This is a genomic window from Scytonema sp. PCC 10023 (assembly GCF_963920835.1).
Classification (GTDB): Bacteria; Cyanobacteriota; Cyanobacteriia; order Cyanobacteriales; family Nostocaceae; genus Kalymmatonema.
Genome location: NZ_CAWUDP010000082.1, coordinates 1 through 42,598, shown reverse-complemented (window position 1 = coordinate 42,598; position 42,598 = coordinate 1). Strand labels below are relative to the sequence as shown.

Genomic DNA, 42,598 nt, shown 5'->3' with positions numbered 1-42,598 from the left:
GCGCAGGCGGATTTGGTGGCGCAGGCGGATTTGGTGGCGCAGGCGGATTTGGTGGCGCAGGCGGATTTGGTGGGTAACTCGTTTGCTTAGAGTTTCACCTTGAAAGAAAAATTGTTGGGTTAACTAATATCCAAACCAAGCCAACATCATTTCAAGAGCTACTACCTACATATCTAATTGGGTCATCTATAAATTAGTTTAAAAAGTCCTGTAATCGGCTCCTCGTTGACAGGTTACGGATGAATAATTACTAGTTTTAGCAACAGAATAGCAAGAAAAACTTAAAAATACAGGCTTATTTCTGTTTATTTCTATGCCTGTGCTTCCGCAATTTCTAACCTAGAACTAGAAGGATTCTTAACTAATGGCAACTGACACTTCCTTTCTTCAAGATATACCTGAGGTATCTCCCGTACGGCGCGTAACTGATGCCGTTGCTAGCATACCCGGCACTGGCAATCAATCGAGCGGCGGTAGCTCCTCAGGTAGCAGCACCTCAGGTGGCAGCAACCCAAGCTCTGGTGGCTTCGGTAGTGGCGGTAGTCAAGGTGGTGGCACCAATTTTGAAGACGCAAGTCAGACGCAATCGTTTCAAGCAAGGGTTGAGACTGACCAACTAGTTTCCTCAAGTTTAGCTGAGGCTGGTATCACTTTACCCGGCAGTGGCGCTGGTAACTCTCCTGCTGATAGTGGTAGCGGCAACAGTTCGTTTGGTGGTGCGACTGACGGTGGCAACAACCCGTTTGACCCTGGCTTTGGTAGCAACGTGAGCAACCAAGCTATCCAGGCTAGCCAATCTGGTGGCGGCTTCGGTGGTGGCAGCACTGGCGGCTTCGGTGGTGGCAGCACTAGCGGCTTCGGTGGTGGCAGCACTGGCGGCTTCGGTGGTGGCAGCACTGGCGGCTTCGGTGGTGGCAGCACTGGCGGCTTCGGTGGTGGCAGCACTGGTGGATTCGGTGGTGGCAGCACTGGTGGATTCGGTGGTGGCAGCACTGGTGGTGACAGCAATCAGTCTGGTAGCCCCTTCAGCGGAAACGCATCCGCAAACGAGATAGACGCAACTCGTTTCGGTCTGACTGACTCCATCACGTCACAAGTAAGCAGTGGTAACCCTGACTCAAACGCAATTGCGAGCGAGATAGATTATGCTGTTAACAACGTTGTCAACAACCTAGGTGGCACATCATCAATTGATGCAGGCAATGCTTACACTGAAAGCACCCCGGTTGTTGGTGGTGGCAGTGAGCTTTCCCTATCACCTAACAGTGAGGTTAGTGTTGACCCGATCACCAACTATCAAGGCAGCGCTAGTGCTGTAAATGAAGAGTCTTTGCGAACAGTTAGCGACTTCTTGATAAATGTCTCTGATGGTTCCTTTGATCCGTCCTTGTTAAGTGGCGTTGACAGTGAATCTTTCAACACATTTGCCGGGCTTATCAATGAATATGCTCAAACAGGCAGCGTATTGGGTTCTGGCAGCAATCAATCAACAAATTATGACTTCAGTCAATTACAAGGTGGTGACTTCATAAGCTCCAGCACCATTTTCGACACAAACCAATTTGGTGGTAGCAGCCCGTTTGCTTAGAGTTACACCATGAAATAAAAATTGTTGGGTTAACCAATACCCGTGGCAACCCAACATAGTTTCAAGAGCTACTAGCCATTAACTAGCCTCCGCTCAGGAAACCAAAGAAGAAAGTTATATACCGATTTAGCTTGCTTCTTTTAGTTTCCTTTGCTCAACAAATTTTTTGTTCTAACAATAGGAGGATTTTTAGTTATGGCAACTTCTAACACTAACTCTGCTGTTAGTAGTGACAGTGTTTTTCCGCAGTTACCATTGAATGTCCAAAATGGCATCCGGACAAACATCTCAACCTTTACTGACATTGTCAACCAATACAGAAGTGTCAATACGGCTGCAACTGGCGACCTGCCTTTAGCACCTGTGGTTGATTTGGTGAATGCGGCTTATGGCAGCAACTCACCCTTCTTAAATGGCAATGCTAGTGGGTCTAGTGGTAACAACACGGTTGCTGGTAGTGGCAGTGTATCAAGTGGTAGCAGTCCAGTGACTGGTAGTAGCAGTGTGTTTCCTGTGCAATCGTCCTCTGAAGTTTTGAAGCTGGTAGAAGCTGATATCTCAAGCTTTTACAACCTTGCCAATCAGAATTCTGGTACTGGTAGTCAGCTTCCGCAATCACCTTCTGATGTATTGCAACTCTTTGCGAGTGACATCATAACCTTCAGTAACGCTATCGACCAATTGCAATCTGGGAACAATGCGATCGCTAGTACTAGCACTCCGATTGTTTAACGTCCCAGTTTGAAACAAAAAATGTTGGGTTGACCTTTTTACAGGGAAACCCAACAAGATTCCAACATCTACTAGTCAATAAACAGCCTGCACTTAAAAAACCAAACAGCAAAGCAATAAGGCAGGCTTTATGTATTTAATTTCCCCCATTTTACGAGATTTCATTCCTAAAAATTAGGAGGATTATTTTTAATGACAACTTCTACCGTTGAGTTTGACAGCAATTCAGTTATTCCCTCAGCTACTGATGTTCCCTCAGTGACTGACCTAGGTGGTGCTGCCAGTGACTCCGTTGTTGGCAATTACTCGGCTGATAGTGTAATTGTCTCAGATCCCCTAACGAGTGGTGGCAGTTCCCTATCGGTTGACACTTATGCTCCTATCACCTCTGCTCCTACTGATGGCAGTCTGACTCCAATCAGTGGCAGCACTACTGATGGCAGTCTGACTCCAATCAGTGGCAGCACTACTGATAGCAGTCTAACTCCAATCAGTGGTAGCACTACTGATAGCAGTCTGGCTCCAATCAGTGGCAGCGCTACTGATGGCAGTCTGACTCCAATCAGTGGCAGCGCTACTGATGGCAGTCTGACTCCAATCAGTGGCGGCGCTACTGATGGCAGCAACCCATTTAGTGGCAGCCAAGGTGCTGGCAGCAACCCAATCAGTGGCGGCGCTGGTGCTGGCAACCCAATCAGTGGCGGCGCTGGTGCTGGCAACCCAATCAGTGGCGGCGCTGGTGGTGGTAACCCAATCAGTGGCGGCGCTGGTGCTGGCAACCCAATCAGTGGCGGCGCTGACAGTAACCCATTTAGTGCCAGCCAAGGTGCTGGCGGCTTTGGTGGTAGCAACCAAGGTGCTGGCGACTTACAAAGTCTCGGCTTAGGAACTGGCACTACCAATACCTTTACTAGTGCTAAAAATAACCCTTATGCCGGTGGTGGGGGTGAAGCGTTCGCTAGCCTTGGCAACGTAATTGTTAATGATAATCAATGGATTATCGGTAAAGAAATCACACCAGAAAGATTTACAAAAGTAATCAACTATACTGTCGAGGAGATGGTTGACTCCGTCATCGGCAAACTGAGTGACAGATTATATCAGAGCGGCATTGTTACCTCCTCCAGTGGAGCAAACCCATTTGCTGGTGGAAACAACCCGTTTGGTACTACCAATGCGCCAGCTCTCGACTACTTGAAACAGGCTTACGGTACAAACTTCCCCATACCTAAATCAGCTGAGAATTTCACCACATCCGTCTACGCTCAAACCTTGCCAAGTGGATCTGGTACCTCGGCTGCTGCTGGTGGTACTCCGGTTGCTGGTGGTCTTGCAGGTGCTAGTGGTGGCAACCCGCTTGTACCTAGTAATAACACCTCTATTGCTCCTGGCAGTGTACCTCAGGGATCATCCTTAGATATTTTGCAGGTTGTGTTTGGTGACGACTTAAAAGGCGGTAGCGGCGGAAGTGCCAAATCACCCTCCGAGGTTTTGAGGATTGTTCAAGATGACCTCTTAAACTTCACCAAAACAGTCAACTCTGCTACAGGTAGTAAACTGTTTAGTGGTAACAGTACGCCTCTGAAATCAGGTTCGGATTTGTTGACGCTCTATAAAAATGACATCCTGAGCGCCAATACTGGTATCAACAATGTCAACGAACTCGGTGGTGGTAGTGGAGACCCATATAGCAACTTAGTTGCTGGTAGTGGTTCTCAAGCTGTTCAACCACCCAACGATATCATATCCACTGTCCTTGGTGGTCTGTTGCCCTTCAGTGGCAGTGATAACATTTTTAATACTCCCGAAGGCGGTATACCCATTGGTTATGGCAACAAGAACTTTGGTGCTGACAACGCTGTCATCGGTAACGCCAACTGGAACTATGGACACTCTAACGTAAGCGTCGGTAATGCTAACTGGAATTGGGACTCCAGTAAGAACAACGCAACCATTGGTAATGGCAACTGGAATTTAGACAATACTCAAAACAACAGAACCATTGGTAATGGCAACTGGTACTGGGAGTCAACCAGTAACAACAAAACCCTTGGTAATGGCAACTGGAGCTTCGGAAATAACAACACAACCATTGGTAATGGTAACTGGGACTACGGTAGCAACAACACAATCATTGGTAATGGCAACCAGGTCTTCACCAGCAACAGCGTAGTTATTGGTAATGGCAACTGGTCTGTGGTTATTGACAAATCAAACACTGCCGCTGGCGACTTCCTTGGCAAGTTGGATAATCTAGTGTTGTCAGTAGGAATCAAGGATGCTGCTGATACTTTGGTGAATTCCCTCTTCACCAAGTTCGCTGATGCTTTCCAACCCTTAACAGGTGATTTCACCGCAGCAACTCGGAAGACCTATGACCAGTTCTACTGGGATCCAACAACAGTTTAAACCCAGGTAGCCTGTAGGGGCGCAAGCAATAGCTTGTGTGCTAGGTGTACGAGTGTAGAGAAAAATTCATAGCATTTTACATCCGGTACCCTACTGTTGATACCAGTCACAATCTTCCTGCTCTCAGGATACTTTTCACTGCTTGCAGTCGATTGAGTTTGCTCAACCGACTGCTTTCTTATGCCTATCTGCTTTCTGCCGATTGAACCACTTTGACGTTTCCCCCAAACCCTTCACTGTTTTTGCTGTGCAAAAATACCTTTAGGGAACGTTTCGCTTTTTCCCGCCTTGTATCCCCACCTTAAGAAGATGGGGAATTACGGCGTTTTAGTTAAAAGTGAGCGAACTGACCATAAGCCAAACTAGATGCTGCTTTAGCTAAAATTGGCTCATGGTTAATAGAAAACAGAACAGGTGCGTTACAGTCCTACTCCCTTCCCGGTACAAAATTACCTATCTTTTCCTTGGCGTTCTTGGCGACGCCAGTCGCCAACGGAGGGAAAGCCGTCATTCGCGCTGGCTCGTCTTGGCGGTTCGTTAATAGGTAATCTTCCAGCGTGACAGCAGTAATACCATTTCACGTTAATCGCGATACATTTAAATTCTGTAAAGACGCGCCATGGCGCGTCTCTACACTACGGATTTGTATCGTCCTTTTCATAAAATGGTAGAATGCGCCTTATTTTATCTTTGTTAATCTGCAATTTCCGCCCTATTTCAACTGAAACTCATCAAACTTAATGACCTGCGAATCCGGGTTTAGTGTATCAAAACGATAGCTGTTGACCGTACCTGTACTCGTGTCAAAGATGCTGAAAACCGTGATGTCATTACTCGCAATATAGGGCATCGGTTTCCCATCTTCATCCAGCATGGGAGTAATTGTTGGCACTACAGATCCTAAACCATATGGATCGCCAAGTTCAGTATAATGCTCTTGATAGCCAATAGGCACTTCTCGCTTATTGTTACCCCAAGCAGCACCGTAAGAGTTACCAACATTAGACGTTTCTAAAAAGTGCATTCCACTCGGACTGACAAAGCGGTTCCACAAATGGGAATGTCCATAGAAGACTAACTGCACACCAGCAGTTTCCAGCAAGGGGATAACATCGCGGATGATGTAGTCTGCATCCTTGGGGTACTCGTAACGGACTGCCTTGATGTTACCGTCAGCATCGGGTTCAATAACTTGCACTGGGTCGGTATATGCCGGAACTATGTTACCACCCAAGGTGTGGGGCGGATGATGCAACATCACCACTTTGTACTTTGCTTGCTGAAACTCAGGATTATTGAGTTCTTGTATTAACCAATTGTATTGTGTGCTGCCTTTAGCAATTGGCTCATAAATATGTTGCCCGTAACCCCAATTCTCTGGGGTGTTGAAATCTTTTTCCCGTTCTCGGTATCTGCCTCTAGCCTCTGGATCCAAGTTGGGCGATCGCCACATATTTGTCACGTACAGTACTACCAAACGCACATCACCAAAGCTGACTGCGTAGTAAGTTTTTCCACCTTCTTTACTCTCGGGTAAGCTGAAAATCTCTTCATATGTATCCGTATTAAAAGAATTCTCTTTGAGAAATTCCTGCCCATATAACTTGAGAGCAACTGCACGAGGCATCGTAGCATCAAATTCATCATTTATACTTCCACGATTCGTGCGTCCCATAATTTCATGGTTGCCAATGCAAGTAAACATTGGCGCGTGTTGAATGATTTCACCGCCACTGTAGATTGTCTTGACCCCATTGTTGTTCATTTCATAATGAGCACGACCTTGCAAACAAGGAAAGAAAGCACCGCCACGATGATCATCAAACCATTCGGAGGCGCGATCGCCAATATTAACCAAATCACCAGCGAACCAAACCGCATCGACTCGTCCAACAGTCTCCACCACCTTTTGCAAATTTGCTGCAACCATTGGCTTGATTTGATGATCAGAAGTCAGCAGAATTTTCATTGGTTTACCTGGACTCGGCTTGGGTGCAAGCGTAAACAGATGACTGCTAACGCTTGCGTCATCTTCTCGCGCACTCGTTACATAGTACGAAACTCTTGTGTCAGGAGTTAAGCCAGTAATCTCAGCCTCATGTCGCCAAATATCACGTAGCACAGGATTTTGATAAACTTGTCCGTCTTCGGTTTGGTTTCCAACTCGTGATTGTTGGTCTTCCCGCGTGCGGCTGAGTTTAGTAGTCCTGGCAACAGCAGTTTGAGCGAGATTCTTACCGTAGGTAACTATATGTCCAGAACCAGCAAACTCAGTAAACCAGACAACTCTCACTGAAGTTTCCGCTGGTAATTGCAGAAACGGATCACTCAGCAACTGGGGTGGAGATGTCATAAATTTTTGCTTCGATAAACACACGTTTATCAGGTTAAGCCATCTCGATGAAAGTTAGGGTTAAGCGTTGAGTTTACAATCAAAGTTGCTCAAACTCCTGAATTTTTCTAATAATTGTGAGACGAGATGCCATTTTCTATCAAATTTTTCAGCGATTTCCCCGCTTATTTTTTGAACTCATTGGACAGACTCCGCCACAAATCGATAATTATCGCTTTGACTCAGTCGAGGTGAAGGAACTCAGTTTCCGTATTGATGGAGTCTTTTTACCACCGGAAGATGCCGAGTCGAAGGTTGTATTTTTTGCTGAGGTGCAGTTCCAAAAAGACCAGTCCCTTTACCATCGGTTCTTCTCAGAATTGTTCCTCTACCTTTACCGCAACCAAACACGTTATGACGACTGGTACGGGGTGCTCATCTTTCCAAGTCGGAGTTTAGAGCCAGATGACTCAACAATGCATCGTGCTTTGCTTAATAGCTCTCAGGTACAGCGCCTATACTTGGATGAGCTGGCTGATCCCAACGAACAACCTATAGGTATCAGCCTGGTATTATTGACCATTCAACAAGAAGACCAAACTGTAGAGCAAGCTAAACAACTAATTGCACGTGCCAGGGAGGAAGATACAGGCACTCTTTCTAGAGAAGCGATAATTGATATAGTCACCACAATCGCTGTGTACAAATTTGCATCTTTTAGCCGAGAGGAGGTAGAAGCGATGTTAGGGTTGAGTATTGAACAAACTAGAGTTTATCAGGAAGCTAAGGAAGAGGGGCGTTTAGAATTGTTAGCTGCAACTGTGCCACTGCTTTTACAAACAGGGATGACGATAGAGCAAATTGCCGAACAGATAGGTGTAGAGGTAGAAGTAGTACGGCAATCAGCACAGCGAGGTACTAAATAACGTGAGTTCGATGTATCTTGATTTGACCCCTCTCCAAACCTCTCCCCTTGTAGGGGAGAGGCTTAAAAATCCCGTTTTTACGTAGCTCCTGCCTTTCCTTATAGGGAGAGGTCGTGAGAACTCACGTTAAATAGATATCGAGAAAATGAAAATTTATCCAAATAAAAATAGGGATGGCACTAACCATCCCTATTGAATGAAGTAGGGCATAGCCCTACCTAATTTAAGATTAGAGAGTAGGCATATACTGCGACTTTTCAGGTACAGTCGTGTACTCAGCCACAATCTGACGGAATTCATCACCGTCAATGGTTTCTTTTTCAACGAGCAAATCCACTAACCGATCAATGAGGGTGCGGTTTTCCTCTATGAACCGCTTTGCGGTCTGGTGACATTCTTCAACTATGGCACGGACTTGGCTATCAACACGAGCCGCAATTGACTCAGAATATTCTGAGCGTGTCATCCAGTCACGACCCAAGAAGACTTCTCCCTGCTGGCTTTCCAAGGATATTGGTCCTAAATCAGACATTCCAAACCTTGTCACCATTTGCCGTGCCATGCTGCTGACTTGCTGTAAGTCGCCTCCAGCGCCAGTTGTGACTTCCGCAGAACCAAAAATCACTTCTTCTGCAGCACGACCACCTAAAGCACCAGTAATTCTGGCTTTGAGTTGAGCACGAGTAATCAGCCCTTGCTCTTCAGTGGGAGTAAACCAAGTTAACCCTTGTGCCTGTCCCCGTGGAATCAAGGTAACTTTTTGCACTGAGTCGTGGTCTTTCAGCAATGTTCCTGCGATCGCATGTCCGACTTCGTGGTAAGCAATCAAACGCTTGCTCTTGCTATCTACCAAAGGTGTGCCTTCCATACCGGCAACAACCCGATCAACAGCATCATCGATTTCTAGATTGGTGATCGCTTCTTTACGCCGTCTCGCTGTGAGAATGGCAGCTTCGTTGAGCAAGTTCGCTAAATCTGCACCTGTAAAACCAGGGGTACGACGGGCGATCGCTTCTAAAGAAACGCCAGCGTCTAGTTTCTTGTTGCGGGCGTGGACTTTTAAAACATCCAAACGTCCTTTGATGTCGGGTGCATCAACAATCACTTGTCGGTCAAACCGTCCGGGACGCAATAATGCTGCATCTAACACGTCAGGACGGTTGGTGGCAGCAATAATAATGATGCCAGTGTTCCCTTCAAAACCATCCATCTCGGTAAGCAGTTGGTTGAGGGTTTGTTCCCGCTCATCGTTTCCACCACCGATACCTGCACCCCGTTGACGTCCTACGGCGTCGATTTCATCAATAAAGATGATACAGGGGGCGTTGTCTTTTGCTTTCTTAAACAGGTCGCGGACGCGGGATGCACCCACACCGACGAACATTTCCACAAACTCTGAACCGGAAATTGAGAAGAAGGGAACACCTGCTTCACCAGCGATCGCTTTTGCTAACAGCGTTTTACCTGTTCCCGGAGGTCCGACTAACAGCACCCCTTTGGGAATGCGTGCGCCCACAGCAGTGAATTTTTCTGGTTGTTTCAGGAAGGTCACAACTTCTTGCAGTTCTTCCTTGGCTTCTTCAATACCTGCCACATCGTCAAATTTCACTCCGGTTTTTGCCTCCATCTGGAAGCGAGCTTTTGATTTCCCGAAGTTCATGGCTTGACCTGGACCACCAGGTAGGTTGCTAGAACGACGGAACAAAAAGAACAGCCCTGTAATCAATAAGATAGGAAAAATCAGATTACCCAGCAATCCCCAAATTGCGCCATCATTCCGCATCGGATGGGCGTCAAAACTAACTTGTTTTTCTTTTAGCTTGTTAATCAGTTCAGGAGCGCTTGCAGGCAGATCCACCCGCACCCGTTGTATCCGGTTGTCCAGGTCTGGATCGACGGCTTCCACAATTGCCGTTCTACCACCTTCATATAAATCAACATTGGTGACTCGATTCGCGTCCAAGTATTCCAGAAAGCGACCATAAGTCATGCGGGTATTGGCTGAATTTCTAGTCGTGTCCGCAGGAGCACCAGAAAATGCCCCTTGCCAAAAGAAAAAGCCAATGACCAAAGCTGGCAATGTCCACAGTACTAGGACTCTCCAGGAGAATTTCATCTTAATTTTGCCTCTAGATGCATATACAACAAATTAATGGCACACAGAAAGAGCCTTTCAAACCGATGTCTATAACTGCATTTTTTATCCGATGTTATGACAGACGATGGCTTCGTCGCTAGCTTGAGAGCCAGCAAGCCGAAGCTTTATTAAGAATCTTAATTAAATTTAACTTAATTTTGCTATGGATGTCTTGTTTTAAATAGAGAAATTTCCCGCCAAGACTGTTTGGCAGGCAAGCATAGACCCCTAGCTTAGACTGGTGCTATCGCAGTTCTCAATTCGTTGCAATACGGGTTGTTTGTAGGATCACAGTCATGCTGTGTTCCTACCGGGCTGCGTGTATTTCATACTTAGCGTTTTATAATAAATTAAGTTTGAACATTGACTATAAAACAATCTTGTGATAGATTCGAGAAACCGAAATTTTACCATAAACAAATCTAATGTAGACAATTTCGGTTGTCAAATCTGGTTTGGCTGAATTCCTTGTGCCAGTAGAAATTCTGCCAATTTTGCCGCTTGTTCAGAACACAATACACCAATTTTTCTGCGGCGGGGTAGCCGCTACCTAACTTTTGTATATGGTTAGAGTGTAAGGAAGATACTTGTCTTTTTTGTAAGAACCAATCCAAATATAGTAGGTTCCTGGCAGCCATTCCCCAATCATACCGGGATTTTTACCATCAAAATCATCATTGCACCAGACGCCTCCAGGACCGGTAACAATTAAAGTGGTATCCTCCGGGCTTTGTATTTGCAGTCTTAGGTACTCGAATTTACTTGTCAGTTCAACAGTATGGTCTGGTTCTTCATCAAAATATCCAGTACAGGCACCTGTAGGAGTTTCACTTTTACCAGCAATTTCCCTTGCCGGTATGGAACCACCATTTATACCGCGAACGCTTTGGGGATTTGGGGAAGAGTTTTGACCGATGATGATATCTCCAAAAATGGTTGGAGCCGTTTCCTCTGCATGAGATGTTGTATTCATTGCTGACGCGATCGCCAGCACCGCCATCATCAAAGATAATCTTATCCCTCGATTTATCTCTTTTGTCAGCATTTTAATGACATACTTTTTTAAGTATTTCTAGAGACATCTATGTTACACAAAAAGTTCCTAATGCGAGGGTATTTAACTAATTGTCTCACTTTGTACTGTGCAAAAAAATCATCGTTTGTCAATTTATCCATAGAACTAAATTTATTCTATAAACAAGGGCGCATATTTGTGCGCCCCCATTATCCATAACTTTGATTCTCAAATTATGCTTGCTGCTAACTTGCAACTTCTACTGCTTGAAGCAAGCGCGGCTTATCTAAACCAATTTGATTCAAAAGCAACCACGATTGGATCAAGTCCGGACCGTGCAAATCCCCAGTTAAGCCAGATCGGAGTGCTTTCATGACCAAGCCTTTCTTGACGTTTTGTTCTTTCACCACCTGCTTAATAATTTCTTGAGCGCTGGCTTCAGTGAGTTGATGATTTTCCAAAGCAGCGATCACACCTTTGAGAGTGGCGCTAGAACCTTCCTGTTTTAATTGAGCACTTGCTTCGTCACTAAATTCAACTGTTTCGGTAAAAAATAGTTTGCTCATAGCGACTGCATCCACAAGGCGAGTCAAACTCGGACCAATTAAAGTGACGAGCTGTTCTATCCAAGGACGCTCACGTCCTCCTGTAAATTGATACCCAGCTTCTTCCCAAAAGGGTATCAGCAAATCGGTCAGCTTATCCACTGGCATACTGTGAATGTACTGACTATTTATCCAATCGAGCTTCGCCCAGTCAAACTTTGCCCCAGCTTTATTAACGCGCTCAAAGCTAAATTGCTTGGCTGCTTCTTCCAAGGTAAAAATTTCCTGAGTCGAGTCTGGCGCAGACCAACCCAGCAATGTCATGTAATTTGCCAAACCTTCAGCGGTAAAGCCCATTCGCTTAAAGTCAGAAATGGATGTGACTCCATCGCGCTTGGAAAGCTTGCGTCCTTCCTGATTCAAAATTAGAGGTGTATGAGCAAACTCTGGCACTTTTGCGCCAAAAGCTTCATACAGCAGAATTTGCTTAGCGGTGTTGGCGATGTGGTCTTCTCCCCGGATGACATGAGTCATTTGCATATCCATGTCATCCACCACAACAGCAAAATTGTACAGTGGCAAACCAATACCATCTGCTGCGGCGCGAGCGATCACCATATCACCGCCTAAATCGCTTCCTCGCCAAACCATCTTTCCCCGTACCAAGTCATTCCAGACAATTTCCCGCTCATCTTCAATTTTGAAGCGAATCACAAAGTTACGTCCTTCAGCTTTGTATGCGGCTTCTTGTTCTGGTGTCAGGTTGCGGTGACGGTTATCATAGCGAGGAGCTTCATTTCTCGCTTTTTGAGCTTCACGCAGTGCTTCTAATTCTTCTGCTGTGGTGTAGCAGCGATAAGCTAATCCTTTATCAAACAAGGTTTGAACCGCTTGTTTATAAAGTTCCAAACGCTTGGTTTGAAAAAATGGTCCGTCATCCCAATTTAGTCCCAGCCAGCGCAGCCCTTCGAGAATATTTTCTGTGTATTCCGGACGCGATCGCTCGCTATCTGTGTCTTCAATTCGCAGGATAAACTCACCGCCGTGGTGGCGGGCAAACAACCAGTTAAATACAGCCGTCCTGGCTGTACCAATATGTAAATTCCCAGTTGGACTGGGGGCAATACGGACTCTAACAGTCACAATGTTTTCTCTCTTGTCTCTAAAGCACGTCTCATGTAGCTTATATTAAGCCTTATGCAATGAGTGCTGAGTATTGAGTCATTTCTACTCTCTACGTCACCACTCATAACTTTCAACGGGACTGACGGGGCTCGAACCCGCAACTTCCGCCGTGACAGGGCGGTGCTCTAACCAATTGAACTACAGTCCCTTATTTGCAGTCCCTTAATTGGCAACTTTCTTATTATTACTATTCTTTTGACGATTGTCAAGTGTTTTTACATCTAAAATTTTGCAACTCGATTCGCCATAATTTTTACCTCCACGCTTCACCCTAAATAATTAAGAATTCTTTTATGGTACAATTATACTAATTCAAGTGTCAAGTTCAATGCTTTTTGGAGTCAGGTGAAGGTTGGGAACAGGGTAATGACCTCTGTTCGCGACACTCGCTTGGCTTTTATGCTAAAAGTGACTAAAAACTGAGAGCAGAACTAAGCTTTTTTGCTGAAAATTGTAAATCAAGCTCGATATTTTAATTTATCTAGCTCCACAACCCAAAATGCAAATTTCCTCATCCACCTTTTCCCATATACCATCGCTTAGAAAGAGGTCTGCATCTTTTCCAATCACTGAGTATTTTATTTTATAAGGAGGATTTGATTGAATGAATAGTTGCATATTGTTGGCGGAAATTATCCAAGAGCCACAACTTCGTTTTACAGCTGATAACTTGGAAGTGACTGAAATGCTGGTACAGTTTTCCTCTGTACGGGAGGGAGAACCACCAGGAACCTTAAAAGTCGTAGGCTGGGGGAACTTGGCAAAAGAAATTCAGCAAAACTATCGCCAAGGCGATCGCGTCTTACTCGAAGGACGTTTAAGTATGAATACTATTGAACGTCCAGAAGGCTTCAAAGAAAAACGTGCTGAATTGACAGTGCAAAAGATTCACTCTTTGGGAACAGCTATCAATACCACTTCCTCACCATCGGTTGTGCAAACGCAATCAACAACTGACAGTTCCTTGCGACGAGAAGCGTCCTCAAAAGTGTCCTCACCTGTGGCGTCTCCTGCAAAAGCAACTGCGACTTATGAGTCGCCCCTTCCCACCTCTACTGCAGCAACAAGCAGTGTTGGCGTTGTTCCTGAAGATGAGATAGAGCAACAAGCTATACCCCAAAGTAAAAATTTCGAGCGCAGCACTTATCCAGTCACGCCACCTGTAGAACCCGATCCGGACGACATTCCATTTTAACAAGGGATGAATTAAGGAGTGTAACGGATAAATGACGTGTAGGTTTCAGGAGATATACTGTTTTTCAGTTACTTATACTACAAGGGACAGCATTGTAGGAACACAATGCTTTTGTATTACACTTCATTGAAAAAGGCTATAAATTATCCGTTACATCCGTGACTTCATTTGTTGCAATGGCACTTTATAGCAATCCTAAATCATTTGTGTTGGCAAAGCCTGCGCTTGCGCTTAACTCTGTGTTGTCTCTTTTCTTGGCGTTCTTGGCGACGCCAGTCGCCTGCGGAGGGAAACCCTCCTGCAGCGCTGGCTCGTCTTGGCGGTTCATTTAAAGGTAATTTTCATAAATTCAGATAGGACTGCTATATACCCATCGTAGGCGATGCTCCTTCATGAGCCGCCCTGCATGGCGATCGCCACACTTTTAAACAAGCTCAAACAATAAAGATGTAACAATTAAAAACAAATATCGTCAAAAATTACATCAAAATCAATAAAAAAAATCAAAGTCGCTGTTAAAATCCAAATAATTTATAAGTCACGATTTAAACCCCAACTTCTATGAAAGAAACTATCCTAGATGTCCGCAATTTACAAGTTGAATATTCCGGTGACACCAAAATTGTCAAAGCTGTAGATGGGATTTCCTTTGAACTCAATCGAGGAGAAACTCTAGGAATAGTGGGGGAGTCGGGAAGCGGAAAATCAGTAACATCCCTAGCTATCATGGGGTTGATACAGAATCCTGGTCGAGTGAGTGGCGGTGAAATTTGGTTTCGTCCTCAGGAGAATAGCCCACCTATTAATTTAGCCCAGTTGCCTAGCGAGCAAATACAGGTCCACAGAGGCGGCGACATCGCGATGATTTTTCAAGAACCGATGAGTTCGCTTAATCCAGTTTACACAATTGGGTTTCAGATCACTGAAGCGATTTTGCGACACCAAAATGTTTCAGCATCAGAAGCACGACGACTTGCGATCGCCGGACTGCAAGAGGTAAAACTCCTTCCCAGCGATGAAGCCCTCAGGCAACAATATCTTGAGACTTGGAAACACACTTCTTTTGGTTCATCAACTCCAAACGAGCAAAAGATAGCACAGTTGGTGAAGGAACACAAAGAAGCAATCTTGGAACGGTACCCACATCAACTTTCTGGGGGACAATTGCAGCGGGTGATGATCGCAATGGCAATTTCCTGCAACCCCTTGGTTTTGATTGCAGATGAACCAACTACAGCATTGGATGTGACGGTACAAGCAACAATCTTGGACTTGCTGCGAGAATTGCAGCAGCGCCGGGAAATGGCAATGATTTTCATCACCCACGACTTAGGACTCATTTCAGAAATTGCCGACAAAGTCGCGGTGATGTACAGAGGCAAAATTGTCGAATACAATTCGGCAGATCAAATTTTTGCAAATCCTCAACATCCATACACAAAAGGCTTGGTTGCTTGTCGTCCCACCTTGAACCGCCGTCCACATAAACTGCTGACAGTTTCCGATTATATGAATGTGGAGGAAACGCCAACGGGAGATTTGCTGATTCAGGCGAAACAACCCGAACAACCTGTGGAAGTGACGACGCAAGAGATTAATCAAAGATTGCAAATTTTAGAACAGCAGCAACCTTTGTTGCAAGTCCGCGAACTTAAGGTTGGTTTCCCTGTCAAAGGTGTTTTTGGTGGCACAAAACGTTATTTTATGGCAGTGAATAACGTTTCCTTTGATGTCAAAAAAGGAGAAACGCTCGGATTGGTGGGAGAATCGGGTTGCGGCAAAACGACCCTTGGCAGAACGTTGATCCGATTAATCGAACCAATGGGGGGTCAAATCCTGTTTGAGGGACAAGACATTACCAACCTCAAAGGCAAACCGTTGCAGCAGTTGCGGCGAGAAATGCAAATTATTTTCCAAAATCCATTCAGCGCCCTTGATCCACGCTTCAAGGTTGGGGAAGCAATTATGGAACCATTGGTCATTCACTCGATTGGTAAGACAAAGCAACAACGGCGAGAACGTGTTGCTTACCTCCTAGAACGGGTGGGATTGACTGTAGACGCCATGAACCGCTATCCTCACCAGTTTTCTGGTGGACAACGTCAGCGGATTTGTATCGCCCGTTCTTTGGCATTAAATCCCAAATTCATTATCTGCGATGAATCGGTTTCCGCCCTCGATGTGTCGGTGCAGGCACAGGTGCTGAATCTACTCAAAGAGTTGCAAGATGAATTTGGGTTAACTTACATCTTTATTTCCCACGATTTGAGCGTCGTGAAATTTATGAGCGATCGCATTTTGGTAATGAATCGTGGTGAAATAGTCGAACAAGGCACAGCGGAGAGTATTTACCGTGAACCTAAAGAGGAATACACTCAGAAGCTGATTGCCTCAATTCCTACTGGAAGTGCCGAACGTGTGCGACAACGGCAAGTCCGGGCGTTGTGATCGTTCTAGTAGTTTATGTCATTAATTTTCATATGTCGTAGGGGTCAGATCCCCGACTTCTTTAAGAAGTCGGGGATCTTGTAACCCATTAGAATTAATGACATGAGCCACTAGTAGAAGTGCTTGGCTAACAGAAATTATGATAGTTGTATAAGTTTGTAGTAAGGACTTTAGTCCTAGACTCTTTGAGCGATCGCAGCACTCATTACGAAGCCTTCAAAACAAATGCGTTCTTACCACTAGCTCAGAATTTCCCTGATTTTTGCCAGTAATAAATCAAAGTCGATGGGCTTACGGATAAAGCCATTTGCGCCTATTTCTAATCCTTCTACCACACTCACCTCGTCATAAGCTGTAATCAGCAAAATCGGAATGAAGGGTAGTTTGTCATTTTGGCGGATAGATTTTGTAACTTCATAGCCGCTCATATCTGGCATCATGACATCTAGCAGCAATAAATCAGGTGGTGAAGCCTCAATCATCGCTAAGGCTAAAGAAGCATCTAAAGCAGTATCAATGTCATACCCCTCGGCTTCTAAAACTGTTTGAAGTAAAAATAAATTATCGGCGACATCATCCACAACCAGAATTCGGTGACGTTTAGAAAACAGCATAAAACGGAAACCATTACGGTTCAATGATGTACATTTACGCTCCTGACTGTCATTATGAACAATAATGACAGTCACCAGAGCAAAGTTGGTCGGATTCCCTGTTTAACTGGGCTGTCATTCCATCCGCCCAAACACTTTAAATCTACACGACTTATGCACTTTTTCGGGTCAAGAAATGGGCAGGTAAATATTTCTACCTCAATGATGCCTGTGGTATCTCGAAAAACCGCCCATTGCTGACAATTCGCCTGAATTTCGTCTTGAATCTGTTGTCCTAAATGCTCGTAGTAAACAATCACACTCACCCACCTAGAAATACCTTGTTCCATGACTTCCATCTCCGACTCCAGCAACATAGCCTGAATCTTCGCATTCTCAAACAGGCTGACAAACTCCTCTAACACATACTGCTTTAATACAGTAGCAGTCCTCTTTTTAGCAACCTTTAATTGGAGTTTGAGCCCATCATTAGAGTCAGAGTTAAGCATAGTTTTGTACTTAGTTAAGTTTGAATCAAGAAGACGAAAGCAAAAAACGTAGGTGCTTGTCCAGAAAGGTTGTTACGACTGCCCAATCTTGCATACGAGCTAGGTTGGTTTATCAGTGATCGTTGAACTCTGTACTCGCGCTCAACCTGTGAAGCAGTAAACGCAATGTTTTTTGATTACTAATAATCTTTAGCTTACACTTAACTTGTACAAGTTTAGAAAACTTGTACAAGTTCATGATGATGCATACATTTGTACAGGTTAACCTATGTTAGATAGTCCCCCACGTGGTAAGCGAGGACCGGCTCCTTCATGGAAGCTTGGCAGAACTCGGGCTATTAGGGTACCAATTATCTTAGCTGATGCTTTACTCAGTTTGGCTAGGCAAATAGATAATGGTGAAGTGAGTCTAGCTGATGCCTTCCCAACAAAGTCGGATGAACAGGTTCCCGACGTTTTGGTTGTTCAAAGCGAGAATGAAAAAGGCTCTCAAGACGAACAAACTTCAAAACAGCATACTTTAGGTATTACGCGTGCTGAGGCTGAAGCTATATATGCCAAAGCTCAGCTTAACTTTGTTAAAACTCAAGCTCTCTTTGTTTACGCTCAAAAGAATCTATTTAGGAACAATCGCAAACCGGAGAAATAGCGCAAAAAAGTTGAGTACGAATCGTAATTTGTACCTAGGATTTTGGACATTGCCACGCGCCAACGCTTCACTACCATAAACGTAGTTCTTGATAAAATATAAGTTAGATCAAGGGCAATGCTTGGGTTTCTAAAACATAAATCTTGATAATTTAAGAAGTAAAAAAGAAAAGTTATGCATAGAGTTTCTGACAAGAGCATCCAAGCGGCACAAGAACACGCACTGCTGGCGAAAAAACATGGTTTGATAGTCGAGAGGTGTGGTAAAGTTTTGCAAAAACGTAGCGACCAGTCACTAGAGGAATGCGGTCATTTTCTTGAAGAGTACGGAACGCTGATACAGTATTACGCACAACTATCCTACCACTATGCACAGTCATTGCATTCGCAGGATGATGCCCAGTCACTCTATTTATATCAACAGGCTGTAGAAGCGCACGTTAACGCAACACAAGTCCATATTCAGGCAGTCAATGCATACACATACGAAGTCGAAAAAGTCCTGAAGACAATTGACCGAAAAAGAACTCCGCAGTGAGGAACTCAGTGGACAGAATGTTGAGCAGCCCAAGCTGAGTTCTTCTTAACTGCACGGCAAACGTTTGTAGTTTACTTAACTTGGGATAAATCTACTTTAAGCTAGGGGAGCAAGTTTCCCCATTTTGCTAGCTTAATATTTAGCACAGTGAGATTTTTGCGTTGCTCCAATGAGTCAGGGACTCCTAGTTGAGAGCAAACCCCACGAATAAATTCGGGGGCTTGCAGTTAACGCGACCTGACCAGCTTAAGCTCATAAACGGGCTACGTTTAGAGGAAGTGCTAAAAGTCCCACCTACAAATGCTTGCCAGTTTGTAGCTCTGGAACCAAGCGATTAAACAAGTTTAAGGGAGTTAAGCTAGTGTCGCTTGGAGTCAGCCGACTCTAAACATTAGCGAGGCAAACTTTACCCAGAAATGCGGTATCTCGGAAACGAGAATTAGGGATAAGTATGACGGGAAATAAATTTCCCGTCGGGCTTCATCCCCATAAATGAAATTTAGGGGCTTCCGCCCTTTGATGTCGGTGAGGAATCATAGAAAATGCCCAGACACGATATTATCGTTGTCGGAGCATCGGCTGGCGGAGTTGAAGCGCTGACTTATCTAGTCAAGCATTTACCACCAGACTTAAATGCTGCGATACTTATTGTCCTTCACGTTCCGGCTCACGGCACGAGTGTTTTGCCGCGTATTCTGGAACGCGCGGGAAACTTGCCAGCGTCCCACGCCAAAAATAACGAAGCAATCCGTCCCGGACGGATCTACATCGCTCCGCCAGATTACCACCTACTGGTGAAACCAGGATATATCCACTTATTGCGCGGTCCACGAGAAAACAGCCATCGCCCAGCCATCGATCCGCTGTTTCGCACCGCTGCACGAGCCTACGGGCGGCGAGTTGTCGGCGTGGTGCTAACGGGTGTGCTTGACGACGGCACAGCGGGACTCAGCGCGGTAAAAATGCGGGATGGTGTGGCGGTTGTGCAGCACCCTGATGATGCAATGTATTCTGGAATGCCACGCAGTGCGATCGCCAACGTAGATGACATTGACCATATCTTGCCACTGTCGGAGATTCCAAATGCCTTGGTAGTTCTTGCCAACACGCCTGTGCCAGCAGAACCAGAAAAACCTGTTTCTCAAGAGATGGAAATTGAATCTGAACTGGCGGAAGTGAATATGACAGTTTTAAACCAGGACGAGCGACCAGGTAAACCATCTTCTTTCGCTTGTCCTGACTGCGGTGGTACGCTGTGGGATCTTTCGGAAGGAGATTTGTTGCGGTTCCGGTGTCGCACTGGTCACGCTTTCTCGGCAGAAACTCTGCTGGCAAACCAGTCTGATGCCTTGGAAGATGCGTTGTGGATAGCCCTGAGAGCACTAGAGGAAAAATCATCTTTATCACGTCGTATGGCTGGGCGAATGCGCGATCGCAACCAAAGTCTGTCAGCCAAACGATTAGAACAGGAGGCTCACGACGCTCAACAGCAAGCCGCCGTCATCCGGGATGTCCTTTTAAAGGGCAATGGCAGACCCAAGGCAAACATGGCTCAAGATGAAGACATAGGAGCGACTGATAACATCTAACGACTGTTTATTGCCTTCAGTGATTCACAATTGCCCAAGAGGCACTGGGCAAAAGCGCGATGGCGCAAAGCGATCGCCTGTTGCTTTCCTTGTTTGACCTCTCTCCAAACCTCTCCCCTACAAGGGGAGAGGCTTAAAACTCAATACGCTTGGTGATAAGACCACAACCCTTATTAGGAACACAATGTAGAGACGCTTCAAACAGCGCGTCTCTACACACATGATTTTTTACACATTAACCTTAACTGAACCGTATTGGCTTAAAACTCTGATTTTTACATTGCTCTGGTGAGCAAAGTATCTTTGAGATTTTCACCCAAGCTGCTTTAAGTAGGTTTGTAGAATTAAAATGAACCATCGTAGTACGATAGAAAGCGCGATCGCGTAACCGATGCTGCTCAAAGGGTTGATGCCCTGCGGCTGCGCCTAACACATCCTACGTTTAATTATGTCCGCTTACTTACAGCGCTTATTCTTATGATTAGACCAGAAATATTTGGGTGTTCTTTGCCCTAAAAGGTTGCGTCATGGGCATTTGAAATATTGCTTATCCTACTTATATCATAGGAAAACGTTGTAATAGTCAACTAGTAAATTTAAAGGTCATTTATAAAGTGAACTACCTACAGTTCTATTTTGAATTGTTATAGCAATTCTGTATGAAGATGCGCATAACAAGACCCCCTGTAGTCCCGCGCTGGCATTGGGGGTAGGAGAGCGCCGGGGGTAAATATATGCCGCTTTACAAAGAAACGGTATTACAGCAATTTTCAAATAAATGAACCATATATCTAAAATTTAAATTTCTGTAATTAAAGTGCATGGACTTTCATTAGAATGTGGTCTATTTAAATACAAACGGCTGTATGTAAAATCTAAAATCGAAAATTATATATTTATAAAATATGAGTAATACGGAACTAAATCCCGACTTAGAAAACCTTTTAGAATACATAAAACGTAACCGTGGTTTTGATTTTAGTGGCTACAAGCGGACAACCTTAACGCGGCGAATTCGCAAACGTATGCAGTCCGTTGGTGTTGAAAGCTACAGTGATTATCTTGACTACTTGGAAGTCCACCCAAACGAGTTTGTTGAGCTGTTCAACACGATTTTGATCAACGTCACGACCTTCTTTCGAGATCCACAGGCTTGGGAGTATATAGCTAGTGAGATTATTCCTCAAATCATTGCAAGCAAGCAGCCAAGCAAATCGGTAAGGATCTGGAGTGCCGGATGCGCTTCTGGAGAAGAAACTTACACCATAGCGATGTTGCTAGCTGAGGCGCTAGGTATTGAAGAATACACAAAGCAGGTGAAAGTCTTTGCCACCGATGTAGACGTGGATGCCCTCAACTACGCTCGCCTAGCAAATTACAACTCTAAGGAAGTGCAGAATGTTCCTTTGCAGCTACTGGACAAGTACTTTGAGCGAGTTAATGGTCGCTACGTGGTGCAAAAACAACTGCGGCGCGGTGTGATCTTTGGTCGTCATGACTTGGTGCAGGATGCACCAATCTCAAAGATTGACTTGCTCATCTGCCGCAACACCATCATGTATTTTAATAGCGAAACCCAAGCCAAAATTCTTGCTCGGTTTCACTTTGCCCTAAATAATAACGGCTTTCTGTTTTTGGGTAAAGCAGAAATGTTGTTTAGCCGCAACCACTCGTATACACCTGTGGATTTGCGGCAAAGGGTGTTCACCAAAGTCGGTAATAGCAGTATGCGCGACCTGCTATTGAACATGGCTGACTCTAAGAGTCAACAAGTTATCCCAGAAATGGTTAACAAGCTCCGCATTTATGAAGCTGGCTTCGAGGTTGATCCGCTTGCCCAAATCGTAGTCGATAGCAACAGCATAGTCATCCTAGCCAACGCCGAAGCCCGAAATTTGTTTAATCTCAATTTGAAAGACATTGGTCGCTCGTTTCAAGATTTAGAACTTTCCTACCGACCGATAGATCTGCGATCGCCCATCGACCAAGTTCACAGCAATCGTCGCACCATCACTTTAAAAGACGTTGAATGGTCAATCGCCGAGTTCGCAACCAGATATCTCGACGTCCAAATCGCACCACTGTTGGACGAGAATACTGAGGAACTGCTCGCTATAAAAATCACTTTCACCGACGTAACAAACGTTAAACAACTACAGCAAGATCTGGTTCACACAAACCAAGAACTGGAAACAGCATATGAGGAACTTCAGTCCACCAACGAAGAACTGGAAACGACCAACGAGGAACTTCAGTCCACAGTCGAGGAACTGGAAACCACCAACGAAGAACTTCAGTCCACCAACGAAGAACTAGAAACAATGAACGAAGAACTGCAATCCACCAACGAGGAATTGCAGACAATCAACGAAGAACTGCACCAGCGCAGCGAGGAACTCAACCAAGTCAACACCTTTTTAGAGTCCATACTCACCAGCCTCCGCGCCGGAGTTGTCGTTCTCAGTAACGACTTGCAAATCCTAATCTGGAACCATAAAGCCGAAGATATGTGGGGTTTGCGCTTTGATGAAGTTTTTTCCAAGCAGTTGATAAGCTTGGATATTGGTTTGCCCATAGAGCCACTGATCCAGCCACTGCAAGCAATTATTAGTGGCGAATCAGAAAATCATGAAGTGGTACTCAACGCAATAAACCGCCGGGGTAAGGCGATCGCATGCCAAGTAGTTTGTACACCGCTACAAAGCAGGGACTCAGACATCAAAGGAGTGATTTTAGTGATGCAACAACAGCAACAGTAATAGTCGGCTTTGTTGTCCCGGACATAATTTGACTCTAAGAGGATGTTTGAGAAGTATCAACTATTTTACTTGATCCCCCCTACCCCCTTAAAAAGGGGGGGTAAAAGTCCCCCTTTTTAAGGGGAGCCACTGGGTTGGGCGGGTTCCCCGACAGTCCCGCAAGTGGCGTGGATTTAGGGGGATCATCGATAAATGTTGGTAGAATAGGGTACTTTCCAAACATCCTCTCAGCAAACAAGGGTCCCCAATCCCTAATCCTCAATCTCCAGTCCCCTTCACCCGAACGACGGACTCCTAAGTTGCCAGCTTTATTTCGTTGGATAGAGAAAAGTCACCCAGAGGAATAGTCAACAGTCATTAGAGTTATTATCGGATTTATAACCAGCTAGATAGATACTAGAGATTGGCACGATAAGTATCGTGATTGGTGGAGGAGACAAGAAGAGGTGCGCAGTGAATCTGGACAAGTTTGGTCAGCAAATACAAGAAGTACTCCACCGCAGCCAATTCTTAGAAGATTGCGTGAGCGAATCACCTAGGCAACATGAACATTTGCTAGCGCAAGCTTTCGAGGAACTTCGCACCGCCTTAGAAGAATTGCGCGTGGCTGAGGAAGAATTGCGGCAGCAGAATGAGCAGTTAGTTCTTGCTCGGCAAGAAGTAGAAGTAGAGCGCTTGCGCTACCAAGAATTGTTCGAGTTTGCCCCTGATGGCTATCTTGTCACAGATACCTACGGCAAGATTTTGGAAGCTAACCGCGCTGCTGCAACTGTGCTGAACATATCAAAAAATTATTTGATAGGCAAAACGTTGAGCAGCTTTATCCCTGAGGAAGAACGTTATGCCTTTCGTACCCAACTCACACACCTGCGCGAGATAGAGCAAATACAAGAGTGGGAAATCCGCTTGCAACCGCGAAGAGGTCATATCTTTGACGCCAGTTTAAATGTCACCACTATCAAGGATAAACAAGGTAACCCTCTGGGCTGGCGTTGGTTGGTACGGGACATTACTGCTCGCAAGCAAGCAGAGGCAAAACTGCAAGCGATTCAACTTCAGAATATGCAGCTGCAAGAAGTTGCACGGATAAGAACCCAAATCATGTCAGTTCTATCCCACGAGTTGCGGACACCGATGAATTCAATTCTCGGGTTTTCCCAGTTGCTGTTGCGCCGCTACTACCATCTGTTCCCCCCAGAAATCAGAGATATGGTAGAACGGATTATCAAAAGTGGTAAACACCTACTCACACTCATTGAGAGTATACTAGACTACTCCAAGCTAGAGTCAGATAAGCTAGAACTGAAATTACAAGAGCTTAACTTAGTCGAGCTAGTGACAGCAACCACAGAAGAACTGCGTTTGCTTGCCGAACAGAAAAACTTAGCCTTGGTTGTCCACTCAAATCTCGAAAACCCCAGAATCATCAACGACAGCGTTCGCTTGCGGCAAGTGCTGGTGAACCTCATTTCCAACGCTATTAAGTTTACAGAAACTGGTGGCGTATTTGTGGAAGTACAGCAACTCAATCCCAACCGAGTCGTATTGATGGTCAAAGATACAGGCATTGGCATCCCAGAATCCGAGTTGACAAATATTTTCCAGGAATTTTGGCAAGTCGATAGATCTACCACACGCAAGCAGGGCGGCGTTGGTTTGGGGCTAGCGATTGTAGACAAATTGGTACGCTTAATGAAGGGAACGATCACCGTCAATAGCAACCTAGGTCAAGGTTCAACCTTCCGCGTAGAATTGCCACGCCAAATTTGTCATTAGTCATTAGTCATTAGTCATTAGTCATTAGTCATTATTCATTAGTCATTAGTCATTAGTCATTAGTCATTAGTTCTCCCTCCCTCACTCCCTCACTCCCTCCTCTCGGCTATCCTCAACTTTGCAGAACGAGCGCGGGTATTGTTGACAATTTCCTCTTCTTGTGCTTCTATCGGCTTTTTCGTTAAAACCTGCAACAAAGGCGAATCTTTAAAACTATGCTTGACTATGCGGTCTTCCAGGCTGTGAAAACTGATAATCGCAATTCTGCCACCTGGTACAAGCGCCTGTGGTGCTTTGCTCAAGAAAGTTTCTAGCGATTTTAACTCATCGTTGACCACAATTCGCAATGCTTGAAAAACACGCGTGGCAGGGTGAATTCTTGCGTAACGGTATTTGGGAGGGACAGAATAAGCGATCGCCTCTGCTAATTGTGTCGTCGTATCAAACGGACGTTGTTCTACAATACGTCTGGCAATGCGTCGGGATAATCGTTCCTCACCGTATTTAAAGAAAATTTCTGCTAATTGCGTCTCATCCCAGGAATTTATCACATCAGCAGCCGTAAGAGGTTGTCCCCTGTCCATCCGCATATCCAAACTTGCTTCCCGACGAAAACTAAAACCTCGTTCCGCCGTATCCAGATGGTGTGAGCTAACTCCTAAATCGCAGATTATACCATCAAAAGTACTCAATGGAAACTTGTAGGCAGCAAAGTTGCTATAAATAAATTTTACCCGTTCCCCAAACGCCGCTAATACCTTTTGCGCAGCTTCTAAAGCGTCCTCATCTTGGTCAATAGCCGTTACCCGAGTATCTGGTGCAGCTTCCAAAATCAAACGACTGTGACCGCCACCGCCTACCGTTGCATCCAAGTAATGCCCACCGGGACGCACAGCCAAACCCTCAATAACCTCCCGACTCAAGACAGGCACATGAAAAAATTCCTGTGCCTCCATTCCCTGTATCTCAAGCTCCATATAATAATAGTTGAATAAGTGCAATAAAACGAAACATCAAGTCAAAGCCCTCAACTGCCGACCTCTCTCCAACTTACCGCTTAGTTCGCTGTCTGTTGCGCCTGCGTGGTTCGATTTTAAAATTTTCCTAGACCGGAGAACACTCTATTTTATGGCAAGATTAGAAACCCGCACCGAACCCATGGTGCTAAACATGGGTCCTCACCACCCCTCAATGCACGGGGTGATGAGACTAATTGTCACTCTTGATGGCGAGGATGTGGTTGATTGTGAACCAGTCATCGGCTACTTACACCGGGGAATGGAAAAAATTGCGGAGAACCGCACCAACATTATGTACGTCCCCTACGTAAGTCGGTGGGACTACGCGGCGGGAATGTTCAACGAAGCCGTCACTGTAAATGCCCCAGAAAAACTGGCAAACATTCCCGTCCCCAAACGCGCCAGCTACATCCGCGTGATTATGCTGGAGTTGAACCGCATCGCCAACCACTTACTCTGGTTTGGTCCGTTCTTAGCTGACGTGGGCGCTCAAACTCCCTTTTTCTACCAATTCCGTGAACGGGAGATGATTTACGACTTGTGGGAAGCTGCGACGGGTTACCGGATGGTTAACCACAACTACTTCCGCATTGGTGGCGTAGCGGTTGACTTACCTTATGGTTGGATTGACAAGTGCTTAGACTTCTGCGACTACATATTACCCAAAATAGACGAGTACGAGCGCTTAGTGACCGACAACCCCATCTTCCGCCGTCGTGTTGAAGGTGTTGGCACCGTCACCCGTGAAGAAGCGATTAACTGGGGACTTTCTGGTCCAATGTTACGCGCCTCTGGTGTGAAGTGGGACTTGCGGAAAGTTGACCACTACGAATGCTACGACGATTTCGACTGGGACGTGCATTGGGAAACTGCTGGCGACTGCTTCGCCCGTTATGTAGTGCGGATGCGAGAAATGCGCGAATCCGTAAAAATTATCAGACAAGCCATCAAAGGACTTCCCGGTGGTCCTTACGAGAACTTGGAAGCTAAGCGTTTAGCAGCTGGTAAAAAATCTGAGTGGGATGGTCCTGATTATCAGTACGTCAGCAAAAAAATTGCTCCCACTTTCAAGATTCCCAAAGGCGAAATCTATGCCCGTGTAGAAAGTGGCAAAGGTGAACTGGGAATTTATCTGATTGGTGAAGATAACGTCTTCCCCGCACGATGGAAGATTCGCGCTGCCGATTTCAATAACGTCCAAATTGTGCCTCATTTACTCAAAGGTGTGAAGGTGGCGGATATTGTCGTCATTTTGGGTAGTGTTGACATCATTATGGGTTCTGTAGATAGATAATAGAATTCTGTTCCCAGGCAGCTTGCCTGGGAATGAGACTCTAGTGGTCTATGTCATTTCTTTTGATATGTCGTAGGGGTCAGATCCCCGACTTCTTAAAGAAGTCGGGGATCTTGTAACCCATGAGAATTAATGAAACAAACCACTAGGTTTTTTGCGTATTTTCGATGAAAAATTATTGTCTTAATAGATATAGTTGTTGCCGAATTAAAAACATCTAACCAGAGAAATACAAAAGAAAAATATTGTTTTCAATTTGACTCAACCATCCATCGAACACAGGATAATGGCTACTATGGCAAGTAGAATCCCAATGCCTTGTCTTAAAGTAATAGGCTCTTTGAAAATCAAAAAAGCCAGCAGGATGGTAATAGTGGGATATAAGGAAGTTAGGGGCAAGATAATTGAACTTGAAGCTTGATTAATAGCCACGAAGAAACATAATGTCGCTACAGTCCCACAAATACCCACTAAAAGTGCGTAGAAAATACCTCGACTGTCTGCCTGCAACCTAAAGCTATTACTGCATAATAAGACAAAACTCACTAAAAGACCTCCACTAACCTCATAAACCAATGCGCTTTTTGGGTCAATATAGTTGGTAGCCAGCTTACTGAAAAATCCCCACAAACCGTATAAAACGAGGGAAAGTAGTGTGTAGATAAGCCAATTGCCTGGAATCATTGAGTTTGTTTTGTGCAAAACTTTCTAATGGGCTCAACCTATCATTGCTATGACTGATAGTAACTCCGTAGTGTTATGAATTCTAATCCGGCTTTGTGTCAAGCGATCGCACACCACATCGCTACCAGTCCCCAAAAGCGAATAACTTTCGCCGAATTCATGGATATGGCATTATATCACCCTGAACTTGGTTACTATTCCACAAAGGCGGTGAACCTGGGAAAGCAGGGAGATTTTTTCACTTCTATTCACCTTGGCGCTGACTTTGGTGAATTGCTGGCGCTGCAATTTCTCGAAATGTGGGAGATTTTAGGGGAACCTGTACCGTTTTCTGTGGTAGAAATGGGAGCAGGTCAAGGACTTTTGGCTTTAGATATTCTTAAGTACATCCAGCAGCAGTACCCGGATTTTTTCAATGCTCTAGATTACGTCATTGTGGAAAAGTCTCTAGTCTTAAAGCAAGAACAGCAGCAACGCTTGCAAGAATTTTCTGTGCGCTGGTTCAATTTAGAAGAAATACCAAGTCAGTCTATCACTGGCTGCTTTTTTTCCAACGAATTGGTGGATGCAATGCCTGTGCATCAGTTTGTTCTACAACAAGGGAAACTGTGGGAGATTTATGTTACAACCCTGGAAAATGGAAAAGATGAGGGAGATGAGGGAGATGAGGGAGATGAGGGAGATGAGGGAGATGAAAAAGTAATCACTTCTCCCATTGCTCTGGTATCATTTGTAGAAATTCCAGGTACGCCCTCCACACCTAAGCTTGTAGAATATTTTGATTTTGTCGGAATAAATATTAGTGATTTACCTGTCAATTATCGTAGCGAAGTTAACTTAGCTGCTTTGGATTGGTTGAGTATGGTGGCAGACCGTTTGCAGCGTGGATATCTGTTAACTATTGATTATGGTTACCCTGCTAACCGTTACTATAATCCCAGGCGATCGCAAGGTACGCTACAGTGTTATTATCATCATCAACGTCATAATGACCCATATATTAATATTGGGCAACAAGATATCACGGCACACGTTGACTTTACCGCTTTGGAACGATGGGGTGAGCGGTGTGGATTAGATAAAGTTGGTTTTACCGAGCAAGCATTGTTTTTGATGGCTTTGGGGTTGGGAGAACGAATCGCCGCCCTATCGTATACACAACAACCCATCTCACAGTTGCTGCGCCGCCGGGATGTTCTACATCAGCTTTTAGATCCTTTGGGACTGGGTGGGTTTGGTGTCTTAGTTCAGCGCAAAGGACTGACAACTCAAGAAGCTGCACAACCTTTGAAAGGATTCAGCGTGCCAGAACAAATGAAAATGTGAAAAATAAAGCGCTATTAACAGTGTGTGAGTGATTGTTGATCTACCATAGCAGTGATTACATTGGAAATAATAATTTCAAAAGGGTAATAATTATGACTCCTCATGACCTTTTCATGTTAGTAGTGCTACTGGTTCCGGGAATTCTACTTTCGGTGCTGATTATGGTGACTTTTGCGGCTGGAGGTTAAGGAAAGAATCAAGAGTCAAGAGAGAAGAATCAAGAAAGAAAATGACCAACAAAGAACTCAGAACACAGTTGTCAGAACAGCGCAATTTTTTAGAAACACAGGTTGATATCCTTACAATTGTGTACAGCTGGGTTCTGAGTAGAGGTTACAAGTCCCTAATTTTAATTAGGTCAACAAGAAAAATTCTTTCTTAAATCCTCCGGGTAGAGTCTGTGGGGACGAAGGTGTGTTCTGCGTTCTGCGTTCTGTGTTCTTCTTAATCTTGTTTCTTCTCTCGGTGCTTTGTTTTAAAGAATGAAAATCAAACAATTCAAAAGCGATCGCAAACCCAAGGGAAGGTGAAAAATGAAGGTGGCATTTCTGGGGACTGGATTGATGGGACTGCCAATGGCGCAAAGGTTGTTAGAGGCAAATGTAGAAGTTATTGCTTATAACCGCACCCCAGAAAAATTAGAACCACTCAAAGCAGCTGGTGCGGAAGTCGTCACACGCCCCTACCAAGCAATTAATGCTGCTGAGTGTACTATTCTCATGCTAAGTAACGCTGCAGCCATATACAGTGTTTTGCTTTCGGACAGGTCTTGGCAAGCTGTCGCCGGACGCAGCATTATTCAAATGGGAACAATTACTCCCACAGAAAGTAAAGAAATCAGAGATGCAGTGGTTGCTGCTGGTGGCGAGTATATAGAAGCACCTGTTTTGGGTAGCACTCCAGAAGTCAAAGATGGCAAACTGATTGTGATGGTAGGCGCACACCAAGAACAATATCAACGCCACCTAGAATTATTCCAACATTTTAGTCCAGAACCTCTACTTGTAGGTCCTGTAGGAACTGCGGCGGCGCTGAAACTGGCGTTAAATCAACTCATTGCTTCCATGACAACAGCTTTTGCCCTGAGTGTTGGTTTTGCCCAGCGTCAAGGTGTTAGCGTAGATCTGTTCATGTACATTCTGCGCCAGAGTGCGCTTTACGCACCGACTTTCGACAAAAAGTTGCAGCGGATGCTTGAGAGCAATTATGCTAATCCCAACTTTTCGACAAAACACTTGATGAAAGATATAGATTTGTTTATCGATGAGGCAAAATCTACAAGTTTAAATCTCTCAGGCATTGAGGGTGTACGGGACATTATAGACACGGCAATGAAAATGTCATTGTCTGATGCTGATTACTCATCAATATTTTCTGCGATTAATTCATCAACTGACGGCGCTTGAACCTGTCTTTGGCAGTAGCAAGGCATCCTCAATCAACTGTCGCACTTGGTGAGAGACGTAACAATCACTGTTGAGGCAATCAATGAGCAACTTTTTAGCCTCCTCATACTGCTTTTCATCGCTTGCCAGAGTGTCGAGTTGGCGTTTCATCAACTGCAATAAGTCGTCTGCATTTGGCAACATCTCCACTGCTAGCAAAAAGACTTCTCGCCAGCGTTTCTCAGCCATATGGCGCACAAGATTTTGCAAAGCTGCGTCAGCTTGATGAGGTGGGCTAGCAACAATTTTTTTGGCAGCAAAGTATTCTTGAAAGATGATATGGGAAAAGGAGTAAATGCCTCTTGCCCGCTCAACCAGTAAACCATGCTGAGCTTCAATAGACTTCAAAATATCTTCGCTGTCAACTTGAAGTGTTTCTAAAAAGGTGCTACCCTCAGGTAATGTATGGATATTATGGGAAATCCGTGGATCAATGCCGAGTTGCTTGAAAAAATACTCGCCACGTTCAAAGGTAGTCCAAGCAATTTGGCTTAGCAAGTCTTCTTTATGCTGCCGGGATTGTTTGTAAACTTGATTTCGCTCAATACCGCGTTTAGCATCCCATTTTTTCAGTAATAAATCTAGCCCTTCTTCATAAAGCTGACAACGATTCGCTGCAAAGTCTGTTTCCTCAAACACCAGACACAAAAGGCTCAGCAGTAAGGGATTAGTCGCGAGTTCTTTGAGCGGCTGATGTTCTTGCAGCTTTTGCACAAACCGTTGTCCTTTGACCGCATCTTGACCTTGAAACCATTTTGCGGCAAAGCTAACAATTTGTTCGTCATCAAAATCAGCAACTTCCACTTCGGTGAACTGTTCAAAAGTATATTCCTGTGCTGCAATCCGACAGGTTATCACTATAGAATTGGCAAAAAACCGTGTTGCAACAGCGCGAATTTCCTGCAACACTCGGTGAAGGTCGGCTTGTCTGACTTCATCCAAGCCATCGAGTAAAAGTATCGCTCGCCCTTGACTCAGCAGTGTTTGAATTGCTTGGGGTTCAACAACTCCACATTCCTCAAATTGTGCTGTCATGTAGTCCAACAAGCTTGGTTGTTCCCTAGTCTCAGCAAATTCCTTGAGGCTGATAAAAATTGGGACAGCTTCGCCTCGAAATTCACCCAAGTTACACTCAATTGCTAGCCATTTCAAAAACGTGGTTTTGCCGGAACCTGGTTTTCCCCAAATCATCAGCTTGTCGTAGCGTTTTACTGCTTCGAGTCCTGTCACCCGTTTTTCGTAAATGTTGCTTAAGTCAAAACGCTCAAACTGCTGCTGACAACAATCATGCAATTGAGCAATCGAAAGCCGCCTGCGTCCAGTCACTCGCTCCAAAACGTTGACATGAGTGTAAATGGCATCCAACCTAATCGGCTGCTCTTGATTGAGCAGTCGCATTATACCACAACGCCTTGCAATACTGTTATGAATTTTTTCTCGTACAGTTTTTACGAGACTTTCTATCTCAGAAGTACTTGCTGCATCATCTGCAGGGAGTGAGGAAACACTCGCAATCTCATCCCATTCGAGTCCTAACTTTTCGCAGATTGTGACAAAAATGTAGCGGTCAACTGCTTTCCCTTGGAAAAACTTGCTCACTGGCTGACGGCTAATACTCAGTTCCTCTGCCAACGCCTGTTGCGTTAATGAATTACGGATCAGCGCAGCCTGTGCTTTTTTCATTCCTTCAGGAGATGCCTGAAGCGATCGTCTGGTCATTATACTCCATAATAAATATTTTGATAGTGATATGAGCTATTTTCCCAATCAAAAATTTATAAGTCATACAGAATTCATACATAAATCATTCATTACTCTTACCCTAACTCATTCAGGAACATACAATACTGGAGTTGTAGTTACTTGACATCTCTTACATGAATTGAGTTTATAGCATGGCAAATTGTGAGAATGTCAATCGAGGTGAAATTATGAGTACGATTAATGTAACAATAGATGCTCCTTATGAAAGAGACGTAATGCAACAAGCCCTCGAAAGAATAGCAAGGGGATTTCAGGATTATCTGAATTCACTACATCCTGATGAAATTGAAAACTTAGCCGAACAACTGCAAACGACTTATAAAACCTCAAAGTATTCCAAAGCTGAAACTGACTTTGCTGCTAAGCTTGGAGCAAATAAAATCAGTAACCAAGAGCGAGGAAGATTAGAATTTGCTGCCCTTACCAGGAATTTTAAGTGGAGACAAGAGTTACTCAGGGATTCGTTAAGTGCACCGCAAGTGGCGGAAATGCTTAATACAACGCGTCAGACACCCCATGATCGTTTGAAAAAGAACAGCTTAGTTGCAGTTCAAGACAATGGAGTTTGGAAATTTCCCACTTGGCAATTCGATCCACAAGGACCAGATGGCGTGATTGCTGGATTACCAGATGTCTTGAAAGCCCTTAATGTTCCTGCTATGTCGAAAATCAGTTGGCTCACTCGACCAAACAAAGCTTTAAATGGGCTTACGCCTGTAGAAGCTTTGAAAGGCGGTCAAAAACAGGAAGTCATTGCTGAAGCACGGTGTGTCGGAGTGTTATAGCAATGTGTCAGAGTTAATTTATCAAATTGTACTAGACTCAAAAACCCGGTTGTTCGCCACAACCGGGTTTTTTCAGTTTTTATACTTAGTAAAAAAACACACAAAAATTGCGTAATTTGTAGTGAGGACTTTAGTCCTCAACTTTGAGAGCGCTAAAGCGCTCACTACAAGGCAATCAAAATTATTAATGATAAGACTACTAGGGAAACTGATTGGCTACAAAAAAATTACCGAAATTATACTGAAAAATTTTCCATAACTACACACATAATTTCCGGAATGACATGGATGCCTTGTGAATCTTCCAGTTAACAAAGCTTGGAGTTCCAAGTTTTGCAACGTCTCAAGGGTTATGGGACGTTCAGTATCCTAATTTGTTAGTCAACCATAATAGGAGTGAAAAAGGTGGTAAATATAATACTCCCACCTCCTGGCTTTAGTAAGGCAAAACCAAAATTCCATATTTTAAAGAAGGGTACGGAACTTTTAAGAATTTTCTCTCCCGAATATAATACTGCTGCTCTTACCTTTCGTTTTTGGGGTCCGCTTCATCGGTTTGACCATCATCTGGGGGAGTGCCCTTGTGTTAACTTTATACAAGAAAATGATGATTCTGCTGATGTTTGCCCTCAGGAGTCCTCTGCAGGGGAGGAGAAACTTATTTCACTAGAACAATTAGTTGATTCTGGCTGCTATAAGCCACTGAATCGAAAACCATGCAATGACCCACTACGTGGTATATACTACGTAGCGCCTGCGCCTCTACTTTCGAGCTGTCTAGTGGAAGTTTTTGGTGACGCAGGCTGTATAGAAATTACTGACCACCAGATTGCTTTGATCACGACCACAAGTCAATTAAAATTATTGGATGTACGCGGTTCTGGTGCAATGCGGGCTGGTGCTAATGACGCAACTTTAGCGAAAACAGAGAAACGTGGTTTAAGTCAAGCTTGGTCGCGCTACTTTTATGAGCAAAAAGAAATATACCCAGAAATTGAAGGGATTATTTACCGCAATGCTCATAATGATGAAGAGGCGATCGCCATTTATGAGCGTGCTAAACATCTACTCACCTGTCCACCAGAAAATGTTTTCCCCCTGAAACATGAATTGTTCCGGGGTCCAATTCTAAAAGCCGCAGAGGAAAATAATCTAGAGGTGGAGCGTTATTGGTAAGTCACTTGTGGTAGACGGGTTTCCCGACATAAGCTGCATTGGCTCACCCGAAGAGTGATTGTCCCACTCTGAAAAAACCGAGACACACAAGTAAGAGTATGGATAACAAATCCGATAATTCTGAGGCTAGTAAAAGCATAATTTCCAGGGAAGCAGTAGATTGGCTACTGCAACGCATCTTCCAAATTCCTAAAAAATGGTTAATTATTAGTATTATTCTTATCCTTATTAGTACCTGTGAAATTAGCTGGGGCAAAGAATCATCGTTTAAATTTAGAGTTACAAATACAACAGCAGTTTTCCTATCGCTGATTTGGTTACCATCTATACTTAAGATTTTTGCATTGAGTGGGGGAGCGCTGAAGACGCCTGCGGGAGAAATTGGTAGCTCAGGCATGAAGACTATGCTAGAGTCATTGACCAGTGATTCCTTAGGATTTCTCATCGAGCAGACCAAGCTAGCAGAAGATGCTGCTCCACCGCAACAGCAGCAAGAAATGCGTCAAATTCGCCAACAATGGCAGAAAGTCTACGCCTCACGGATTCCTGTATCAGAAGCACGCCAGGAAATGGAGCGTTTAGCCGAACGCTACAAGGAACTAAGAATGACAATGCCTTCGGGAGTGCAGCGAACATTTGAGATGGAATCAGTCGCTGGACGGATGCGTGCTTTAGCTCCAGAAGTAAAATATTCTATACAAGAAGTGAAAGACCTTCTGCAATCGAACGACCAAGGGAAACGATTGCTAGGACTTTCTGTTGCGGAGTGGTCTGGAGATCCAATTTATTTTGATTTGGTTTTACATTTAATTAGTCATTCAGAAACGGCTTTTGAGCAAACGATTGCATTGAGGGCAGCTCAAAAGATGGTGTCTAAGCTCGATACTGAGCAGAAGAAAAAATTGCAAGCAGCACTTATTGAACAGCGTAATTTCAATCAAGAAGAAAAGCGTTGGATTAAACCTGATTCTAATCGTTGGATATTGAGCGATCGCCTCTTATCAGCGCTTAATGAATAGATGTGACTTGCAGCATTTTGAAGTTTTCTAAAGTTGAACTACTTGTAAGTCATGATGTGCTAATGACACCTAAACCAAGGGCGATCGCTACATCCGAACTCCAGTAAAAATGGTATTTGATGAATCAGGGTAAAGTGGGCATTGCTCTGATTTTTTACACACTGTTCCCACATTTGGGTAGCAATGCCCACCCTACAAGTTACTTAATTATTTTTGAATTTTGAATTTTGAATGTTTGAGTAAGGTGGGCATTGCTCTGATTTTTTACACACTGTTCCCAGATTTGGGTAGCAATGCCCACCCTACGAGCTACGAGCTGTTCTCACATTTGGGTAGCAATGCCCACCCTACGAGCTACTAACAAAACTTACAATTTTGGCAAAATTTCTGGTAATAACTGACCAGGAACTTTAGACAAAGCCAGGTTTTGTCCCTGTATACCTAATTCATTGTGGAAAGCGCGAATCGTTTTTACCACGTAAGCAAACGTTGTTTGATAAGCCTCTGGTTGCTTGCTCAACCCATTTAAAGCTTGCAAATGATTGTCTAATGCTGCTTCTAAATGTTTAGAACGAGTTGGTTTATCAACATCGAAATACTGGTCTGTTGCTAACTGAAAATGAGCTAATCCTAGATTATTGTGAGTGGCAAACACATCAAAACTCAAAGGCATACCACTGAGTGAGTGAGCAAGAACAAGCGCTTCTTCGTATGCAGTAACGCACTGTTCTAACAACTTTTGCCGCTCCTCCTTGGAACTTTGTGCTTGATTTGCTAAGTGCCAATAAGCAGTTCCAAGATTATTTTGGGTGGCGGCGCAGGCGGGAGGAACATTCGCAGGAGTCCGATATTTCAGCGCTTCCTGGTAAGCATCAATAGCTAGGTGCAGATTTTCTGGTGGCTGTTCGTACTGTGCAATATTCCAATATGCCGTGCCGATATTGTTTTGAATCATGCCATACTTGAGCGGTTCTTCTTCAGGGCTATAATAACCAAGCGCTAGTTTGTAAGCTGCGATCGCTTTCTTAAGATGCTCAACTGGTTGATTGTATTGTGCTAAATGCCAATAAGCTGTTCCTAAATTATTCTGGCAAGCAGCATACTTTAATGGTTCCATCTCGGCTGTACGGAATTGTAGCGCTTCACTGTAAGCTATAACCGCTTGCTGCCAGTTTTCCGCAGGATTAGCAAAACGGGCTAAATCACCGTATGCTGTTCCCAGATTATTTTGTACGCGAGCGTAGGTTTCCGGGTGGCTTTCGGCTGAAATGAGCTTCAAAGCCAGATGATAAAACTCAATCCCCTGCTCTATGTAAGCTTGTCCTTCCTCAGAATTGGGTGGTGTACGGTAAAGCATCCAGTACAATGTACCCAAATCATTTAAGGTATCAGGCACGTGGGGTGAATTGTCATCATGGGTGATTGATTCTTGATAGGCAAGAATTGCCACCATGAGATTTTCTAGAGTTGACTGTCCATGCTCAATACGCAGGCGATATAAGTTTCCTAAGCGATGATAAGCGATCGCCAGATCGACGCTTGAAGCTTGTTGCGCGTGTAATTCTTCTATCTCCTCTAAAATATGCCGCACTTGCAAGTTCTGTTCATCGTCTTCACCAGCTGTCGTGTTAATCGTTGCTAAAACTAGCTCTGTTAATTCTTTGCTAATGTGAGATATGCGCTCTTGTGATGGGGTTTCGCTGGCGCTTGCTTGATCAGTGAGTTCCTCTTCAAGAGGTTTGCTTGTTAAGTTTTCTGAAGTTGACGGAGGAACTTCTTGCCCTTTGTGTCCGCGATTAACTGATATCTGTTTCGCAAAGTCAAAATCATCCGCAATCGCTGATTCTTCTAGAATCGATTGCTCAACATTGCCCAACTCTAAATTTCTAGAACTGGATAAACGTTCTGGAGAGGTTTTATTTTGAGTTGTCGGTGTGGGTTCTCCAGCAAAGACAAAAACACCTGTACGGTAACGCCAAAACTGTGGTGCTGATTGCTGAATAGCATGCAACCAAGGACGTGGAACCCACAACAGCAAGCTGGATTCAAACTTAGACAGTTGTTGCTCAGTTAAACGCAGATAGTGCAAAAATAACCGTTGTATTGCTACTGGTTGCCTAGTCAGCTGTTCAACGCCGACAATTTGAAATGCTGGTATTGGTAGCGATCGCCCTGGAGTGTCTTTTGATGTACCAACAATAGGTGGTGGATAATTAGACAACCACTGATTTATCTGAGCTATAGGATTAGGGTCGCTTAAATTCAGCCGCAACGTTACTAGTCGCGGGTATGCTGGTGTGCTGGCTTCTTGTGCATTTGATGGCTGATATAGCACTTGCCCAACAGGATAAGCCAAAGTTGAATGCAAACGTGCCGCCACCTGATTTCTCAGGTTTAAATCATCACACACCGCCAAAAAGATTTGTCGTCGTAAACCGAGACTAAGGGCAAGTTTTAGGCGGTGATACACTTGCCGATTCCAAGCAAAATTATCCGAGTGTGTAGTTTCATTTACGCTCATGGCGGCTAAAGAGCCAAAACCTAGTGGATATACCCTCTTGGGGTGCATGCAGGCAGCCTGTAAATCTGACCATGACTACGATTTTCAAGCCATTGTTGCTTTGCTCAGGATAAATCAATTCTTTGAGCTTTCAAAGAACAAATGTATAAATTATGCTCTAACAAGAAAATATTTTAAAAAATAAAAACCAGGCTCTCATAAGACTAGTACACCCCGGGCGGAAATAAAGCTACTATTCACGCGGAAGCGAAAAGCTTATGAACTAAGCATTTTGAATGCGTGAATGTCTCAATTCCAACAGAGCGGTACTAGGAGCCTGAAAAAGCGCAAAAATTAAATTTTTAATTTCTAAAACAATTTGCTATCAACTTACATTGGATACAGAAAAAGCAACAAAAATCAAGCCACCAACCAAAATCGTTGCAGTAATTCCCAGGATAATATAATTTCGCTTTTGACGCTCAGTAGGCGGTTCTGCTGTGTAAACTTTGGGTTCACGAGCAAAGTTATTCAGACGACCGCCTTCTTCTGTTGTATAGGGCATGAGTACAATTCCTTATCCCATTTATTTATTTAATGTTACAGAAGCGATATATTTGCTCTTAACAGTAGGAGACAAATCGTTACATTAGCAGAGAAGAACACAGAATGCAGAACGCAGAACTCAGAATAGAAGAGGACACGGTGACGCGGTGACAAATTCCCTGTGTGCGTCGCCGAGTCTCTCGGTCTGGCTTGTCTTGTGGAATCCTGAGTTCTTTCTTCGTCAACACTCAAGAGCGACTATGAATGATTAACTCTTGATTGTTGACTAACTTGGGTAGAGTCGAGAGGAGCTATTACGCTCCGTCCCTCTCTGTTAGATCCGGACGTGCCGCTTTCGCTGCATCCGGCTCCCGATGTTCTTACCTTGCGGTTTTGCTCGTGTGGGTGTAATCGTGGCAGCTTTCGTGTATGGCTAGAAGGTTTGATTTCTTCCAGTTGTTGTGATTTCCATCTACGTGATGTAGGTGTACTCTCTCCTCACTTAGCATTTTTAAGCCGCAGTGACCGCATGAATGGTTTTGCCGTTTTAAGGCTTTAGAGGTTTCACCGTCGTAGAGCTTGCTGTTACGTTCGCTCCAGTAGGTAATATCTCCATCGAAAGGTGATTTATCCCCTTTGACGTTGACGTGTTTGTTTTCGGAGTAAGGAACTGATGGGAACGCTTTGTCAACAAGCTTTTTGCTTGAGTAGCGGTCATTCTTGGTTTCCTTGTTGAATACCTTGAACGCTCTATATTTGATGTGGTACAGGGAGAATCTTGAACCGTCCATCTTGCAGTAGCGGTGGTAATTCCTCCATCCTCTAACCAGGGGGGCTAGTTTTTTAGCTTTTTCCTTGGAACCATAGTTCGAGTTGTTGACGATTGCTTTTACTTTCTGACGGAACGCTTTGAAGTTATCCACTGAAGGGACACATCGAAACTTTCCGTTGTTTTGCACTTTGAAGTGCCAACCGAGGAAATTAAAGCCATCTGTCGTATCGGTAATCTTGGTCTTGCGTTCGCTGACGTTCATCCCTCTTTCAGCAAGGAATTGACTAATTCTCTCAAGTATCTTCTTTTCGTCATCTTTAGGTTTGAGTATTATTACCATGTCATCTGCATACCGGATTGACTGGTGAATTGCTTCAATCCCATTGAGTGCGATGTTAGCTAATAGCGGACTGACCACCCCACCCTGAGGAGTTCCCTGTTCCGGGAACTCAGGATTTGTACCTGCCTTGAGGCAGCGGAAGATACCTCTCTTCATGCCTGCTGGGGCGATGAGGTTATCCATTATGGTGTTATGGCTTATCCTGTCAAAGCATTTTTCGATGTCGAGTTCGATAACTCGCTTATCTATTCCATTACAGCGTGAGTTTAGATTAATGAACAAGATTTTCTGTGCATCGTGCGCCGAACGTCCTGTCCTAAATCCGTAACTCCTTTCATGGAAGGTTGCTTCGTGTGCTGGTTCCAGGGCATATTTCGCAAGGCATTGCCATGCTCTATCTGCGATGGTAGGGACTTTGAGAATTCGGGTTTTTCCGTCCTTTTTGGGGATAGGTATCTCCCGTAATTTGTTATGATGCCAGTTGTGATAGTTGGTCTTGAGGTTTTCCTCAAGCGCAATGCGTTCTTCAAAGTTGAGGGACGCTTTGCCATCCACACCCGCAGTCTTTTTGCCAGCATTTAGCTGAGTTACTTGTCGGATAGCCAGTAACCTTGCTGAGGTGGATTTTAGAATCAGTTTTTGCAGTGACCGCGTTTTCCGCTTGTCGCCAGCTTGAACTGCTTTGTACACTCGCTTTTGTAGGCGGAATAGGTTTTTGCGGAATTGCTTCCACGGTAACTTGCTCCAAGATTCACTAGTTTTAACGCTGTGTCTAATCATGCTCTGGCTTCGGCTTGTGTACTCTGAACACCTCAACCCAATTACGGGTTGTCCTAACCGAATCAAGGGGGTTCTGTCACTCGTCTGACCTACTTGAGGTTCGACCTCCTCAAGACCCTTGGTTCGTTTTTCTTCGTTCCCCAGATGAGATTGTTTGTACCGTTAGGTGGAACCACTTCAACCGCCAGAACCCCTTACTCTTTTGCCGCTTATCGACTAAGTATCGGCGGGATTATCTCTGGCGTAGTCAGGGATTTTGTGTTATGCCCTGCTTCTGGATGGGTTGCTTTTTTAGGTTCTATTTTCACCTTGGGTACTCCCTGTTAGCGCCAGTGTCAACCCATAACAGTTGTCTGATTGCGCCCTGTTCCCAGCTTCGCTCTGTAGAATTCCGAGTCTACTCGGCGTGGGCAGATAAGGAGTCACTCTTGAGTTTAGAGGGTAGGGCTTTCACCTACATCCTGTCTGGAGTTCAACCATTACTGATTGGATAACTTATGTACGGACTGATTACCGTGATTCAGTTATCAGCGAATCGCACTAATCGTCCCAGTCAGCGGTGAACTAGCAATAGCATAGGTTTTGATGGGCATTCTGCCGGCAAGGTAAGCCAGACGACCGGCAACTGTTGCCAAATTCATGGCATGAGCCATTGCTGGGGCGTTTTGTGCGAGGGCGATCGCGCTATTAATCAACAAGGCATCTGCGCCCATTTCCATTGCTTGTGCTGCTTCAGAGGGCGCTCCAATGCCTGCATCTACCACCACTGGTACATTGGCATTTTCAATGATGATTTGAATATTTGCAGTTGTTTTCAATCCTTGTCCAGAACCAATCGGTGCTGCCAAAGGCATAACTGTCGCACAGCCAACTTCTTCCAAACGCTTTGCCAGCATGGGGTCAGCATTAATGTAGGGCAACACAGCAAAACCTTCTTTCACCAGTTGTTCTGCTGCTTGTAAAGTACCAATGGGGTCTGGTAGCAGATACTTCAGGTCAGGAATCACTTCTAATTTCACGAAGTTGTTATCTTCCTGTCCTAAAAGTTTTGCCATTTCCCGCCCCAGACGTGCGACGCGAATTGCCTCTTCTGCAGTTTGGCAACCTGCGGTATTCGGCAACATCCAGATTTTTGTCCAATCTAATGCTTCGGCTAAACCTTCATGTCCGGGAGCATTGGTTTGTACTCGCCGCACTGCAACAGTGACAATTTGACAACCGCTCTTCACAACGCTTTGCTGCATTTCCTCAATGCTGCGATATTTTCCAGTTCCCGTCATCAAGCGAGATTGGAAAGTTTTTCCCGCAATTTGGAGTGGTGAGTCTTCTAAAGTGCTAAGTTCTGAGTTCCTAGCTGCGGTTTCTGAATTCTGAGTTTTGAGTGTGGGGTAAGTAAGCATTGAGGTAGTAGATGACTTGGTGTGGAAGCGCGAGTAGTGAAAATGAGATAATAAAGGGTCGGAGTTTTGCTCAAGAATCAAATCGGCAAGCAATGCTCCTGTTACAGGTGCCAGAAGAATACCATTGCGGTAATGACCTGTCGCCAAGGTTAAGTTCTCACAAGGGCTGGTGCCAAGAATAGGTAATTCATCTGGGGTTGCAGGGCGAAATCCCCACCAAAATTCCTCAATAGGATAGTGCTGTATTTGAGGAAATAGACGAATGGCTCTTTGTAGTAAGGTTTGAATTCCTGCTGGCGTGTTGTGGGGGGTAAAGCCGACATCCTCAACCGTGGCACCAATAATAATTCGTCTGTCGCGCCTTGGAACGATGTAAATATCTTCCCCAAACAAAACCCGTGTCAAAGGCAGATCCGGCACAAATTCCGGTACTCTCACACTCAGCATTTGACCTTTTACAGGACGCACAGGCAGGGGAAACAATGCGTTTGACCAAGCACCAGCTGCCAAAACATAATGTTGGGCGCGAAGGACTCCAGCACTTGTTTGTACGCCAACAACTTGCCGTTGCTGCTGTTGAATGCCTTCGACTGCAATACCTTCTTTAAGTTCAACGCCAAGGGACTGAGCAGTTGCCAACAATGCTTGTGCTAATGCCCTATTGTCTACTTGTGCGTCTTCAGGATACCACCAACCTCCAACAACTTCTTCTCCCAATCCTGGCTGATATTGATGAATGACTTCCTTTTCTAGCCAGTAGGCGGGGGAAGAGGAGGATGAGGAGGATGAGGAGGATGAGGAGGATGAGGAGGATGAGGAGGATG

At 44.6% G+C, this 42,598-nt stretch carries 32 protein-coding genes and 1 tRNA gene; 17 read left to right on the top strand and 16 right to left on the bottom strand.

The features are described from left to right. The first annotated feature begins 364 nt into the window (after positions 1 to 364). The 3 genes from ACM0OZ_RS35705 (at position 365) to ACM0OZ_RS35695 (ending at position 4,729) form a co-directional block, all read left to right on the top strand. On the top strand, positions 365 to 1,588 hold the full coding sequence (locus ACM0OZ_RS35705) for a hypothetical protein (protein WP_414587574.1): 1,224 nt from the start codon (positions 365 to 367) through the stop codon (positions 1,586 to 1,588). A 195-nt stretch (positions 1,589 to 1,783) separates the two neighbouring features. Next, positions 1,784 to 2,320, top strand: a complete 537-nt coding sequence (locus tag ACM0OZ_RS35700; protein ID WP_414587573.1) for a hypothetical protein — start codon at positions 1,784 to 1,786, stop codon at positions 2,318 to 2,320. A gap of 192 nt (positions 2,321 to 2,512) precedes the next feature. Beyond that, positions 2,513 to 4,729 (top strand): beta strand repeat-containing protein, encoded by a 2,217-nt coding sequence (locus ACM0OZ_RS35695; RefSeq protein ID WP_414587572.1) that lies wholly within the window; start codon positions 2,513 to 2,515, stop codon positions 4,727 to 4,729. Positions 4,730 to 5,178: 449 nt separating this feature from the next. Here ACM0OZ_RS35695 and ACM0OZ_RS35690 read toward each other — a convergent pair whose 3' ends face one another. Then, positions 5,179 to 5,310 carry a hypothetical protein gene (locus tag ACM0OZ_RS35690; protein ID WP_414587571.1) on the bottom strand — a complete coding sequence of 44 codons (132 nt, stop codon included), beginning with the start codon at positions 5,308 to 5,310 and terminating at the stop codon, positions 5,179 to 5,181. A 131-nt stretch (positions 5,311 to 5,441) separates the two neighbouring features. Then, positions 5,442 to 7,082 carry a metallophosphoesterase gene (locus ACM0OZ_RS35685; RefSeq protein ID WP_414587570.1) on the bottom strand — a complete coding sequence of 547 codons (1,641 nt, stop codon included), beginning with the start codon at positions 7,080 to 7,082 and terminating at the stop codon, positions 5,442 to 5,444. A gap of 116 nt (positions 7,083 to 7,198) precedes the next feature. Here ACM0OZ_RS35685 and ACM0OZ_RS35680 point away from each other — a divergent pair, with 116 nt between their 5' ends. Then, positions 7,199 to 7,987, top strand: coding sequence for an Rpn family recombination-promoting nuclease/putative transposase (locus ACM0OZ_RS35680; RefSeq protein WP_414587569.1), 789 nt, complete (start codon positions 7,199 to 7,201; stop codon positions 7,985 to 7,987). A 229-nt stretch (positions 7,988 to 8,216) separates the two neighbouring features. On the opposite strand, the gene ftsH2 is transcribed toward ACM0OZ_RS35680, so the two are convergent. The 4 genes from ftsH2 to ACM0OZ_RS35660 form a co-directional block, all read right to left on the bottom strand. Continuing rightward, positions 8,217 to 10,103: an ATP-dependent zinc metalloprotease FtsH2 gene (gene ftsH2, locus ACM0OZ_RS35675; RefSeq protein WP_414587568.1), complete on the bottom strand. Its 1,887-nt coding sequence runs from the start codon at positions 10,101 to 10,103 to the stop codon at positions 8,217 to 8,219. 571 nt (positions 10,104 to 10,674) lie between these two features. Next, entirely contained in the window at positions 10,675 to 11,169 is a 495-nt protein-coding gene (locus tag ACM0OZ_RS35670; RefSeq protein ID WP_414587567.1) for a hypothetical protein, read from the bottom strand. A 215-nt stretch (positions 11,170 to 11,384) separates the two neighbouring features. Further along, a complete protein-coding gene (gene gltX / locus ACM0OZ_RS35665) occupies positions 11,385 to 12,827 on the bottom strand; it encodes a glutamate--tRNA ligase (protein WP_414587566.1) in 1,443 nt (480 codons plus the stop codon). Positions 12,828 to 12,943: 116 nt separating this feature from the next. Beyond that, positions 12,944 to 13,017, bottom strand: a tRNA-Asp gene (locus tag ACM0OZ_RS35660). A gap of 456 nt (positions 13,018 to 13,473) precedes the next feature. Between ACM0OZ_RS35660 and ACM0OZ_RS35655 the strand changes: the two genes are divergently transcribed. Then, positions 13,474 to 14,064: a single-stranded DNA-binding protein gene (locus tag ACM0OZ_RS35655; protein ID WP_414587565.1), complete on the top strand. Its 591-nt coding sequence runs from the start codon at positions 13,474 to 13,476 to the stop codon at positions 14,062 to 14,064. A 184-nt stretch (positions 14,065 to 14,248) separates the two neighbouring features. Here the strand turns inward: ACM0OZ_RS35655 and ACM0OZ_RS35650 are convergent, their stop codons facing one another. Next, positions 14,249 to 14,392 carry a hypothetical protein gene (locus ACM0OZ_RS35650; protein WP_414587564.1) on the bottom strand — a complete coding sequence of 48 codons (144 nt, stop codon included), beginning with the start codon at positions 14,390 to 14,392 and terminating at the stop codon, positions 14,249 to 14,251. Positions 14,393 to 14,625: 233 nt separating this feature from the next. Here ACM0OZ_RS35650 and ACM0OZ_RS35645 point away from each other — a divergent pair, with 233 nt between their 5' ends. After that, positions 14,626 to 16,512: an ABC transporter ATP-binding protein gene (locus ACM0OZ_RS35645; RefSeq protein WP_414587562.1), complete on the top strand. Its 1,887-nt coding sequence runs from the start codon at positions 14,626 to 14,628 to the stop codon at positions 16,510 to 16,512. 239 nt (positions 16,513 to 16,751) lie between these two features. Here ACM0OZ_RS35645 and ACM0OZ_RS35640 read toward each other — a convergent pair whose 3' ends face one another. Beyond that, complete coding sequence (locus ACM0OZ_RS35640; RefSeq protein ID WP_414587561.1) at positions 16,752 to 17,126, bottom strand: response regulator; 375 nt, start codon at positions 17,124 to 17,126, stop codon at positions 16,752 to 16,754. Positions 17,127 to 17,197: 71 nt separating this feature from the next. Next, a complete protein-coding gene (locus tag ACM0OZ_RS35635) occupies positions 17,198 to 17,614 on the bottom strand; it encodes a hypothetical protein (protein ID WP_414587560.1) in 417 nt (138 codons plus the stop codon). Positions 17,615 to 17,882: 268 nt separating this feature from the next. On the opposite strand from ACM0OZ_RS35635, the gene ACM0OZ_RS35630 reads away from it, so the two are divergent. The 5 genes from ACM0OZ_RS35630 (at position 17,883) to ACM0OZ_RS35610 (ending at position 24,924) form a co-directional block, all read left to right on the top strand. Then, the gene (locus ACM0OZ_RS35630) at positions 17,883 to 18,263 is read left to right on the top strand and encodes a hypothetical protein (protein WP_414587559.1); all 381 of its coding nucleotides are present in this window, start codon (positions 17,883 to 17,885) and stop codon (positions 18,261 to 18,263) included. 174 nt (positions 18,264 to 18,437) lie between these two features. Next, positions 18,438 to 18,800: a hypothetical protein gene (locus tag ACM0OZ_RS35625; RefSeq protein WP_414587558.1), complete on the top strand. Its 363-nt coding sequence runs from the start codon at positions 18,438 to 18,440 to the stop codon at positions 18,798 to 18,800. A gap of 542 nt (positions 18,801 to 19,342) precedes the next feature. Further along, on the top strand, positions 19,343 to 20,389 hold the full coding sequence (locus tag ACM0OZ_RS35620) for a chemotaxis protein CheB (protein WP_414587557.1): 1,047 nt from the start codon (positions 19,343 to 19,345) through the stop codon (positions 20,387 to 20,389). Between the two features lie 905 nt (positions 20,390 to 21,294). Then, on the top strand, positions 21,295 to 23,148 hold the full coding sequence (locus ACM0OZ_RS35615; RefSeq protein WP_414587556.1) for a CheR family methyltransferase: 1,854 nt from the start codon (positions 21,295 to 21,297) through the stop codon (positions 23,146 to 23,148). Between the two features lie 453 nt (positions 23,149 to 23,601). Further along, positions 23,602 to 24,924, top strand: a complete 1,323-nt coding sequence (locus tag ACM0OZ_RS35610) for an ATP-binding protein (RefSeq protein ID WP_414587555.1) — start codon at positions 23,602 to 23,604, stop codon at positions 24,922 to 24,924. An 89-nt stretch (positions 24,925 to 25,013) separates the two neighbouring features. Here the strand turns inward: ACM0OZ_RS35610 and rsmH are convergent, their stop codons facing one another. Beyond that, positions 25,014 to 25,901 (bottom strand): 16S rRNA (cytosine(1402)-N(4))-methyltransferase RsmH, encoded by an 888-nt coding sequence (rsmH, locus tag ACM0OZ_RS35605; RefSeq protein WP_414587554.1) that lies wholly within the window; start codon positions 25,899 to 25,901, stop codon positions 25,014 to 25,016. 151 nt (positions 25,902 to 26,052) lie between these two features. On the opposite strand from rsmH, the gene ACM0OZ_RS35600 reads away from it, so the two are divergent. Then, positions 26,053 to 27,237, top strand: a complete 1,185-nt coding sequence (locus tag ACM0OZ_RS35600; protein ID WP_414587553.1) for an NAD(P)H-quinone oxidoreductase subunit H — start codon at positions 26,053 to 26,055, stop codon at positions 27,235 to 27,237. Positions 27,238 to 27,498: 261 nt separating this feature from the next. Here the strand turns inward: ACM0OZ_RS35600 and ACM0OZ_RS35595 are convergent, their stop codons facing one another. Beyond that, positions 27,499 to 27,921: an EamA family transporter gene (locus ACM0OZ_RS35595; RefSeq protein WP_414587552.1), complete on the bottom strand. Its 423-nt coding sequence runs from the start codon at positions 27,919 to 27,921 to the stop codon at positions 27,499 to 27,501. A 75-nt stretch (positions 27,922 to 27,996) separates the two neighbouring features. On the opposite strand from ACM0OZ_RS35595, the gene ACM0OZ_RS35590 reads away from it, so the two are divergent. Together ACM0OZ_RS35590 and ACM0OZ_RS35585 are read left to right on the top strand one after the other, a co-directional pair. Continuing rightward, complete coding sequence (locus ACM0OZ_RS35590; protein WP_414587551.1) at positions 27,997 to 29,247, top strand: class I SAM-dependent methyltransferase; 1,251 nt, start codon at positions 27,997 to 27,999, stop codon at positions 29,245 to 29,247. A 533-nt stretch (positions 29,248 to 29,780) separates the two neighbouring features. Further along, complete coding sequence (locus ACM0OZ_RS35585; protein ID WP_414587550.1) at positions 29,781 to 30,653, top strand: NAD(P)-dependent oxidoreductase; 873 nt, start codon at positions 29,781 to 29,783, stop codon at positions 30,651 to 30,653. On the opposite strand, the gene ACM0OZ_RS35580 is transcribed toward ACM0OZ_RS35585, so the two are convergent. Continuing rightward, the gene (locus ACM0OZ_RS35580) at positions 30,636 to 32,411 is read right to left on the bottom strand and encodes an NACHT domain-containing protein (RefSeq protein WP_414587549.1); all 1,776 of its coding nucleotides are present in this window, start codon (positions 32,409 to 32,411) and stop codon (positions 30,636 to 30,638) included. The two genes, ACM0OZ_RS35585 and ACM0OZ_RS35580, sit on opposite strands and share 18 nt — an antisense overlap. A gap of 212 nt (positions 32,412 to 32,623) precedes the next feature. On the opposite strand from ACM0OZ_RS35580, the gene ACM0OZ_RS35575 reads away from it, so the two are divergent. The 3 genes from ACM0OZ_RS35575 to ACM0OZ_RS35565 all read left to right on the top strand — a co-directional run bounded on the left by ACM0OZ_RS35575 (position 32,624) and on the right by ACM0OZ_RS35565 (position 35,436). Further along, on the top strand, positions 32,624 to 33,241 hold the full coding sequence (locus ACM0OZ_RS35575; protein ID WP_414587548.1) for a hypothetical protein: 618 nt from the start codon (positions 32,624 to 32,626) through the stop codon (positions 33,239 to 33,241). A 405-nt stretch (positions 33,242 to 33,646) separates the two neighbouring features. Further along, complete coding sequence (locus ACM0OZ_RS35570) at positions 33,647 to 34,417, top strand: RES domain-containing protein (protein ID WP_414587547.1); 771 nt, start codon at positions 33,647 to 33,649, stop codon at positions 34,415 to 34,417. A 98-nt stretch (positions 34,418 to 34,515) separates the two neighbouring features. Continuing rightward, positions 34,516 to 35,436: a hypothetical protein gene (locus ACM0OZ_RS35565; RefSeq protein ID WP_414587546.1), complete on the top strand. Its 921-nt coding sequence runs from the start codon at positions 34,516 to 34,518 to the stop codon at positions 35,434 to 35,436. Between the two features lie 367 nt (positions 35,437 to 35,803). Here ACM0OZ_RS35565 and ACM0OZ_RS35560 read toward each other — a convergent pair whose 3' ends face one another. From ACM0OZ_RS35560 to thiO, 4 genes are all read right to left on the bottom strand, one after another. Further along, the gene (locus ACM0OZ_RS35560) at positions 35,804 to 37,957 is read right to left on the bottom strand and encodes a tetratricopeptide repeat protein (RefSeq protein WP_414587545.1); all 2,154 of its coding nucleotides are present in this window, start codon (positions 37,955 to 37,957) and stop codon (positions 35,804 to 35,806) included. 364 nt (positions 37,958 to 38,321) lie between these two features. Next, complete coding sequence (psb34, locus tag ACM0OZ_RS35555) at positions 38,322 to 38,501, bottom strand: photosystem II assembly protein Psb34 (protein ID WP_041041496.1); 180 nt, start codon at positions 38,499 to 38,501, stop codon at positions 38,322 to 38,324. Positions 38,502 to 38,862: 361 nt separating this feature from the next. After that, positions 38,863 to 40,374, bottom strand: coding sequence for a group II intron reverse transcriptase/maturase (locus ACM0OZ_RS35550; RefSeq protein WP_414587544.1), 1,512 nt, complete (start codon positions 40,372 to 40,374; stop codon positions 38,863 to 38,865). 527 nt (positions 40,375 to 40,901) lie between these two features. Beyond that, positions 40,902 to 42,598 (bottom strand): glycine oxidase ThiO (gene thiO, locus ACM0OZ_RS35545; protein ID WP_414587543.1); only part of this gene is annotated, 1,697 nt, incomplete at its 5' end.

Coding starts and splice junctions, on each gene's coding strand:
- ACM0OZ_RS35600 (WP_414587553.1), top strand. CDS start 26,053: ATGGCAAGATTAGAAACCCGCACCGAACCCATGGTGCTAAACATGGGT.
- psb34 (WP_041041496.1), bottom strand. CDS start 38,501: ATGCCCTATACAACAGAAGAAGGCGGTCGTCTGAATAACTTTGCTCGT.
- ACM0OZ_RS35550 (WP_414587544.1), bottom strand. CDS start 40,374: ATGATTAGACACAGCGTTAAAACTAGTGAATCTTGGAGCAAGTTACCG.
- ACM0OZ_RS35580 (WP_414587549.1), bottom strand. CDS start 32,411: ATGACCAGACGATCGCTTCAGGCATCTCCTGAAGGAATGAAAAAAGCA.
- ACM0OZ_RS35670 (WP_414587567.1), bottom strand. CDS start 11,169: ATGCTGACAAAAGAGATAAATCGAGGGATAAGATTATCTTTGATGATG.
- ACM0OZ_RS35615 (WP_414587556.1), top strand. CDS start 21,295: ATGAGTAATACGGAACTAAATCCCGACTTAGAAAACCTTTTAGAATAC.
- ACM0OZ_RS35620 (WP_414587557.1), top strand. CDS start 19,343: ATGCCCAGACACGATATTATCGTTGTCGGAGCATCGGCTGGCGGAGTT.
- ftsH2 (WP_414587568.1), bottom strand. CDS start 10,103: ATGAAATTCTCCTGGAGAGTCCTAGTACTGTGGACATTGCCAGCTTTG.
- ACM0OZ_RS35595 (WP_414587552.1), bottom strand. CDS start 27,921: ATGATTCCAGGCAATTGGCTTATCTACACACTACTTTCCCTCGTTTTA.
- ACM0OZ_RS35640 (WP_414587561.1), bottom strand. CDS start 17,126: ATGCTGTTTTCTAAACGTCACCGAATTCTGGTTGTGGATGATGTCGCC.
- ACM0OZ_RS35705 (WP_414587574.1), top strand. CDS start 365: ATGGCAACTGACACTTCCTTTCTTCAAGATATACCTGAGGTATCTCCC.
- ACM0OZ_RS35625 (WP_414587558.1), top strand. CDS start 18,438: ATGCATAGAGTTTCTGACAAGAGCATCCAAGCGGCACAAGAACACGCA.
- ACM0OZ_RS35700 (WP_414587573.1), top strand. CDS start 1,784: ATGGCAACTTCTAACACTAACTCTGCTGTTAGTAGTGACAGTGTTTTT.
- ACM0OZ_RS35590 (WP_414587551.1), top strand. CDS start 27,997: ATGAATTCTAATCCGGCTTTGTGTCAAGCGATCGCACACCACATCGCT.
- ACM0OZ_RS35560 (WP_414587545.1), bottom strand. CDS start 37,957: ATGAGCGTAAATGAAACTACACACTCGGATAATTTTGCTTGGAATCGG.
- ACM0OZ_RS35565 (WP_414587546.1), top strand. CDS start 34,516: ATGGATAACAAATCCGATAATTCTGAGGCTAGTAAAAGCATAATTTCC.
- ACM0OZ_RS35655 (WP_414587565.1), top strand. CDS start 13,474: ATGAATAGTTGCATATTGTTGGCGGAAATTATCCAAGAGCCACAACTT.
- rsmH (WP_414587554.1), bottom strand. CDS start 25,901: ATGGAGCTTGAGATACAGGGAATGGAGGCACAGGAATTTTTTCATGTG.
- ACM0OZ_RS35650 (WP_414587564.1), bottom strand. CDS start 14,392: ATGAACCGCCAAGACGAGCCAGCGCTGCAGGAGGGTTTCCCTCCGCAG.
- ACM0OZ_RS35645 (WP_414587562.1), top strand. CDS start 14,626: ATGAAAGAAACTATCCTAGATGTCCGCAATTTACAAGTTGAATATTCC.
- ACM0OZ_RS35630 (WP_414587559.1), top strand. CDS start 17,883: ATGTTAGATAGTCCCCCACGTGGTAAGCGAGGACCGGCTCCTTCATGG.
- ACM0OZ_RS35585 (WP_414587550.1), top strand. CDS start 29,781: ATGAAGGTGGCATTTCTGGGGACTGGATTGATGGGACTGCCAATGGCG.
- ACM0OZ_RS35685 (WP_414587570.1), bottom strand. CDS start 7,082: ATGACATCTCCACCCCAGTTGCTGAGTGATCCGTTTCTGCAATTACCA.
- ACM0OZ_RS35575 (WP_414587548.1), top strand. CDS start 32,624: ATGAGTACGATTAATGTAACAATAGATGCTCCTTATGAAAGAGACGTA.
- ACM0OZ_RS35695 (WP_414587572.1), top strand. CDS start 2,513: ATGACAACTTCTACCGTTGAGTTTGACAGCAATTCAGTTATTCCCTCA.
- ACM0OZ_RS35635 (WP_414587560.1), bottom strand. CDS start 17,614: ATGCTTAACTCTGACTCTAATGATGGGCTCAAACTCCAATTAAAGGTT.